This window comes from Streptomyces montanisoli, assembly GCF_017813245.1.
Classification (GTDB): Bacteria; Actinomycetota; Actinomycetes; order Streptomycetales; family Streptomycetaceae; genus Streptomyces; species Streptomyces montanisoli.
On record NZ_JAGIQL010000039.1, the window covers coordinates 1 to 49,710 of the forward strand.

The 49,710-nt window shown below is 71.4% G+C and carries 34 protein-coding genes and 1 pseudogene; 10 read left to right on the forward strand and 25 right to left on the reverse strand.

The features are described 5' to 3' along the window. Positions 1 to 233: 233 nt before the first annotated feature. Both JFN87_RS12475 and JFN87_RS12480 read right to left on the reverse strand, forming a co-directional pair. Positions 234 to 1,724 carry an amidase gene (locus JFN87_RS12475; protein ID WP_209340075.1) on the reverse strand — a complete coding sequence of 497 codons (1,491 nt, stop codon included), beginning with the start codon at positions 1,722 to 1,724 and terminating at the stop codon, positions 234 to 236. After that, a complete protein-coding gene (locus JFN87_RS12480) occupies positions 1,721 to 2,734 on the reverse strand; it encodes a D-2-hydroxyacid dehydrogenase (protein ID WP_209340076.1) in 1,014 nt (337 codons plus the stop codon). The genes JFN87_RS12475 and JFN87_RS12480 overlap by 4 nt, the downstream gene beginning before the upstream one ends. Positions 2,735 to 2,879: 145 nt before the next feature. Between JFN87_RS12480 and JFN87_RS12485 the strand changes: the two genes are divergently transcribed. Next, complete coding sequence (locus JFN87_RS12485) at positions 2,880 to 3,626, forward strand: maleate cis-trans isomerase family protein (protein ID WP_209340077.1); 747 nt, start codon at positions 2,880 to 2,882, stop codon at positions 3,624 to 3,626. A gap of 29 nt (positions 3,627 to 3,655) precedes the next feature. Next, positions 3,656 to 4,360, forward strand: a complete 705-nt coding sequence (locus tag JFN87_RS12490) for a GntR family transcriptional regulator (protein WP_245179319.1) — start codon at positions 3,656 to 3,658, stop codon at positions 4,358 to 4,360. A 98-nt stretch (positions 4,361 to 4,458) separates the two neighbouring features. Here the strand turns inward: JFN87_RS12490 and JFN87_RS12495 are convergent, their stop codons facing one another. From JFN87_RS12495 to JFN87_RS12510, 4 genes are all read right to left on the reverse strand, one after another. Beyond that, entirely contained in the window at positions 4,459 to 7,233 is a 2,775-nt protein-coding gene (locus JFN87_RS12495; protein WP_209340078.1) for a bifunctional YncE/alkaline phosphatase family protein, read from the reverse strand. Between the two features lie 4 nt (positions 7,234 to 7,237). Next, on the reverse strand, positions 7,238 to 8,656 hold the full coding sequence (locus JFN87_RS12500; RefSeq protein ID WP_245179321.1) for an ABC transporter permease: 1,419 nt from the start codon (positions 8,654 to 8,656) through the stop codon (positions 7,238 to 7,240). Further along, positions 8,653 to 9,603, reverse strand: coding sequence for an ABC transporter ATP-binding protein (locus JFN87_RS12505; RefSeq protein ID WP_209340079.1), 951 nt, complete (start codon positions 9,601 to 9,603; stop codon positions 8,653 to 8,655). Before JFN87_RS12505 ends, JFN87_RS12500 begins: the two co-directional genes overlap by 4 nt. 473 nt (positions 9,604 to 10,076) lie before the next feature. Beyond that, entirely contained in the window at positions 10,077 to 10,979 is a 903-nt protein-coding gene (locus JFN87_RS12510; RefSeq protein ID WP_209340080.1) for a hypothetical protein, read from the reverse strand. Between the two features lie 248 nt (positions 10,980 to 11,227). Between JFN87_RS12510 and pglW the strand changes: the two genes are divergently transcribed. Continuing rightward, entirely contained in the window at positions 11,228 to 15,640 is a 4,413-nt protein-coding gene (gene pglW / locus JFN87_RS12515; protein WP_307865420.1) for a BREX system serine/threonine kinase PglW, read from the forward strand. 41 nt (positions 15,641 to 15,681) lie between these two features. Here the strand turns inward: pglW and JFN87_RS12520 are convergent, their stop codons facing one another. Genes JFN87_RS12520 through JFN87_RS12530 form a run of 3 tightly spaced genes read right to left on the reverse strand, consistent with a single transcriptional unit; the run spans position 15,682 to position 19,011 of the window. Further along, complete coding sequence (locus JFN87_RS12520) at positions 15,682 to 17,151, reverse strand: hypothetical protein (RefSeq protein WP_209340081.1); 1,470 nt, start codon at positions 17,149 to 17,151, stop codon at positions 15,682 to 15,684. Continuing rightward, positions 17,148 to 18,518 (reverse strand): KGGVGR-motif variant AAA ATPase, encoded by a 1,371-nt coding sequence (locus tag JFN87_RS12525; protein WP_209340082.1) that lies wholly within the window; start codon positions 18,516 to 18,518, stop codon positions 17,148 to 17,150. Before JFN87_RS12525 ends, JFN87_RS12520 begins: the two co-directional genes overlap by 4 nt. Before the next feature lie 22 nt (positions 18,519 to 18,540). After that, positions 18,541 to 19,011: a hypothetical protein gene (locus JFN87_RS12530; protein ID WP_209340083.1), complete on the reverse strand. Its 471-nt coding sequence runs from the start codon at positions 19,009 to 19,011 to the stop codon at positions 18,541 to 18,543. A 157-nt stretch (positions 19,012 to 19,168) separates the two neighbouring features. Here JFN87_RS12530 and pglX point away from each other — a divergent pair, with 157 nt between their 5' ends. Then, positions 19,169 to 22,921 (forward strand): BREX-2 system adenine-specific DNA-methyltransferase PglX, encoded by a 3,753-nt coding sequence (gene pglX / locus JFN87_RS12535; RefSeq protein WP_209340084.1) that lies wholly within the window; start codon positions 19,169 to 19,171, stop codon positions 22,919 to 22,921. Positions 22,922 to 22,982: 61 nt separating this feature from the next. Here pglX and JFN87_RS12540 read toward each other — a convergent pair whose 3' ends face one another. The 4 genes from JFN87_RS12540 to JFN87_RS12555 form a co-directional block, all read right to left on the reverse strand. Next, positions 22,983 to 23,171, reverse strand: coding sequence for a DUF397 domain-containing protein (locus JFN87_RS12540; RefSeq protein WP_209340085.1), 189 nt, complete (start codon positions 23,169 to 23,171; stop codon positions 22,983 to 22,985). After that, complete coding sequence (locus JFN87_RS12545; RefSeq protein ID WP_209340086.1) at positions 23,168 to 24,016, reverse strand: helix-turn-helix domain-containing protein; 849 nt, start codon at positions 24,014 to 24,016, stop codon at positions 23,168 to 23,170. Before JFN87_RS12545 ends, JFN87_RS12540 begins: the two co-directional genes overlap by 4 nt. A gap of 164 nt (positions 24,017 to 24,180) precedes the next feature. Beyond that, complete coding sequence (locus JFN87_RS12550) at positions 24,181 to 25,527, reverse strand: 7-cyano-7-deazaguanine synthase (RefSeq protein WP_209340087.1); 1,347 nt, start codon at positions 25,525 to 25,527, stop codon at positions 24,181 to 24,183. Beyond that, positions 25,524 to 26,390: a hypothetical protein gene (locus tag JFN87_RS12555; RefSeq protein ID WP_209340088.1), complete on the reverse strand. Its 867-nt coding sequence runs from the start codon at positions 26,388 to 26,390 to the stop codon at positions 25,524 to 25,526. The genes JFN87_RS12550 and JFN87_RS12555 overlap by 4 nt, the downstream gene beginning before the upstream one ends. Before the next feature lie 355 nt (positions 26,391 to 26,745). Between JFN87_RS12555 and JFN87_RS12560 the strand changes: the two genes are divergently transcribed. From JFN87_RS12560 to JFN87_RS12580, 5 genes are all read left to right on the forward strand, one after another. Beyond that, positions 26,746 to 30,720 carry a DUF6079 family protein gene (locus tag JFN87_RS12560; protein ID WP_209340089.1) on the forward strand — a complete coding sequence of 1,325 codons (3,975 nt, stop codon included), beginning with the start codon at positions 26,746 to 26,748 and terminating at the stop codon, positions 30,718 to 30,720. Next, complete coding sequence (gene pglZ, locus JFN87_RS12565) at positions 30,720 to 33,524, forward strand: BREX-2 system phosphatase PglZ (protein WP_209340090.1); 2,805 nt, start codon at positions 30,720 to 30,722, stop codon at positions 33,522 to 33,524. The genes JFN87_RS12560 and pglZ overlap by 1 nt, the downstream gene beginning before the upstream one ends. Before the next feature lie 3 nt (positions 33,525 to 33,527). Continuing rightward, entirely contained in the window at positions 33,528 to 34,859 is a 1,332-nt protein-coding gene (gene brxD, locus JFN87_RS12570; RefSeq protein WP_209340091.1) for a BREX system ATP-binding protein BrxD, read from the forward strand. Beyond that, the gene (locus JFN87_RS12575) at positions 34,856 to 37,003 is read left to right on the forward strand and encodes a DEAD/DEAH box helicase (RefSeq protein ID WP_209340092.1); all 2,148 of its coding nucleotides are present in this window, start codon (positions 34,856 to 34,858) and stop codon (positions 37,001 to 37,003) included. Before brxD ends, JFN87_RS12575 begins: the two co-directional genes overlap by 4 nt. Before the next feature lie 200 nt (positions 37,004 to 37,203). Then, positions 37,204 to 37,641, forward strand: coding sequence for a hypothetical protein (locus JFN87_RS12580; protein ID WP_209340093.1), 438 nt, complete (start codon positions 37,204 to 37,206; stop codon positions 37,639 to 37,641). A gap of 47 nt (positions 37,642 to 37,688) precedes the next feature. On the opposite strand, the gene JFN87_RS12585 is transcribed toward JFN87_RS12580, so the two are convergent. From JFN87_RS12585 to JFN87_RS12605, 6 genes and pseudogenes are all read right to left on the reverse strand, one after another. Then, positions 37,689 to 38,351: a response regulator gene (locus JFN87_RS12585; RefSeq protein ID WP_209340094.1), complete on the reverse strand. Its 663-nt coding sequence runs from the start codon at positions 38,349 to 38,351 to the stop codon at positions 37,689 to 37,691. Beyond that, positions 38,348 to 39,601, reverse strand: a complete 1,254-nt coding sequence (locus JFN87_RS34105; protein WP_209340095.1) for a sensor histidine kinase — start codon at positions 39,599 to 39,601, stop codon at positions 38,348 to 38,350. Before JFN87_RS34105 ends, JFN87_RS12585 begins: the two co-directional genes overlap by 4 nt. Before the next feature lie 103 nt (positions 39,602 to 39,704). Beyond that, positions 39,705 to 40,583 carry a hypothetical protein gene (locus JFN87_RS12595; RefSeq protein WP_209340096.1) on the reverse strand — a complete coding sequence of 293 codons (879 nt, stop codon included), beginning with the start codon at positions 40,581 to 40,583 and terminating at the stop codon, positions 39,705 to 39,707. Between the two features lie 70 nt (positions 40,584 to 40,653). Further along, positions 40,654 to 41,280 carry an RNA polymerase sigma factor gene (locus JFN87_RS12600; protein WP_209340097.1) on the reverse strand — a complete coding sequence of 209 codons (627 nt, stop codon included), beginning with the start codon at positions 41,278 to 41,280 and terminating at the stop codon, positions 40,654 to 40,656. Positions 41,281 to 41,461: 181 nt separating this feature from the next. Further along, complete coding sequence (locus tag JFN87_RS33640) at positions 41,462 to 41,800, reverse strand: GNAT family N-acetyltransferase (RefSeq protein ID WP_245179338.1); 339 nt, start codon at positions 41,798 to 41,800, stop codon at positions 41,462 to 41,464. Positions 41,801 to 41,824: 24 nt separating this feature from the next. After that, a pseudogene (locus tag JFN87_RS12605) lies at positions 41,825 to 42,805 on the reverse strand (pirin family protein); the annotation flags it as partial. A gap of 147 nt (positions 42,806 to 42,952) precedes the next feature. Between JFN87_RS12605 and JFN87_RS12610 the strand changes: the two are divergent. Then, the gene (locus JFN87_RS12610; protein WP_209340099.1) at positions 42,953 to 43,540 is read left to right on the forward strand and encodes a hypothetical protein; all 588 of its coding nucleotides are present in this window, start codon (positions 42,953 to 42,955) and stop codon (positions 43,538 to 43,540) included. Between the two features lie 23 nt (positions 43,541 to 43,563). Here the strand turns inward: JFN87_RS12610 and JFN87_RS12615 are convergent, their stop codons facing one another. The 6 genes from JFN87_RS12615 to JFN87_RS12640 are packed head-to-tail and all read right to left on the reverse strand — an operon-like array spanning position 43,564 to position 49,633. Next, on the reverse strand, positions 43,564 to 44,571 hold the full coding sequence (locus JFN87_RS12615; RefSeq protein WP_209340100.1) for a sugar phosphate isomerase/epimerase family protein: 1,008 nt from the start codon (positions 44,569 to 44,571) through the stop codon (positions 43,564 to 43,566). A gap of 50 nt (positions 44,572 to 44,621) precedes the next feature. Continuing rightward, entirely contained in the window at positions 44,622 to 46,010 is a 1,389-nt protein-coding gene (locus tag JFN87_RS12620) for an alkaline phosphatase family protein (RefSeq protein WP_209340101.1), read from the reverse strand. Next, on the reverse strand, positions 46,007 to 47,173 hold the full coding sequence (gene eboE / locus JFN87_RS12625; RefSeq protein WP_209340102.1) for a metabolite traffic protein EboE: 1,167 nt from the start codon (positions 47,171 to 47,173) through the stop codon (positions 46,007 to 46,009). The genes JFN87_RS12620 and eboE overlap by 4 nt, the downstream gene beginning before the upstream one ends. 2 nt (positions 47,174 to 47,175) lie before the next feature. After that, positions 47,176 to 48,039: a TatD family hydrolase gene (locus JFN87_RS12630; protein ID WP_209340103.1), complete on the reverse strand. Its 864-nt coding sequence runs from the start codon at positions 48,037 to 48,039 to the stop codon at positions 47,176 to 47,178. After that, on the reverse strand, positions 48,039 to 48,725 hold the full coding sequence (locus JFN87_RS12635; protein ID WP_209340104.1) for an EboA domain-containing protein: 687 nt from the start codon (positions 48,723 to 48,725) through the stop codon (positions 48,039 to 48,041). The genes JFN87_RS12630 and JFN87_RS12635 overlap by 1 nt, the downstream gene beginning before the upstream one ends. Then, positions 48,722 to 49,633, reverse strand: a complete 912-nt coding sequence (locus JFN87_RS12640) for a sugar phosphate isomerase/epimerase family protein (RefSeq protein WP_209340105.1) — start codon at positions 49,631 to 49,633, stop codon at positions 48,722 to 48,724. Before JFN87_RS12640 ends, JFN87_RS12635 begins: the two co-directional genes overlap by 4 nt. Between the last annotated feature and the right edge of the window lie 77 nt (positions 49,634 to 49,710).

Consider the following 49,710-nt stretch of genomic DNA (forward strand, 5'->3'; position numbering starts at 1 on the left):
CGCCTCTGCCGCCTGAGGCCCGCCGCGGCCGCCGGCGAGCCGCGGACCCGCCCCAGCCGCCTGAGGCCCGTTCGGTGGACGATCACGCGACGCGCGCCGGTCACGGCACGACGCGGGCGGGCAGGGGCCCAGTCGCGCGGGTCCACCGCCGCGGGCCGCAAGCCGCGCTGGATCGCCTCTGCCGCCTGACGCCCGCCGCAGCCGGGGGCCAACTCTCCCCGCGCGAGCGGGCCTCAGCCGCGCGGGTCCACCGGCGCGGCCGAGACCGTGCCCTCCGCGGACAGCGCCTCGAACAGGGCGTGGGACGCCCGCAGCACCACGTCGTCCCTGTTGCGTGCCGCGACGAGCTGGACGCCGACGGGCAGCCCGTCCGCGCCGGGCCCGCACGGCACGGTGGCCGCGGGCTGCTGCGTGAGGTTGAACGGGTACGTGAAGGGCGTCCAGCCCGTCCACCGCTCGTGGCGGCTGCCCGGCGGCACCTCGTGGCCCGCCTCGAACGCCGTCCCCGGCAGCGTCGGGACGACGAGCAGGTCGTACGTGCGGTGGAAGCGGCCCATCTCCACGCCGAGCGCCATGCGCGCGTCCACGGCACCGAGGTAGTCGAGCGCGCTCATCGCCGCGCCCTGGCGGCAGATCTCCGCGAGACCCGGGTCGAGGCGCGCGAACTGCTCGGGCGCCAGGTGCTCCACGACCTTCGCCGCGCCCGAGAACCACAGCGTGTGGTAGGCCGCCACCGGGTCGGCGAAGCCGGGCGCCGCCTCCTCGACCTCGGCCCCGAGCCCCGCCAGCAGCTCCACCGCGTGCCGCACCCGCGCGGCCACGTCAGGACCGGCGTCCGTGCCCGCGAGTGACGTGCTCCAGGCGACCCGCAGGCCGCTGAGGCCACCGCCGCCGCTGGAACGTCCCTCGCCGAGCAGGGCGCGGAAGCTGCCTTCGTACGGCGGGAGCCCCGACCAGTCGCGGTCGTCCGGCCCGCACAGCACGTCCATCATGAGCGCCGCGTCCTCGACCGTACGGGCCAGCGGGCCCGCGTGCGCGAGCGTCCCGAAGGGGCTCGCCGGGTAGAGCGGGATGCGGCCGTAGGTCGGCTTGAAGCCGAACACACCGCAGAACGAGGCCGGGATGCGCACCGACCCGCCGCCGTCGGTGCCCACCGACAGCGGCCCGAGCCCGAGCGCCACGGCGGCCGCGCTGCCGCCGCTCGACCCGCCCGAAGTGCGCGACGGATCCCACGGGTTGCGTGTCACACCGGTCAGCGGCCCGTCCGTCACGCCCTTCCAGCCGAACTCGGGCGTCGTCGTCTTGCCCACGAACACGGCGCCGTGCTCCCGCATCCGCCCGACGGACGGCGCGTCCTGCTCGCACGGCGCGGCCGGGTCCGCACTGAGCGAGCCGCGGAGCGTGGGCCAGCCCCTGGTCAGCAGCAGGTCCTTGATCGAGACGGGCACACCGTCGAGCAGCCCGAGCGGCTCGCCGCGCCGCCAGCGTTCCTGCGAGGCGGCCGCGTCGCGTCGCGCGGCCTCCTCGTCGACGAGGCAGAACGCGTTGACGAGCGGGTCGAGTTCCGCGATGCGCGCGAGCACGGCCTCGGTGACCCGGACCGGCGACAGGGTCAGGTCCCGGTAGCCGGCGAGCAGTTCGGTCGCCGTACGGGAGCAGAGGTCGTCGTCCGCCGTCCGCGTGGGCCGGTCCGTACGCACGGCCTGGTCGCCGATTCCTGTCATGGCGTGCCCTCCTCGGTCCGCGGGGCGGCGCCGGGCCGGCCGGCCACGGGCACGTACCCCAGTTCCTTGTCCACGATGTTGAGCAGCGGCCGCCCGGCGACCCAGCGCTCGAAGTTGCCGAGAAACACGTCCGCGAGGTCGTCGAGCCAGCTGCGGGTGTCGCCCGACATGTGCGGGGACACCAGCAGCCCTGGCGCGTCCCACAGCGGGCTGTCCGCGGGCAGCGGCTCCTGCCGGAACACGTCGAGCGCCGCGCCGCCGAGCGTGCCGGTGCGCAACGCGTCCAGCAGGTCGTCCTCGACGACGAGCGGTCCGCGCCCGACGTTGACGAACCGGGCGCCGCGCTTCATGCGGGCGAAGGCCGCCGCGTCGAACATGTCCGCCGTCTGCTCGGTCAGCGGCGCCGCGCACACGACCCAGTCGGCGGCGGGCAGCAGCCCGGCCAGGTCGCCGAAGCCGTGCACGCGGCCGAACTCCGGATCGCCGTCCCGCGCCGTGCGGGACACCAGATCGGCCCGCAGGCCGAGGGCGCCGAGCAGGCGCGCCACGGCCCGCCCGACGGGGCCGCCGCCGACCACGACGGCGCGCGTCCCCGCGACGGACTCGGTGACCCGGTGGCGCCACTCGCGCGAGCGCTGCCGCTCAAGCGTGCCCGGCAGGTCCTTCGCCATGGCGAGCACGAGCCCCGCGACGTACTCGGCGATCGGCCGCTCGAACACCCCGCGCGAGTTCGTGACCAGGGTGTCCGACTCGCGCAGCGGTGAGAACAGCAGCCGGTCGACGCCCGCGCTCGCGGTGTGCACCCAGCGCGGGCCGCCGCGCTCGGGCCAGGCCTCCGGCAGCGCGCTCGTCAGGAAGTCCCACACGAGCAGGACGTCGGCCTCCGCGAGCGCGCCCGCGAGGTCGCGCTCGCCGACCCGAAGCACGCGCGCCGCGCCCGCCAGCCGCTCGACGACGGGCGGCTCCCGCTCCGCGAGCACCGCGACCACGGGGAGACCGGTCGTTGGCATGGGCAGTCCTTCGGTCGCCGCTTCCACCGGGCACCGGCAGCCGCCGGATTCCGATTGACACGTTAGGGTGGCGACCGTAGGATTGTCAACAATCTACATTTCGGAACGCATTGGCGATCCGTCCTGCTCGAAGGGGCGTGCACGCATGGCAGACCGCGCGGCGACAGTGGGATTCCTCTACCCGGGACACTCGGCGGAGGACGACTACCCGCTGCTCCAGGACAGGGCGGGCGGCGCCGTGCGCCTGCCCCTGGTGCACACGGACATGGGGGAGGACGCCCACCGCGTGGACGCGCTCCTGGAGATGGGCTCCATCGGCCGGCTCACCGAGGGCCTGGTGGAGCTGAAGAGGCAGGCCGTCGACGCGGTCGTGTGGGCCTGCACGAGCGCCAGCTTCATCTACGGGCGCCGGGGCGCCAGCCAGCAGGTGGAGGAGCTCGCCCAGGCCGCCGGCGTCCCCGCGTCCAGCACGTCCTTCGCCTTCGTGCACGCGATCCGCGCCCTCGGCCTGCGCAGGGTCGCCATCGGCGCCACGTACCCGGACGACGTCGCCGAGTACTTCGTCCGCTTCCTCGCGGACTCGGGCATCGAGGTGGCGCGGGTGTCGGGGCGCGGCATCATCACCGCGGCCGAGGTCGGTACTCTCGGTCGCGACCAGGTTCTGGAACTCGCGCGCGGCAACGACCACCCTGAGGCCGAGGCCGTGCTGCTGCCGGACACCGCGCTGCACACGGCGGCGTGGCTCGACGAGCTGGACGCCGCGGTGGGCAAGCCCGTCCTGACGGCCAACCAGGTCACCGTCTGGGAAGGCCTGCGCCTGGTGGGGGACACCACGCCGCGCGAAGGCCTGGGCCGGCTGTTCCGCCGCGCCCCCGTCACCGCCGCCGAGTAGCACGGCGGCACCGGAGAAGGAGAGCAGTCATGCCGGGAGGCAGACGGCTGGAGCGCGTCAAACGGGAGCCCGCAGCCATCTCGATCGCACGCCGGCTCACCGAGGCGATCATGGACGGCACGCTCGCGCCGGGCTCACAGCTCGGCGAGGCCGAGCTGGCCGGCGAGCTCGGTGTCAGCCGCGGCCCGCTGCGCGAGGCGATGCAGCGCCTCGTCCAGCAGGGCATCGCCTACAGCGAGCCGCACCGGGGGGTGTTCGTGACGACGCTGACGGAGGACGACGTACGGGACATATACCTCGCGCGCACATCCGTCGAGTCCGCGGCCTGCCGCCTCATCCTCCGCCGTGACCCGGGGGCCTCGGCCGACCGCCTCGTCCGGGTGCACGAGGCCATGGCGGACGCGGCCGGGCGCGGCGACCACGCCGCGCTCAGCGCCGCCGACACCGAACTGCACCACGTCCTGGTGGCCGAGTCGGGGAGCGTGCGGCTGCGGCGCATGGCGGAGACGCTGTTCGTCGAGACCCGCATGTGCATCGCGGCGCTCCAGGACAAGTACCCGGTGCCCGAGGTCATGGTCGAGGAGCACGCGGCGATCATCGAGGCCATCAGGGCCGGTGACGAGGCACGGGTGCTGTACCTGATGGACGAGCACATGCAGGACGCGGTGCGCAGGCTCACGGGCACGCCCGAAGAGGGCGCGGAGGAGCCGCCGCAGGTACTCGCCGGGCCGTAGCGGCCGGTCTCGCCCGACCGTAGCGGCCGGTGACGTACGAAGCCCCCGGGCCGGTGTCGACGCCGGCCCGGGGGCTCCGCCGTGCGGGCGGGCCGGGATCAGCCGTCGGAGTCCGACGACGGGATGTAGGCGCCCGGCACGTCACTCGGCGAGAAGATCTTCTTCTCGCCCGGGTACGGCTTCTTCCAGTTGTGCGTCTCGTACCACGTCAGGTGGTTCATCTGCTCGGGGTCGGCGTAGTCGGCAACCGCGTTGGGCCCGGTGAGCCGCTGGTGCGACTTCCAGGTGTCCCACTTCTTCGCGAGCGGCTTCATGTCCGCCGGGACCTTCGCCGACGGCACGGCCGCCGCCTTCGGGTCCTGGGGCGCCGGGGTGTCCACGCCGCAGGAAGGCGCGGTCGCCAGGCCGTCGGTCAGCGACGTCCTGTTGGCCAGGGCGCTGAACGGCTTGTAGTTCGGCTTCCTGGTGAACGCCCCGGTCATCGGGGTGGCCGCGCTGTCCTTCTGGTTCATCGGGTGGATCCCGAGGATCTGCTCGATGGTGCGGATCATCGTGATCTGCGAGTAGTAGTGGTCGTCCACGACGCCGTGCCTGGCGTAGGGGCTGATGATCTGGACGGGGGCGCGGTGGCCGTCGACGTGGTCGAGCCCCGCCTGCGAGTCGTCCTCGACGACGAAGATCGCCGAGTCCTTCCAGTACTTGCTGTGCGAGATCTCGTCGACCATCTTGCCGACCGCGAGGTCGTTGTCGGCGACCTGCGCGGCCGGGCTCGCCGGGCCGCCGGTGTGGTCGCTGGAGAGCCAGAACATGTTCAGGTTCGCGGGACCGTTCTTCTCGAAGTCCTGCTTCCAGATCTGCTCCCGGTACACGTCGGGAACGCTGGTGTCGAACTTCGGGAACCCGTGCACCGAAACGTCGTTGAGCGACGGGATCGGCGAGGACGACATCAGCGGGTAGGCGGTGGAGTCACCGGTCGCCTGCATGTTCTTGGCGTCGCAGTACAGGTTCTGCCAGCTCGCGCCCGCCGGCTTCGTCAGGAACTGCTGGAACTCGCCGAAGTCGCGCACGGACTTGCCGGCCGCCTGCGCGCCCGTCCACAGGAAGCCGGACTTCTGGTGGCCGAGTGCGTCGTCCTCGGTGTCGTAGCTGCGCAGGTACTCGCCGGCCGACGACTCGGTGTACTCGGGGTTGTCGGCCTGCATCAGCCAGTTGTGGCCCTCGGCCGAGTTCGTGCCGATGTCGTAGGTGTTGTCGTACAGGCCGAACTGGTTGGCCAGCGCGTGCTGGTTCGGTGTGACGTTCTCGCCGAACTGGGTCAGCGAGGCGTCGCCGTTGCCCTTGGGTATGTCGCCGAGCACCTGGTCGTAGGTGCGGTTCTCCTTGACGATCAGGAAGACGTGCTTGATCGTCGAGGGGTCGCCGATCCGCGCCGGGACGGGCACCGGCTTCGTCCTGTTCCTGCCCTTGGACTTGGAGTCGGACTTGGACGTGGCGAGCTTCACCGAGTCCTTGGTCCAGCCGTTCTGCTGGAACACCTTGCGCGTCTCGGCCTTGATGGTCTTGTCACTGGGCAGTGTGAACCGGGTCAGGCTCGCGGTGGTGTCGTGGGTGGCGTGGCCGCCCTTGGTGGTGGGACGGCGGGCGTCGATACCGCGGGTGTTGGACACCACCACCTGGCCGCCGACCGTGGCGATCTCGGCGGGGAAGTAGTCCGTCGGCAGCAGGCCCACGTAACTGACCGGCTCCTGCGGCGACTTGTACCGGTACACCGCCACCGCGTTCGCGCGGCCGAGCGTGACCAGCAGGTGGCCGTCGCCGGTCAGCGTCACCGCGTCAGGCTCGTAACCCACCGAGGCCTCGGGCCACGGCGTCGTCGAGATCGTCTGCACGACCTTGTCGTTGGCGGTCTTGATGACCGACACGTCGTTGGTCGCCGTGTCCGTGACGAACACCGCGCCCCTCTTCGCGTACAGCGCGGTCGGGTGCAGGCCGACGTCGATGCTCTTGACGGCGGCGGACGGCTTCCGCACGTCGATCACACTGACCGTGCCCGTGGTGGTGGCACCCGTCACCGGGTTCGCCGGCACCTGCGTGTGGTACGAGTTGATCGTCGACTCGCCGGGCCGCGCAGGGCGTCCGCCCTCGTCGCTGACGTACAGCTTGTGCCCGGCCAGGACCACACCGCGCGGCGCGTTGCCCACGGCCCAGCTGTGCTGGACGGCGCCGGTGGCCGCGTTGATGGCCACGACCCGGTTCTGGCCGTTGACCGCCGCGTACACGGTGGACCCGTCCGCCGAGAACACCGCGGCGGCGGCCAGCGCGTGCTTCGCCCCGTCCGCCGGGATCGGGATGTCCACCGGATCGGAGACGGAGCCGTCCGCGCCCACGGTGAACCTGGTGTAGCCGTCGGTCCTGCCCAGCCACAGGTGCTTGCCGTCGGGCGAGTACGTGGGGCCTTCCTGGCCCACGTCGTTGCCACTGATGCGCAGGTCGGCCGAGGCGGAGTCGCCGACGAGCTGCTGCGTCTTCCACGTCTTCAGGTCGACGATGGACAGCGCCATCCCGCCGTCGGTCACCGAGGCGGCGAGGTGGGTGCCGTCCGGGCTGACCGTGGACGACATGATCTTGCCGTTGTCCATGACCAGGCGCTTGCCGTACGGGGCGATGTACTGGTCGCTGGAGATGACCTGCCCCTTGTGGGTCACCTGGCCGACCTGCTGGGTGCCGAACTGGTGCGTCTGGGCGAAGGCGGTGCCCGTGGCGGCCAGGGCGGCGGCGGTGATGCCCGCCGTCACCAGGGGCACCCTGCGGCCCGCGCGTCTTGCGAGGAGTACGGGTTTCTTCTTGGCACGCCTGCGGCGTGTGACCTGCATGGGGTCATCCCTTCATGGGGTGGTCGAGCAGCTCGACGTTGCCGTCGAACTGCCACAGCGGGTTCGGCGCGTCCCCGTCCGGGGTCCGCACCAGGAAGTAGCCGTTGACTTCCTTCGGCCCGTCGCCGTCGGCGACGAACCGCCCGTCCGAGGTGACGTCGAGCTGGTAGACCGCCGTGCCGGTGGCCTCGACGCCGGGAAGGTGCCAGGTGACGACGCAGTGCCAGTCGTTGCCCGCTCCCTGGGCGCCGTCGCCGACGTCGCCCTTCGTGCACGCCGCCGTCGCCCTCAGCTGCGCCTCCGTGACGGCGGGCCGGTTCAACTGCCTGGTCTGCATCCGGTAGAGGTGCGCGAACGCCGTGGCCAGCGAGCGCTCCACCCCGGCCTGCCGGATCCCGGACCCCGTGACCGTCGCGGGAGTCGCCGCCGCGAGCACGGCCACCGTCACGGCGACGAGCCCCGCGAGCGGCAGCAGCCCCGCGGTGACCGCGCGGCGCCCTGACCCGTCGTCCGCCGGGTTGGTGAAGTCGCGCCGCAGGAAGAGCAGAAGGGCCAGCGCCGTAGCGGCCACCGCCCACACCAGGGACACCGCGACGCCGATCAGGAGCGGACCGAGCTGGGCGGGGCGTGTGAACAGGCCGTTCCAGGCGATGAACGCGTAGCCGGGCAGGGCGAGCCGGACGGCGACGGGCAGCGGCAGCATCTGCGCGAGCTGCATCGCGAGGGCGACGAGCGCCGGCAGCAGCAGCCCCATCGGGGACCGCCACAGGACCACGGACCCGAGCAGCCCGACCGCGGCGAGCGCCAGCGTCGGCGCGAGCACGCACACCCAGGCGAGCAGGACGTGCACGGCCGCTTCCCCCGGCGCGAGCAGGTGGCCGTCGAGGCCGACCAGCGACTGGTCGCCGACGGACACGAGCCCGCCGGCCGCGCTTGAGCAGGCCAGCCCCGCGACGAGCAGCAGGATGACGGTGAGTCCTGCCAGCGCCTTCGCCGCGAAGATGCGCCGCGGCGAGCGCACCGCCACGAGCAGGTGCCGCCAGGTGCCGAGCCGGTCCTCGCAGGCGAACACGTCCCCCGCGACCACCGAGGTCAGCAGCGGCAGCGCCCAGGTGCCCGCGAAGCCGAGCACCACCAGCGGTCCGGCCCACCCGGTGGCGTGCATCCACCGGCCGAAGAGCGTGTCGACGGGCAGTGTGGACTGCCGGCTCACCGCGGCCACGAACCCGGCGGGCGCGATCCAGCAGGCGAGGACGAGCAGCCGGATGCGCCACTGCGAGACGAGCTTGACGAGCTCGAAGCGGTAGGCGCGGGCCACCGGCACGGGCCGGGTGACGCGATCGCCGGGGGCGGCCGCGTGCTCCGGCGCGGACGGGGGAGTCGCGGTCGATGCTGGGCCGGACGCGGTTGTCGGTGCGGTCATCGCAAGTCCTCCTGCTGCTCGGTGAGGGCGAGGAACGCGGCTTCCAGCGGCGACACCACCGGCGCGAGCTCGCGCAGCGCGATGCCCGCGCGCACGAGACGCACCACCAGCTCGTCGAGGGCGGGCACCAGCGCGCGTACGACGAGCGCCTCCTCGCCGTGGCGCGTCCCGGCGCCGTTGGCGGCCCCGGCGACCCGGACCCCGTCCGTGTCGCCGGCGAGCCGGCGGGCGGCCAGGGGGTCCGACGTGAGGAGCCGGTAGTCGAGTTCACGGTTCTCGGCGGCGAGCTTCTCCAGCGGTCCTGAGAAGACGACCCGCCCGGTGGCGAGGATGGTGACCTCGGAACACAACGCGTCGAGATCGTCCATGCGGTGGCTGGAGAGCACGATGGCGGTGCCGTCCGCCGCGAGCCGGGTCAGCACACCGTGCACATGCCGGGTGCCCGCGGGGTCGAGCCCGTTGGCCGGTTCGTCGAGCACGAGCAGTCGGGGCTTCGTGAGCAGGGCCGCGGCGAGCCCGAGCCGTTGGCGCATGCCGAGGGAGAAGCCGCGGGCCCGGTCGTCGGCCACGTCGGCGAGCCCGACCTGGCCGAGCACGTCGTCGATCCCCGCCGTCCGCGCGTCGCCGCCGCGCAGGGCGGCCAGGGCGGCGAGGTTCTGCCGGGCGGTGAGTGAGGGGTAGAGCCCGGGCCCGTCCACGAACCCGGCGACACCGTCGGGCGCGGCGAGCGCCCGCCCGGCCGGCGCCCCGAGGACCTCGATACTGCCGCCGTCGGCCACGGCCAGGCCGAGCAGGATACCGAGCAGCGTCGTCTTGCCCGCACCGTTCGGCCCCGCGAGGCCGTGGATCCGCCCCGGCGCCACGTCCAGATCGATGCCGTCGAGCGCGACGACGTCACCGAAGCACTTGGTGACCCCGCGAGCCCGGACGGCGATGAGCGCGTCCATGAGTCCCTTCCCTGTGTCCCCTGCTCTCACGACGTTTCACAGGGACCCTAGGGACGGCACACAGCTCTTGCGCGGACGGCGAGTTGAACGTTCGGGGAACGAGTGGCGTCGCGCCCGCGCTGCGCGGTGAGCGGACGCACCGCGTCCGCCACTGGCCTCCATCCGGGACAAGGCCAACGCCTGGGCTCAGGGGCATTCGGAGCGGCACAGGCAGCTAGACCTGAACTCGTGCCAAGGGTGCTGTCGAAGGTCGAGCCGGTCGAGCCGGTCGAGGCGGTGGATGAGGTGGCGCTGATTGCCCTCACGCAGGCGGGTCGGGCGCTGCCGGAAGTCGGTCTGCCGGCCCCTATGGGCGTAGCGCCTCGTGCAGTTGCGTGAGGGCGGTGACGGCCTAGTCGTAGGCGCTGGTCTTCTTCGTGGCGGTGTGCGCCTGGAGATGCTGCCAGGCGGATTGTGCCTCGCTCGCGAGGCGGTCAGGCGTTGGACTCGGGCGATGGTGTGTGTTGGTGAGCAGCCCGGTGGCGGTGTTCGGAGCGCAGCCTGTGTGCGGCGTCCAGGAGATGGGCGGCGGTTCGGCGCCCGGGAACTGTGGCGGGGGTGGCGGCGCCGCGCAGGCGTCGCAGGAATTCGGTGTGCAGGCCGGGCTCCGGGCCGAGAGCCAGCCGCAGCAACAGGGCGTCCTTCTCCTTTGGGGGCACGGCGGCGATCAGCGGGGCGAGTTCCCTCTTCGTGGGCTTGGCCGGTTTCCTGGACAAGGCGGTGCTTGCCCGGGCCGCGACCGTCAGGAGGTCCTCGTCCACGCGCAGGAAATCCGCGAGCGCGCGCTGCGGGGCGGTCAGTTCGGCGAGCCCGGCCGGGACGGGCGGCTCCGGGCAGGTCTGGTACTCCTCTTCGTCGTCGTCTTCGAGTTCCCAGGCGGCGAGCGCGGACAGCCAGGCAATATATAGGGGGCGCAGGTCGCCTGTTGCGAGTTCATCACGTACGCCGATGAGGGCGGTCAGCGAGTCGTCGGCGCCCTCGATCCAGTCGCCGCCCTCGTCCTCGCTGGTCAGATCGAGTAGCAGGTGGGTGCCGTTGGTCCAGGCGTCGACGTGGGGATCCATGCAGTACGGCTGCGCGGTGGGCAGGCTCAGGGTTCGCTTGGGGAGGCGGAGCATCAGCCGGTGGGTGCCCCAGTTGGTGACGTGGAGATGTGCGTCGAAATAGCGCTCAAGCATGCGCCTCGGATCGCCGCCCAGATCACCCCAGTTGTAGGTGTTGGTGAAGCTGGTGGCGGTGATACGGGCCCGGGTGGAGATGGTCCGCAACCGATCTTGTTCTGTGCTGTTGAGCGGCCTGTCGAGGGCCTGGAACTCGTAGTACTGGTACTCGCTCACGCAGCGGACACTATCGCCGCCCCGGCCGGTGCCGGGCCGTGGGGACAGATCCATAGAGGGGGACATACTGGGCCGCACGGGAGTGATCGCCCTCATTCACGTCCGGGAGCGCAGCTCACTTCCCGTAACGGCCGCGATAAGGTCGACCGGGCATGATGCGGCCCTGTTGGGCGAGGGAGACGCGGGAGGGTGGGGCAGTGACCGCAGCGGGAGGAGCCCCGGCGTCCGGGACGCCGAAACCTGGCCCGGTGAGGCCGCCCCGGCAGTGGTCGCAGGAGCGCGTCTCTCCCTACCCCTGGGAACAGGACGCCCTCGATCACGTCCGGCAGCTCATGCCGCACGCCGAGCCCTACCGGGCCTGGGCCACCTTCTCCTTCACCGCGCAGTCCGGACGCGTCAACGAATGCGACCTGCTGATCGCGGTCCCCGCCGGACTCTTCCTCGTCGAGATCAAGAGCCATCCGGGCCAGCTCCACAACACCGGCTCCACCTGGAACTTCCGCGGCCAGGACCGAACCCGCACCCTGACCAATCCGCTGCATTTCAACGACATGAAGTCCAAGGAGCTGAAGAGCCAGCTCCAGTGGGCGGCACGCAAGCTGGGCATGAGTGAGCGTGTCGTGCCCCGCATCGAACCCGCCGTGTTCCTCTCCGCCCCGGACCTGGAGAGTCATCTGGACGAGGTCCAGCAGATCAAGGTCTACGGCCGCGACGACGGCGCCTGTGGCCTCAAGCGCATCTGGCAGGACTTCCTCGGGCTGCCGCCGGAGCGTCCCGAGCGGCGCATCACCCCGGAGTTCTCCCGCCACACCCTCCCGCAGCTCCTCAAAGCCATCGGCATCCGCCAGTCCGCCGCCCATCTGCGCTTCGGCGACGCCTGGAAGATGGCGCCCCACCCCCTGGACGCCGGGCCGTCCTGGGAGGACCGCCTCGCGTCCCGGGACGACGGCATGGTCCAGGAGGAGGGCCGGGTCCGTATCTACCTGGTCAGCCAGATGGCGACCGAGGCGGCACGGAAGGCCACCGAACGTGCCGCGCGCCGCGAGTACCAGGTGCTCCAGGGGATCCACCACCGCGGCATCGTCGACGCCGTCGAATTCCGTGAGCACCAGGGCGGGCCCGCGATCCTCTTCCGCCATCGCGGCACTGATCTGCGGCTCGACCAGTACCTGGACACCTACGGCGGGATGCTCACCCCCGAGACGCGCCTCGATCTGGTCCGGCAGCTCGCCGAGGCAGTCCGCTACGCACACAACCGTTCGCTGTACCACCGGGCACTCGCCGCCCGCTCGGTGTACGTCTCCTTCAAGGAGGCCGGGTCCCATCCCGAACTGCGGATCACCGACTGGCAGACCGCGGCCCGGGATTTCGACTCCAACGCGACGTTCTTCCGCTCGATCGGCGGCTCCGCCCTCGACGCGGCGCTCATCGAGGACACGGCACGGGTCTATCTGGCCCCGGAGACGGACCAGCCGTACGCAGACCCCGGCGACCTGGACGTCTTCGGCCTCGGCGCGGTGGCCCATCTGATCCTCACGGGCCAGCCGCCGGCCACGCAGCGCAGCGCGCTGAGCGATCGGCTGCGCACGGACTCGGGCCTGCGCCTCTTCGCGGTGGCGGACGGACTGCCCGAGGCTCTGGACGACCTCGTCTTCCAGGCGACCAGGACCGATGTCAACGACCGTCTCGGCTCGGTCGAGGAATTCCTCGATCTCCTCGACGAGGCCGAGCGCGCCAGCGTGCTGCCCGACTCCCCGGCCTCGACCGGTGTCGACCCGCTGGACGCGTTGCCCGGTCAGTCGCTCGACGCGGAGTGGTCGGTCCGACGGGTCCTCGGCACCGGGGCCACGGCCAGGGCTCTGCTCGTAGAGCGTGCGACCGAGGACGAGGACGGGCAGATCCAGATCGACGAGCACGTCTTCAAGGTGGCGCTCGACGAGGAGCGGGCCGGCAGGTTGCGCGCCGAGGAACGCGTACTCGGCACGGTCGGCGGCGGAGCCGTTGTCCAGTTGCGCGGGGAGGGGGTGCGGGAGATCGGCGGCCGTACGGTCCTGGAGCTCGAGTACGCGGGCGAGCAGTCCCTCGGCGAGCGGCTCAGGGGCAAGGGTCGACTCACCTACCACGAGCTCGAGCGGTTCTCGGACGACCTGTTCCAAGCCCTTGACCAGCTCGCCGGGCACGGGGTGCGCCACCGTGACATCAAACCGGACAACTTCGGTATCCAGCGGCGCAAGGACCGCACCTGGCAGTTGAAGCTCTTCGACTTCTCGCTGACGGATGCATCGGACCGGGACATCAAGGCCGGTACGCGCAGCTATCTCGATCCGTTCCTGGGGTCGACGCGCAGGGCCCACTACGACGATCACGCAGAGCGGTACGCGGCGGCCGTCACCCTTCACGAGATGGCCGGCGGCGAGCGCCCGGTGTGGGGCGACGGGCAGAACGACCCGCTCACCAACGAGTCCGCCGCCCTCCACATCGCGGCCGAACTGTTCGAACCGGCCCTGAGCGAGGGCCTCGTCCGGTTCTTCCGCCGGGCACTGCACCGCGACACCGAGCACCGCTTCGACACCCTGAGGCAGATGCGGGACGAGTGGCGGAAGGTGTTCCGCGCTGCGGACTCGACCGGTCCCACCACCACCCCTTCCACGGTCGGCACCGCCTCGGACGACCCGGAGAAGGACCGTGACACGGCCGCCGCCGCAGCCGACACCACGACGCTCCTGGAAGCCGCGGGTCTGTCCCCCAGGGCGGTGTCCGTCGCGAACGACCTGCACGCCTACCGGGTCGGCGAGCTGCTGGAGCTCCAGCCGCACGTCATCTCCCGGGCGCGGGGTGCGGGCGCGCTGGTCCGCAAGGAGCTGAACCGCCGCCGCAAGCAGTGGGCGGTGGCGCTGCTACCGGCCGTCGACGGCGGGCTCCCACGGGCGGCGACCACCGCTCCGGCCGTCCCGGAACCCGGCAGCGCCGGCGATGCGGCGGACGGCGCGGCCCCGGAGCGGATCCTGTCGGTGGACGAGATGGCCGCCCTGCTGGCGCCCGCGCCGAGCCGTAAGGGGTCCCACCGCACGGACGTCGTCCGGCTCACGCTGGGACTCCCGCCCGAGGAGGGCGGTCTTTCGCCGCTTGGGGCCTGGCCGGTCCAGGCGCGCATCGCCGACCACTTGGGTATCAAGCAGCCGCCGGTCTCCCGCCACCACCGCGTCGAGATCAAGCGGTGGGCCGCGTCCGCCTGGCTCGAACCGGTACGGGCCGAGCTGGTCGACGTCGTCACCGCCGCCGGACGGGTCATGACCGCCACGGAAGCCGCCGCGGAACTGCGTGCGCGCCACGGCGCGGGGAGCGACACCGCAGAACGGACCCTGGCCAGATCGCTCGCGGTGGTCAGAGCCGCTGCGGAGGCCGAGACATCGGACACGGTGGGGACGGGAGAAGGCGCCGGGAGCGGGGGCGCGGGAGCGCACGAGCCCCGGCTCGCGGTGCACCGGCGCGGCGACGCGATCCTCGTCGCGGCCGAGTCGCTGCCCGGCACCGAGGATCCCAGTCCCGGGGAACTGGCCGATTACGCCGCCTCGTTGGGGGCATGTGCCCATCAGCTGGCCCGGCGCGACCCACTGCCGGGCCGCACCGAGGTCCTCCGCGAACTGCGCGCCGTACCGGCCCCCGACGGCTTCGCCCCGCTCGCGGACACCCGCCTGGTGGCGCTGGCCGCCACGGTCGCCTCCCGGACGGCCGCCACCCCGCGCCTGGAGTTGTACCCGCAGGATCTCAGTCTGGAGCGGGCACTGCGCATCTCCCAGGCGGGGGCCGGGGTCCGCCACGACCGGGGCATCACGGTGCCCGGCCTGGTGGCCCGGTTGCGGGCACGGTTCCCCGATCTCGACCTCCTCGCGGGCGGCAGCGAGCCGACACATGTCGCGTTCGAGGACGCGCTCGAAGGAGCCCGCTTCGGCCTGCGCTACGACGCCGATTCCAGGACGTTCTTCCCGCGCAGGACGCAGCCGTCCGGCACCCGCACCTCCACCGGCGCCCAGACCAGCCACCTCCCCCCTCGTCCTGTCTCCCGGTCGGACCGGGAGGACCCGCACGCGGTGCTGCGAGCCCGGCTCACGGAGCGGGCCGGGCGCGGCGGGTTCCTGGCCCTCACGGTGAAGCGCACCGTGGTCGCGGGAACGGCGGAGCGCGTGGCGGCGGCCTTCGAGCCCGAGGGCGTCGTCACGGTCGACGTGGCGGAGATGTTCCTGCGGACCCTGCGGGAGCTGGCGGACGAGAAGGGGCAGGACTGGCAGAAGTTCCTGCGCGCAGACGGCAATTCGGCACCCGGCCGCGTCAAGCCCGGTCTCGCCTCCTTCGCCCGCGTCGTCTGGCAGCGGATGGAGGACGCCCTCCTGGAGCTGGCCGCCCCGCCCCGCACGGTCCTCTTCCTCCACGACGCCGGCCTGGTCGCCCGCTACTGGGACGAGGGCGGTCACGGCTTCCTGACCCGCCTCCAGGCCGCGGCCCGCCGCCCGGAGACCGTCCCGTACGGCCTGTGGCTGCTGTGCCCGGTCGAGACGCGGTCACAGCAGCCGCGTATCGACGGCAGGACGGTCGAGGTGATCGGTGGGGACGGGGAGCGGGAGCACCTGGAGGCGGAGTTCGTGGCGGCGCTCGACGGGTGAGAGCCCCGGCGCGCCCGCCCGGGGCTGCCCTGACGCGGCTCTCAGGAAGGGCTGGTGCTGCGCTTGACGCCGCCCTTGCGGCCGATGTCGAAGGCGAGCCGGTAGATGTCGGGAAGGTCGACGGCCCCGTTGGTGCGGTAGGTGATCACGCCGAGCTTCTCCAGCTCCCCCAGCAGCGCGACGGGGTCGCCGGCGTCTCGGGGACCGCCCCCCGCCGTCTCACGCTCCAGCACCTCGCGGAGCCTGGCCGAGAACCCGCGTGTGTTCCACGCGTACTGAACGGCGGACGGCTCCATGGGTACTTGGCTGCCCGCGAGGAGTTCGACGGCCAGCGCCGCCCAGGCGAGGTCGTCCTTAAGCTCCTGGACCCGGACCGAGGCCGCGTGGCTGAGGCTCTCGCGGATGGCTTCGTAGTACAGCGGGAGGGGGTGGGTGGCATCCGCGCTGTCAGTGCGCTCGGCGGCCTTGCGCAGCGTGGAGAGCAGGGTGCGCGGGCTGATCCGGCCGAGACCGTCCTGGAGGTGGTTCGGCAGCCAGGTGTAGGTGTGTCCCTTGCGGCGGTCCGTGCCCATGAAGGGGCCGGCCAGGGTGACGAAGAGGCGTTCCTGTGCCTTCTGGTCGGCGAGTACCTCGACCGGGGCGATGTAGCGGCCCCCCTCCTCGGCGCGCCAGTCCCCCTCGGTGGAATCCCTGAACGCCCGTGCCGCTTCCGAGGCGTGGTTGCCGAGCTGGTGGAAGAACAGCCCGTAGAGGTTCTCCCGGCTCCAGGAGAGGTCGGCGGCGTTCGCGTCCAGTTTGGAGGCGTCCGCGAAGTTCCGGGGCGCGCTTTCGTACAGGTCCGGCCGCACGAAGATCTTGGCGCGCAGTGCGGTGGTGGTGAGGCGGAGCTCCAGGGCCACCTCCAACAGCCCGGACAGCAGCAGGTCGATCTGCGCGCGCTTCGAGTGGAGGCGATCGAGCTGGTCGAAGAGCAGGATCAGGGTCTTGCCCTGCTCGCGCGTCTCGCGGTCGGCCCTGCGCACCGCGCTCTCGTACGCCTCACCGTTGCGAGCGGTCCACCGGATGCGCTCGATCCAGCTGTCCAGCGCGATGACCTGGGGCACCTTCAGTGCCATGAGGACGACCGCGGACCACAGGTCCCTCGCCCCGAGTTTGTCCTCTTTGCCGAACTCCTGGACGAGGCCTTCGATGGCCCGCTTGCCGGGGAAGACCGGCTCGTCACCGCCTGCCGAGCCGAAGGCGGTGACGACCTCGGTCCGGCTGAGCCTGGGCATCAGGTAGGACCGCGCGGCCACCTCACGCAGGGCGGGATCGGCCAGGGCCTTGGCCCAGTACGTCTTGCCGGTCCCGCGTGCCCCTTTCACCACCGTCGCGTCGGGGGCCAGCGCCTCCCGGTGGGAGGAGGGAGTGAACATGGTGTGGAAGTCCGGGTCGCTGGTGTCGGCGTCCGGGGCGGCCTGGAGCGCCTCGATGATGAGGTTCCGGGTGGCCAGGGTCATCGGGTCCGTCATGCGAGGTCCTCGTACGGGTCGTGCACCAGTTCTTCCACGGCGCTCAGGAACTCCCGGTAGGCGGCGCGGACGAAGGGGAGTTTCGTCCAGTCGGGGCTGCGTCGCGGATCGAGCCCCACCAGGTCGTTCCCGAACAGGATGGGGACGGGCGCGTACGGCTTGTCGTCGACGTCGCCCTCGGCGGGGAGGTACGGCTCGGGTGTGTCGTCGTCGGGAAGGTCGTACAGGGTGGCCACGAACGTGTCGTAGGCGTGCCGCCGCAGCGTGTTCAGACGCTTTATGTCTCCGGCGGAGTGGAACATCGCCGCCACGATGCTCAGCCGGTCCCTTATGGCGCGGGCCTGGTCGGGCCGCTGCTTCCACTGCTGGAAGAGCATGCTGTATCCCTGCCAGGTGGACGGGTTGTCGACCGCGAAGAGCAGCGCCCGGTCACTGAGCCGGGTCAGCGCGACGGCCGCGATGTCGTGGATGCCGGCCCTGCTGTCGAGGAGTACGACGTCGGGCCGGCGGCCGTTGCGGGTCTCCGTCTGCGCCTCGCACGCGGCGATCGCGTCCTCCAGCCGCTGGGCGAAGGGCCGGGGCGTCTCGCCCGGCCGCTCGGGAGGGAGATCGCTGTAGATGCGGTTGAGCTTGGCGAGGTAGTCGTACTCCTCACCCTCGCGCGGGGTGCCCGACGCCGGAGCCAGCCAGATCTCGCCGTTGCCCTCCTTGGGGGAGAGGGAGGACTTGGCCAGGAGTTCGAGTCCGTCCGCGTTGCCGACGGCCGACTCCACCAGGTGGTCCACGATGCCGTGCCGGGACGCCGCACCCGGGTCGGCGAGGAGCTGAGAGACGCCGGGGGATTCGAGGTCGAGGTCGACCACGAGCACGCACTTGCCCAGGTCGGCCAGGTGCCGGGCCAGAACGGCGGTCGCGGTGGAGCGGCCCACGCCGCCCTTGAAGCCGTACAGGGCGATGCGCGGCCACGAGCGGGGGGAGGCAGAGGCCCGGCCGGTGCCGGGGGCGGACCAGTCGGCACCGACGACGGTGCGTTCCAGCACGCTGACCCGGCCGTGGCCGTTCTCTTCGCGCTGCTTGCGGAGGACGAGTTCGGGGGCGGCGAAGAACATGTCCGCGGAGAACATCGACGCGCCCGTCTGCACGGGGTCGTGCCCGGCGTAGGGGCCGAGGCGGTCGGCGAAGTCCCGCCGGAGCCTGGTGAGACGGCCGGAGTCCGGTGGGAGCTCGTCGTCCCGGTCGTCGATCAGCAGGGTGGAGCGGCCGGACAGGTCCCGGACGAGAACGACGTCGCGACCGTCCTCGGCAGCGGTATCGGCGAGCGCGCACGCCTGCCGCCACGCCTCGTCGAATCGGGCTGATTGCGTCATGGGGTCCGGTCGCTTCCTCGGTTCATCTCGCCGACTCGTAGGCGTTGATCAGGGCGAGGGCGGTCGCCAGATGGCGGGCGAGCCGCCCGGAGGGAAAGGTGTCACCGTCACGGTAGCGGTGGAAAACGTCCCATTCATCGGACGGGGTGCTGAACGGATTCACGTTCGGTATCTGCTGGAGGATCAGATTTCCCCGGTGTCCTGAGGCGATGAGCCGGAGCTGGTCCCAGACTTTGGGCATGTGCTCATACCGCACCCGTTTGTCGTTCGGGGACTGCTGGCTGTACGGCTTGCCGTCCGGAGTGTCCTGCTTCGCGCCGAAGAAGTCCATCAGCATCGCCTTGACGACGCACTCCGCCGCCAGGCCGGCCAGGTGGTCGGAAGGGCCGGGGAGTGCGTCGTCCTGGGACAGCCGTAACGCGGCCTTGTAGTGGTCGTGCCCCGCCTTGAGAAACGTGTGCGGGGGAGGCGTCGGGGTGGTCGGGGCCGTCACGACGATCACTTTAGTGGGGGCATGGGAGAGCGCGGGGGCTTTTGCGTAGGTGGGAGGCCCGTCCGGCTGTCCGGACTGGCAGGATTGGGGGCCTGGCCGCCGGATTCGCGGGGCGGGCGAGGGACGCGGTGCGCAGCGGTGAGAAGGAAGCGGGAAAGTGACTGTGGAGACGGCGGATACGCCAGGTCTGGACAAGGAAGCCCTGGTCAAGGACCTGAAGCGGCAGGTACTCGACCTGGAGGACGACCTGCGCGACCGCAGCGAGACGGTCGACGAGTTCCGTGAACGGCTGGAGGAGGAGTACCGGCAGGCCAAGGAGGCCAAGCGGATCGCGGCCCCGTTTGCCGCCTGGCGCGACGAGCGGGTCACCCAGGCTGCCGCCGCGTGGGTGCTCGCCTGCGTCTTCGTCCGGTTCTGCGAGGACAACGGGCTCATCGGCGAACCCTTCATCGCCGGACCCGGTGAGCGGCTGTCCGAGGCGGAGGCCCGGCACGACCTGTTCTTCCGCGAGCACCCGCACCTCAACGACCGCGACTGGCTGATCGCCTCCTTCGAGCACCTCGCCGGCACGAACCCCACCGCCGCCGGCCTCTTCGACGAGAACCACAACCCGCTGTGGAGCCTCACCCCGAGCTACGACGCGGCGACGAAGCTGCTCACCTTCTGGCGGCGGTGGGGAGCGGCGGGCGTGATCCGCTACGACTTCACCGACGCGGAGTGGAACACGCGGTTCCTCGGCGACCTCTACCAGGAGCTGAGCGAGCACGCCCGCAAGACGTACGCGCTGCTCCAGACCCCGACGTTCGTCGAGGAGTTCATCCTCGACCTGACGCTGGAGCCGGCCGTCGAGGAGTTCGGCCTCAACGCGCCGCGGGAGGACCCGCTGGACCCGACGGGGGAGCCGCTGCGCGGGCTGCGGACCATCGACCCGGCGTGCGGCTCGGGGCACTTCCTCCTCGGCATCTTCCACCGCCTCTTCGACAAGTGGCGCGTCGCCGAACCGGGCACGGACGACTGGACCCTGATCCGGCGCTCGCTGGAATCCGTCCACGGCTGCGACAAGAACCCCTTCGCGGCGAGCATCGCGCGCTTCCGGCTGCTGGTGGCGGCGATGAAGGTCGCGGGCGCGAGCCGTTTGGACCGGGCGCCGTCGTTTCCGATCAACGTGGCGGTGGGCGACTCGCTGCTGCACGGACGGGGCGCGGCCGGCATCCAGACCGACCTTGACACGCTGTTCGCGGAGTTCGTCGTGGGACGCGAGGACGGGGAGGCGTACGCGTACGCGACGGAGGACGTCTGGGAGTACGCGAAGCGTGCGGACCTGCTGGGACGCGGTTCGTACCACGTGGTGGTGGGGAACCCGCCGTACATCACGGTGAAGGACAAGCAGGAGAACGAGAACTACCGGGCGGCGTACAAGGACGTGTGCGCGGGGACGTACGCCTTGTCGGTGCCGTTCGCGCGGCGGCTGTTCGACCTGGCGGTCAGGGGGCCGGGCGGGCGGCTCGGCGGGGGCGGCTTCGTCGGGCAGATCACGGCGAACTCCTTCATGAAGCGCGAGTTCGGCAAGAAGCTCATCGAGGTCTTCTTCCGGAACAGCGCCGAACTGTCGCATGTGATCGACACGTCGGGCGCGTACATCCCGGGGCACGGGACGCCGACGGTGATCCTGGTGGGACGCAACCGCGTTCCGAATCCTCGGCGGACGCTTCGAGCGGTGCTGGGGGTACGGGGGGAGCCGACGCAGCCGGTCAACGCGGCCGAGGGTGCCGTGTGGCGGGCGATCGTGGACCAGGTGGGCCGACCAGGGAGCGAGTCGGACTGGGTGTCGGTGGAGAACGCGGTGGCCGCGAGTTTTGTGACGCACCCTTGGTCGGTGAGTGGGGGCGGGGCTGCAGAACTCCTCGCCATGTTGGACGCGTCTCCGGGAAGGCTCTCGGCGAGAATTTTGGAGACTGGGCGCACGACGCACACCGGGTTGGACGATGCCTATTATCTGCCGAAGGCGTCAGCCCGGACGAGAGGGATTTCCAGCGGTTGCGTACCCGTGGTTCTGGGTGACGGACTGCGGGACTTTAGACTGTCGGCGCCGATGCAAACGTACTTTCCGTATTCGAAATCAGGTGAACCGCGTGGTCTGACACGAGCAGAGGAAGTCTTCCTTTGGCCTGATCGGACGGCCCTCAGAAGGCGCGTCGATTTCGGTCAGACGCCCGAAGAACGTGGTCTTCGGTGGTTTGACCACAGTATGTTCTTTCCGCGTCGATTCAGGTCGCCGCTATCGATCGCGTTTGCGTTTGTGTCGACGCATAACCACTTCGTGCTGGACCGGGGTGGGAAGGTGTTCAACAGGTCTGCGCCAGTCATCAAGCTCCCAGAGGGGGCGGATGAGGACGCGCACCTGGAGTTGTTGGGGGTGCTCAACTCGTCGACGGCTTGCTTCTGGTTGAAGCAGGTCAGCCAGGACAAGGGTAACCGAGGCGGGGAACGTTCCACCGGCCGGTATGCGTGGGAGAGCTTTTACGAATTCACCGGAACGAAGCTGCTGGAATTTCCGCTTCCCCGTGAACTGCCGCTTGGGTTGGGTCGTCAGCTGGACGTTTTGGCTCGCGCGCTGGCGGAGCAGGAACCATCTGCGGTTTGCTCGAACACCATCCCCGACCGGCCGCTTCTCTCGGAAGTCAAGATCGAGCATGATCGTATCTGGCGGCAGATGATTGCACTTCAAGAGGAACTGGACTGGCAGGTATACGGTTTGTATGGGCTGCTCGGCGGAGCCGAGTTGGCGCGTACAACCGCGAGTGCAGCGCTTTCCGAGGTCCCTGAAGTCAGTCTTGGCGAGAGGGCGTTCGAGCTGGCGATCGCTCCACGAGTAGCCACCGACGAGGCTGTGAAACAGTGGTTCCTCCGTCACGGGTCCACCCCCGTCACTGAGCTTCCCGCCCACTGGCCTGAGTGGTACCGAAAGATCGTCCAGGCGCGGATCGACATCATCACCTCCCGGCCCAAGGACATCGGACTGATCGAGCGGCCCGAGTGCAAGCGGCGTTGGTCCGCCGAGCCCTGGGAGAAGAAGGAGCGCGCCGCGCTGCGGACCTGGTTGCTCGACCGGTGTGAGAGCGACGAGTTGTGGTACGAGCTGCGGGACGGGATGAAGCAGCCGCGCTCCATGACCGTCAACTACCTTGCGGACCGCTTGAGTTCGGATCAGCATTTCGTGTCCGTCGCAGCGCTCTACGCCTCCGACCATCTCGGTAAGCCGGATCTTCCGCTGGCCCAGGTGCTGACCGAGGTGGTCGCCGATGAGCACGTGCCCTATCTCGCGGCTCTGCGGTACAAGGACTCCGGGCTGCGCACCCGCGCGCAGTGGGAGGAGGTCTGGGCGGAGCAGCGGAAAGAGGACAAGGACGGTGTGCGCCGCGAAATCGATCCCCCCAGCAAGTACAAGACGTCGGACTTCCTGCGGACCTCGTACTGGACGAACCGTGGCAAGCTCGATGTGCCCAAGGAGCGGTTCATCTCGTATCCCGGTGCGAGCCCGGACGGCGACTCGACGCTGATGCTCGGCTGGGCCGGATGGGACCACAAGGACCGGGCACAGGTCCTGTCCCAGTTGGTCGACGCGCGGACCAAGGGGGACGGCTGGGGCACCGAGCGGATCGTTCCGCTGCTCGCGGGGTTTCGGGAGGTCATGCCCTGGGTGCGGCAGTGGCATGGCGAGCCGGACGAGGAGTGGGACGGCGACGTGCCGGCCAAAGCGCTGGAGGCCGACTTCGAGGCGCTGATGCGCAGGCACGCCGTCGGTGACGCGCAGCTGACTGCGTGGCGGCCGGTGAAGAAGACACGCGGCCGGAAGGCAGCCGAGCCGAAGAAGATGGCCGTGGAGCCGGTCGAGCCGGACGAGGAGTAGGGGAGCCGGTGTCTGTGAGACGGCGGGTCGCCGCCTCACAGATCGGGCGGCTTCTAGCGGTTCAGGAACCGGACGCGTACGCGGTGAAGGTCGACCAGGCGTCGGGCGTCACGGCGAACGGCCGGAGGCCGGTGTCCTTAGAGTCGCGGACGTGGACCGCGTCCGGGCGGACAGCGACCTCGATGCAGTTGTCGCCCTCACCCCCGCTGTAGCTGCTCTTGAACCAGCTCAGGTCATCAGTCGTGCTCATAGCGCTCCTCTCATCTGTTCCAGCAGGCTCACCGTAGCCCGGCAGTCCAGTGCCTGGGAACGCAGCTTGCCATAGCGCTGAAGGAGCACACTCACGTCGCTCGATGTTGTGATCAGGGCACTCGATCGGTGGCCCTCGGTGTATCCGAACCACTTGTTGTCCGGGCTCTCGGCGAGGTACATCTCTCCCTCGAACCCGGCGTGGTCTTCTTGCCGAAGCGGCATGATCTGGATCTCGACGTTGGTGCGACGACCAATGGCGAGCAAGTGGTCGATCAGCTCACGCGTCACCGGGGGGCCTCCCAGCTGGCGTTCCAGAAGCGACTGTTCGATGACGAAGCTGAACGCAGTGTTCGGGTGCTCGACCAACAGTGTCTGCCGTTCCAGCCGTGCGGACGTCTGCCGTTCGACTTGCGTGTCCGTGAGTGGTGGGAGGTTCCGCTCGAACACGGCCCGGATGTACCCCTCCGGCTGCAACAGCCCCGGAATCCCCCGGCACTCGTACGCGTACAGCGTGATCGCTTCCTCCTCGATCCCCGCCCACTGCAGGAACCACGAGGCCAGCCCCGCCTTCCTCCGCAAGCTCTTCGCCGCCGCCGCGAGCACCTTGCCCGCGACGGGCCCCAGCACGTCCCCTGCCCTCCCCGGAAGGGTCTCCGGCGGGAAGCGCTTGCCCTGCTCGATCTTCGCGACGTACGCCGCCGAGTACCGCACGCGGGGCGCGAACTCCTCCTGGGTGAGCCCTGCCGCCTCCCGCAGCGCCTTCAGGACCGCTCCGAACGTCTTGAGGCTGTCGGACGGTTCAGGCTCGCAGCCCGCTGTCGTGCCGCTGGTGTGGTCTGCCATCGCCGCCCCGCCTCCCGCGCTTCGATCAACCTGCCCATGGTTACGGAGGGCGACCAAATCTGTCCACAGCGTGAACCCATACAGTTGGATCTGTATGGGCGCTGTATCCGTCGGCTGGACGCAAGAGCCCGATGCGGACGCGGACGCTTCCCGCCCGGCGTGGCTCAGGCGGACCGCCGCAACGCGGGTGCTCGTGCCACCAGCGCCCGCAGCTCCTCCCGCCCCCTCTCCACGACCGCCAGCAGTTCCGCGGGGCGGGCGTCCGGCGGCAACGGGGTGTCGGCCACCAGGTCGAGCACCGTGCACGGGGTGGCCAGCCAGTGCTGCAGGGCCCGCCAGTGCTTGGTGCGTTCCTTGTTCAGGGACGGGTCCCATGGGTCGGCGGCGTACGGCGTGCCGTCCTCGCCGTAGGCGTGCAGCAGGCCGGAGCGGCGTACCAGACAGGGGAAGCAGAGACCGCAGTGCGGGATGTTCACCGGGCCGGGCTGATTGGTCGGAGGAGCACCGCAGCTCAGCGTGGCTTCCAGAACTGCTCGGGGCAGGCCGGCGTCCTTGGATGCCTCGCACACCTCGCCCTTGGTGAGCGTGGCGAAGGGGTTCTCGACCCGGACCACCCGCTCCGGCGGGCCCGCGATCTCCTCGATGATCCGGTTGAGATGGTGCAGCGTCCACGGGTGTACCGAGCGGGTGGAGCAGGCGCCGGAACGGGCGGCGGACAGCGGCGGATTGAGCGCGAGCTGGCCGTTCTCGGGGACATGGACGACGGGGACGCGCTCGGCCGCGGCGGCGTGCACGGCCGTGGTGGCGTACAGCAAGCCGCGCGAACGTGTGGTGCGTTCGAGAGCGGAGGTGCTGCCCTCCGGGCTGTGCACCATCTGGCTGTGATTGAGGTGCCGCAGGGGACGAGGGGTGTGCGGAGGAGGCTCCAGCCTCCTCCGTCGGTCCACGGCCTGGAACACGGCCTCCTGAGGCGCCAAGAGCTTTTGTTGTTCGTCGAAGGTGATCAGGAGCAGGGCACGTGGGCTGTGCACGGTGGCGCGCTGGGCCGCCCAGCCCAGGGAGTCGAGGCCGCCGGAGAAGAGAGCGACCTCACTGGCGAGCTCCTCGGGCATCAGGGGCAGCGGGTCCTCGACCGGCCGCTCGTAGGCGTCGAAGGGGCGGAACTCGACCTCCCAGTGGTCTCCCGTCACCGTCGCGAGCAGTCTGCTGAGGTGCGGGAGCGCACGTCTCCACGTGTCCGGAGCGGTGACCGGGACGGAGAGGCGGATGTGGCGGGTCCACTGGTCGAACTCCGCCTCCCTGGACGTGCAGCGGTCGGCCGCGAAGACGGCGCGGGCGACCCGTTGGAGGTCGCGCGCCCACTCCGGTGCGGCCCCGAGGAGGGGACCGCGGTCGGGCGCGCGATCCGCGGACTCCCAGTACAGGGACTCGCTCAGCGGCTGCCACGGGGGCCCGGGCGCCGGGGCGTCCGGGTGGGGGAGCCAGAAGTGGAAGACCGGCGTCGCTGTCATGTGTCGGGTGCCTCCTCGGGCGGCGGGGCGCTCGGCCCCGTATCGGCGGCGCGGCCGGCATTGGCGGCGGGCTCGGCCTCGGCGAGCAGGCCTAGCGCCGCGCCGACCGCGCGCGGGACGAGGCCCCGCGCGACCTGGACGAGGGTGCCGAGCGTCGGGTCCTCAAGTGCCGCGACGGTTTCCTCTGCCTGCTCCGCCTCCTCCACGAGCTTCGCGGCCTCCTCGCACGGGTCGGGCACCAGGCGGAGCACACGGTCCGCGATCCAGTCCGCTATGCGGTCCTCCGGGTCGAGCGGCGGCAGTACCGGAACCATGAGTTTGATCTTCTCGGCGACGAAGGCGTGCAGGAACTCGGCCACCGTGTCCGCGAAGAACCACCGGTAGAGGAGGCAGAGCAGATCGCCGGACCAGCCCTTTCCGCCCGAGGCGAGAGCCTCGGGGTGGCGTTTGGCCATCTCGCGCATGGTCGCCGCGGCGGCCCGTCGTACGGCCGCGTCGGCGATCGTGCCGCCCTCACCGCCCACGGCCGAGACGAAGGCCGCCGCGAAGTCCGTACGGTCGTCGCCCCCGCCCGCGCCTTCTACCGCACGGTCGTCGCCCCCGCCCGGCACCGTCATGGTGTCCATGACGGCCGTCAGCCGCTCACCGCCCGCGCAGGCGGCGTCGTACAGGCCGAACGCGGACGGGTCCTCGCGCAGGGTCCGCCGCAGCACCCCGAGCCCGTCCTCGGCGATCGAGTCCAGGCTTTCCAGCGAGTCCGGCTGGTCGTCGCGCCACACGTCGAGGCGCCCCTTCAGGCGCCTCCACTCGCCCGGGGTACCGGCCTTGCCGCTCGGCCCCGGCCACGGAGATGACGTGCCCACCCGTCCACCACCCACCCTTCACGGGCCGGCTCGACCGCGCCCCAGCGCGCCGCCGACGGCCCCCTTCCCCAACGGAACAGGAAGGGCGCGGCCGGAGGTAGGGCGCGACTCGGCCATGTCCGGCGGGGCGGTCCGTGGCCGGCGGGGCGGTCCGTTGCCCCGCGTTCGCGACGGTGGGTGAGGCGGGGCGGCCGTTGTGACGGGAGAGGCCACTCACCGTGATCGGCCGTACCGCGAAGAGTGCGACGGGCCGCTCCCGTACGGGCGCGGCCTGGCAAGATTGGGCCGGGGGGCGCGCGGCAGCGGCGCGTCACCGGCCAGCCGGGGTCCAGCCGAGTGAGGGAATGATCGCCTGATGTCGACCAGAGAGCTCGTCCTGCGTGACGTCATCGCCGTCAAGGACGATGTCCACGCGGGCAACTTCAAGATCGATCTCTCTCAGGGCTTCAGCGAGACCGAGGCGCGCGTCGCCGAGTACGTCGTCACCGAGCAGCTCCAGAGGCAGTTCCGCAAGGCGCTCGGCATCGTCGCCGCCGCCGTACGCGACGGCGCCTCGCACGGCGCCTACCTGCACGGCTCGTTCGGCGCCGGTAAGAGCCACTTCCTGACCGTGCTGCACGCGGCGCTCAACAACCACCCGGCGGCCCGGGACAAGCCGCGGCTGGCCGAGGTCATGGCCGAGCACCAGGACTGGCTGCCCGAGAGCCGGTTCCTGATGGTGCCCTACCACCTGGTCGGCTCCACCGACCTGGACTCCGCGCTGCTGGGCGGCTACGTGCACACGGTGCGCGAGCTGCACCCCGAGGCGCCGACACCCGCGGTCTACCGGGCCGACGCGCTGCTCGCCGACGCGCGCAGACAGCGCGAGTTCCTCGCCGACGACGCCACCTTTCGGCAGTGGCTCGGAGCCGCAGCGTCGACGGCGGGCGCCGCCGCGGTGGACGGGGGCGATGGCGGGGGCGATGACGAGGATGTGCCCGTCATCGACGCGGGCACGGGCGATGTCGCCGTCCCCGTCGACTGGAGCAGCGCCGATCTCGACCGCGCCTTCGCGGCGCGGGCCGGCGACCCGGACCGGGATCGGCTGGTGTCGGCTCTCGTCAGCGGCCCCATGGCCTCGTACGTCCAGGCGGCACGCGGCGACAAGGACTCCTTCATCCCGCTGGAGAACGGCCTGAAGGTCATCTCCCGGCACGCCCGTTCCCTCGGCTACGACGGCGTCGTGCTCTTCCTCGACGAGCTGGTCCTCTGGCTCCAGGCCCACATGGGAGAACAGGACTTCGTCCGCGACCAGGTGCAGCGCCTGGTCAAGCTGATCGAGTCCGCCGACGGCAACCGGCCGGTGCCGATCGTGTCGTTCATCTCCCGCCAGCGTGACCTGTCGCAGCTGATCGGCGCGGACGTCGCGGGTGCCGACGTACAGAATCTCGAACAGCAGATCGAGTATCTGGCGGGGCGGCTGGACGTCGTCGAGCTGGAGGACAGCAATCTCGTCGAGATCATCAAGCACCGGGTGCTGGCCCCGCGGCCCGGCATGGAGCAGGCGCGCGACGACGCGTTCAGACTCGTGGAGTCCTCCCGGGACGAGGTGCGGCAGGTTCTGCTCGACTCCCAGGGCCGCACCGAGGCGAACTGGGACGACTTCCGCACCCTCTACCCCTTGTCACCCGCCCTGCTCAACGTCCTGGTGGACCTCTCCGGAGCCCTGCAGCGTGAGCGGACCGGCCTCAAGCTCGTGCAGGAACTGCTCGGGCGGCGCCTCGACGACCTCAAGCTGGGTGAACTGATCCCGCTGGGCGATCTGTGGGACGTCATCGCGTCCCGCACGGGCGAGGCGTTCACCGCCAAGCTGCGCGCGGAGGCGGACATCGCCCGCCGCTTCCACGAGCGGGTACGCGACCACCTGCTGACGAAGTACGGCTCGGCCGACGACAAGCGGTTCAGGACCGACGACCGGCTCGTCAAGACGCTGCTGCTCGCCTCCATCGCCCCGCATGTGCCCGCCCTGTCCCGGCTCACCGGGGGCAAGCTCGCGGCCCTCAACCACGGCACGATCAGGACACGGGTCGGAGACGCCGGCTCGGTCGCGGTCAAGAGGCTCCTGGAGCTGCAGTCCGAGGGCTTCGACGGTGAGCTGCGCAGCGAGGGCGACAGCGGGGACCCGGTGTTCCACCTGCACCTTTCCGACCTCGACGTCGAACCGCTCCTCGAAGAGGTGCAGGGTGTCGCGGACCAGCTCGGCTACCGACGGCAGTGGATCAAGGACCAGTTGTGGGCCGCGCTCGGCGTCCCCGACACCCAGGCGTTCGTCTGCCTGCGGGAGGTCGTCTGGCGCGGAACGAAGCGCACGGCCGAGTTCGTCTTCGGCAATGTCCGCGACCCCCATCTGCCCGACGAGGAGTTCGGGCCGCAACTGGGTAGCGACCTCCGGATCGTCTTCGACTACCCCTTCGACGACGGTGATCATTCGCCGATGGACGACGTGCAGCGGGTCGACCGGATGAAGCGCGCCGGAAGGGCCGCACCCACCGTGGTGTGGCTGTCCGACTTCCTCTCCGGGCAGAAGAGCCGCAATCTCGGACGTCTCCTCAAGATCAACTACCTGCTCGAACGGGACCGGCTGGACGAGCACACCGCGACCCGTCCCGCCGAGGAACGCGCTCAGATCCGCAACCAGCTCAAAGCGTCCAGGGACAGCCTCACCGGCCAGCTCACCGATGCGCTCCAGCAGGTGTACGGCATCGCCCGGGCCGAACCCGGGACCACGGGAGCCGAGGTCCCCGAGGGCAAGCACCTGCTCGCCCTCCAGCCCGGCTTCGCCCGCACCAACCCCGAAGCGGCTGTCGGCTTCGAGGAGAACCTGTTCCTCATCGCCGACGGGATTCTGGCGGCACGTCACCCCAAGCACCCCGACTTCGACCCGCGGCTCACCCGTAAGGCCATCACCAAGGGCGACCTGAAGACGACGTTGACCTGGATCAACCGGGCCATGGCGGACGGTTCCCGCCGCGTCGTGGTCGACGGACACCAGCTGGTCACCGTGCGGAAGATCGTCCACGCCCTGGGGCTCGGAGAGGTGCACGACGGTCCGCTCAACGTCACCAACGACTGGCGGCTGAGGATCAACAAGAAGGCGGCGGAGAACCCCGACACCGGCACCGACCTGTCGGTGGAGGACATCCGTGGCTGGATCGAGGAGCTCGGCTACACCGGCCTCGACCGCAACGTCGGCAATCTGATCATCGCCACGTACGCCCTGCTCGACGACCGCACCTGGGTCTACCAGACCTCGCCGCTGCCCCAAGCCCCCGAACTCGACCGGATCGGCCAGGGCTACGGGCTCAGGGCGGTGGAACTCCCCGGCGAAGAGGAGTTCGCAGCCGCCCTGGGGCGTGCGGGGAAGATCTTTGGCGAGACGGTTTCGCGAGTGCTGTTCGCCCGTAATGTCGCCAACCTCGCGGAGAAGGTCCGCGAGGTCGCGGACAGCCACCGGAGGGCCGTCGCAGACGTACGCGCCCTGCTGCAGGACAACGCCGCCCGCCTCGGCCTGGAAGGACCGGGCGGCGCGGACGCTCCGCGCGTCAAGTCCTTGAAGGCGGCGGCCGACCTCATCGCGCGCCTTCTGCGTACCGGTGATCCCGCCTCGCTGGTGCGGGAGCTGGCCGCCGCGGCGTACGACGTCACGGACGGAGAGATCGGGGCGGCGGTCAAGCATGCGCCCGAAGTGCTCGCCGCGCTGCGCTCCGACGACTGGGCGGACGACCTCGACACCGTCCGCGAGCTCGCGAACCGGGACGACAGCGTCGGCGACCGCGCCGGCCGACTTCTCGCGGAGGTGTCCAGGACCGCCGGCGATCACGAGGAGGCGTCCTCGCTCGTTCCCGTGCTGGACGGAATGCGGGACAGCGCCAAGGCGCTGATGCGCGAGGCGGCCCGGCTCGCGCAGGCGGCCCGGCCCACCGCGCCGGCGCAGCCCACGGCGCACGCGCAGCCCGCCGCCGAGGACACCGGCTTCATCCAGCACGGGAACCCGAGTGTCCCCGCTCCTCCCGTCAGGAACACGGATGTCGAGCCCGAGCCCGAGCGCGCACACCAGGGCCGAACCGACAGCCCCGGCCCCGTGCACGTCGTGGAACCCACTCGCCTCGAAGCGAGCCTGGCCGCCATGGTCGCCGACATCAGTGAAGAGATCCGCACCTACCTCACCGCCCACCCGAACACCAGGGTCCGGATCGCCTGGCACCCGGTCGACAGCGAGACCGCCGACACCTTCGGGAACGGTCCTCAGGGCCACCACGGCGGCACCGACACCGAAGGGGCCGGACGCTGATGGCCGCTGCCGCGCCCAGGGTGGGACGCCGCACCATCGAGGCGCTGCTGGCCACGCACGCGGCCAGCCTGCGCGAACGCAGCCTGGTCCTGGTCCATGGCCACTACGTGACGGGAGCGCCGACCCGATTCACCGCGACCGTTGACGACGAGCCCCGGCGTGTCCAGGTGCGCGACGAGTCCTCCGTCCTCGGCGTGACGGCAGCCTGGCAGGACCATCGGCACGCGGCCGGCCCCGGCGACGTCCTCGTGGTCACCACCGGCGTTGACGACGAGCAGCTCGGCTGGGACTTGCGCGGAAGGGCCGTACGCCGACGCACTCTCACCGTCGAGAACGCGGAGGTCGTCACGCAGCGGTTCGGTGCCACCGGTCTCGACGTACGGATGTACGGCAAGGAATGGCTCCTCGAAGCGCTCCTCGAAGCCGAGCCGTCCGACGTCGGCTGGCCGCGCGTGGGCGGTTTGCTGACCCTCGACACGGCTCTGCGCGCCCTGACCGTGCAGCGGCTCGGCCTCGGCGAGACTGCCTCAGGACCCGGCGCGCAGACCCATCCGCCCACGCTGGACATGGACACTCTGCTCGCCTGGTCACGCACGCCGGCGGGTCCGCTCCGCTTCGCCGAACTCCCGTCAGTAGAACGTGCCGAGCTGAAGAACTGGCTCGGTGACACCGCGGGTCCCGCGGCCCCCGTGCTCCTCTCCCTCGCCGAAGCGGGACTCGGCGACGACGCCATGGCCCTCGGCATCCTCGCCGCGGCGCTCCGGGACCCTGCCGCGGCCCCGGACACGGCCCTCGCGATCGGCGGCCTCTTCGGGCAGGTCATGCCCCGCCGGGCCGCCCTCAGCGCCTTCACCGACGCGGTGGAAGGCACCTTGACGCGCTGGATCGTCCAGGCCAGGAGCAGCCTGGCCGCCCGGCAACGGGTCTTCGCCGTACTGCACAGGTCGGAGAAGCTGGCTGAAACGGCAGGCCTGGCCGACACCCTCACCGGCAGCCGCTTCCTGCCGACGGGATTCGCCGCGCAACTCGGCCGGACGGTCGCTGAGGCACGCCACTCCTCCGCTGCGGGTGAGACGGCGCTCGCCGACCTGGCCGGGCACGGCCTGGTCGCGCTCTACCCGGACCGGGTGCGGGTGGCGGAGATGGCGGTACGCGTCGCACGCTGGCTGGAGCAGACCGAACCGGCCGTGCCCACGGTGGCCGAAGGCATCCGCTCCCACGTCACCGACTGGGGATGGGCGGATCGGGCGCTCACGCTCCTGTGGGCCGGGGACCCCGGAGGCGATCTGGCCACGGCAGGCGAACTGCGAGGGCTGTACGAGCGGGGGCGGGCCCGCAGGGAACGTCTCGACGAGCAGTTCGCCCGCCGCCTCGCGGCCTGGTCGGCGCACGCCACCGCACACCGGCCGGAGGGCATGCCGGTCATCGAGAACGTCCTGGAGTCGGCCGTGCGCCCGCTGACCGGCGCGGGTGCGCCGCTCGTCGTGGTACTCGACGGGATGAGCTGCGCGGTCGCCATACAGCTCGGTGAGGAAATGGAGCGCGAGGGCTGGTGGGAGGTCGTGCCGCGGCCGGCGGACGGACAGCCTGCGGGCCGGATGTCCGTCGTGTCCATGCTGCCCTCCATCACCCGGACGAGCCGTGCCTCACTGCTCACCGGCGAACCCGTCCAGGGTGGGCAGTCCGTGGAGAGCGCGGGCTTCGTCGCCTTCTGGAAGCGCCGTCGCAGGGAAGCCGCTCTCTTCCACAAGGCGGACGTCGGCGGCGGAACGGGCCACGCCCTCGCCCACGAACTCATGGGCGCGCTCGCTTCCGAAGCGGTCGTCGCTGTCGTCCTGAACACCATCGACGACGCCCTCGACAAGGGGCAGCAGGGACGGGGCGCGAACTGGGCCCTCGACGACATCACGCACCTGCGGGACCTTCTTTCGGCGGCCAGAGGGTACGGACGTCCGGTCGTCCTGGTCGCCGACCACGGGCACGTCCTGGAGCGCGGCGGCCGTACCGGGAGCGCGGCCGTGCCCGCGCCCGTGTCCGGTACCGGGACGGTGTCCGCGCGGTGGCGTACCGGCGGCGGTCGGGCAGGGGACGGGGAAATCGAGATCAGGGGCCCCAGAGTGCTGGAAGGAGGGGGGGCCGTCGTCGCGCCGTGGCGTGAGGACATCCGGTACACCGGGCGCAAGGCCGGATACCACGGCGGTGTGTCGCTCGCAGAGGTGACCGTTCCTGTTCTCGCCTTCGTCGCGGCGGCCGAACAGACGCCCAAGGGCTGGGAAGGGCTGCCGCGGGAGCGGTCGACCCCCGCGTGGTGGCGTGAGCCCGCGCCAGGAGATGGGCCCGCCCCGGCCTCAGGACCCGAGGCTGGAATCGGCGGCCCCGCGGATTCCGCGGCGCCACGCCGGAACGTCCCCGACGCCGCCGGCGCGGGCCCGGCCCGAGCGGTCTCTCCGGCCGTCCCGCGGGTCGCGGCGTGCCTCGGCGGCGAGGTGGTGGCGAGCGAGGTCTACGAAGCCCAGAAGGAGTACGTCCGCAAGGCCCCGGAGGCGAAGGTCGTCGCCGCGGTCATCGACGCCCTCGCGGCCGCGGGCGGCACCATGTCCCCCGCCGCGCTCGCCGCCGCGATCTCCGCGACCGGACGCGTCCGGCGCAACATCGAGGGATTCGTCGCCACCGTCCAGCGGCTGCTGAACGTCGAGGGCTATCCCGTCCTCGGATTCGTCGACGCCGGCCACGCGGTCAAGCTCGACATCCCGCTGCTGCGCGACCAGTTCCTGCCGAAGCCGAAACCGAAGCCGAAGGAGTAGGAGATGACGCACCCCGCCCCGGTGAGCGCGGCCAGGCGCCGCGACGTCATCGACGCGCTGCGGCGCGGCACCGTACCGCAGGCCGGCCTCGACCTGTTCGCGGTGGGACTCGGCCGGTTCGAAGGCGCCCTCGACGAGGACCTCGCCACCGTCACCCGTGGTGGCGCGGCCTTCCACGCGATCCGTGGCGACTACGGCTCCGGCAAGACGTTCTTCGCCCGATGGCTGACCGAGCGAGCCAAGCGGGCCGGCCTCGCCACGGCCGAAGTGCAGATCTCCGAGACGGAGACACCGCTGCACCGCCTGGAAACGGTCTACCGAAGGCTCACCGAACGTCTGTCCACCGCCGCGCACCAGCCCAGCGCGCTGCGGGCGATCGTCGACTCCTGGTTCTACACGCTGGAGGAGGAGGTGCTCGACGGCGGGGACACGGACGAGGAGGACGAGGTGGCGCTGGCCGAGGCCGTGGACGCCCTGATGGAGCTGCGACTCGGCGATGTCGCACGCAGTACCCCGGCGTTCGCCGCAGCGTTGCGCGGCTATCGCAGAGCGGTCGCGGCCGGGGACGGGGCCACGGGGGAAGCGCTGATCGCCTGGCTCGGCGGACAGAAGTCCGTGGCGGCGTCCGCCCGTCGCTCGGCAGGGGTGCGCGGAGACCTCGACCACTTCGCGGCGCTCGGCTTCCTCCAAGGGCTGCTCACCGTGTTGCGGGACTGCGGCCACCCCGGACTCCTCCTCGTGCTCGACGAGATCGAGACGCTCCAGCGGGTTCGCGGCGACGTCAGGGAGAGGGGCCTCAACGCGCTGCGCCAGCTCCTCGACGAGATCGACGCGGGCCGGTTCCCCGGACTCTTCCTCGTCATCACCGGCACGCCGGCGTTCTACGACGGCCAGCAGGGTGCACAGCGCCTGCCGCCGCTGTCCCAGCGCCTGGCCACCGACTTCACCACCGACCCGCGCTTCGACTCCCCCCGCGCGGTGCAGTTGCGTCTGCCGGGTTTCGACCTGCCCCGGCTCGGTGAACTCGGCAGGACCGTCCGCGACCTCTACCAAGGCGGGGCAGTCCACCCCGACCGGGTGGCGGCACGCGTCGACGACACGTACATCGGTGAACTGGCCACCGCCGTCACAGGTGGACTCGGCGGCAAGGTCGGCGTCGCACCACGTGTCTTCCTGCGTAAGCTCGTCGCCGACGTCCTCGACCGGGTCGACGCGTTCGAGGACTTCGACCCACGCGAGCACTACGCGCTCACGCTCGCGGACTCCGAGCTCAACCGTGTGGAGCGCAACGCGGCAGCCGGCGATGCCGACGGCATCGCGCTGGAGCTTCCATGAGCGCTGGTGACGAGCTGGAGCCTGCACTGGTCCACCACATCGTCAACACTCTGGGCTGGAAAGGACTGCGTCCGCTTCAGGAGGCAGCGGTAGCGCCCCTTGTCCGGGGCGAGGACGCCATCCTCCTGGCACCCACCGCCGGCGGGAAGACCGAGGCGGCGTGCTTGCCGCTGCTGTCCCGGATGCACGGCTCCCGGTGGACCGGCACGTCGGTGCTGTATCTGTGCCCCCTCAAGGCGTTGCTGAACAACCTGTTGCCAAGAGTCGAGACATACAGTTCCTGGCTCGGGCGCAGCGCCGCACTCTGGCACGGCGACACCACCTCGGGGGCACGCAAACGTGTCTTGGCAAACCGCCCGGACGTGCTCCTCACCACGCCCGAGTCGCTGGAAGCGATGCTGGTGAGCGTCAACGTCGATCACGCCTCGTTCTTCTCCGGTCTTCGTGCGGTGGTAGTCGATGAAGTGCACGCCTTCGCCGGTGACGACCGGGGCTGGCACGTGCTGGCCGTGTTGGAGAGGCTGCAGCGCGTCGCGGGCAGGCCGCTGCAGCGCGTCGGTCTCTCGGCGACCGTCGGCAACCCGGACGAGCTGCTCACCTGGCTCCAGGGGTCCGGCGCGGGCGAACGCCCCGGGCGGGTCGTCGCTCCGCACCTGGACACACGAAGTGGCGCGACCTCCGCTTCCGCACCATCCGGTTCCGCACCTTCCGGGGACATCCAACTCGACTACGTGGGATCGCTCGAGAACGCGGCGACTGTCATCAGCACCCTGCACCGCGGTGAGAAGCGCCTGGTCTTTTGCGAGTCACGGCGCCTTGTCGAAGAACTGGGATCGGCTCTCCGTGCCCGTGGAGTGAACACGTTCCTCTCGCACGCGTCGCTCTCGCTCGACGAACGCAGGCGCGCGGAAGCGGCCTTCGCCGAGGCCAGGGACTGCGTGATCGTTTCGACCAGCACCCTCGAACTGGGCATCGACGTCGGCGACCTGGACCGGGTCATCCAGATCGATGCCCCCACGTCGGTCGCGTCCTTCCTGCAACGGATCGGCCGCACCGGGCGTCGGGAAGGGACCTCACGCAACTGCCTCTTCCTCACCCTCGACGAAGCGGGCCTGCTGAGTGCGGCCGGGCTCCTCCTGCAATGGTCGCGGGGCTGGGTCGAACCGGTGGTGGCCCCACCCGAACCCCGCCACATCGTCGCCCAGCAACTGCTCGCCCTCTGCCTGCAGGAAGGCAGCGTCGGAGGAAACCTGTGGCAGGAGTGGTGGAACGGCCTCGGACCGTTCGGGCGGCCCGCGGAACCGATCGTCAGGCACCTGGTGGCGCAGGGGTACCTCGACCAGGACGGCGGGCTCCTGTTCATCGGCCCCGAGGCCGAACGACGCTTCGGACAGCGGCACTTCATGGGCCTGACCGCGGTGTTCACCGCCGCACCACAGTTCACTGTCCTTCAGGGCCGCAAGGAGATCGGTCGTACTGATCCCAGCCTCCTCACCGAGCGGGTCGCCGGTCCTCGCCGTCTCCTGCTCGCCGGGCGGAACTGGCAGGTCACCTACATCGACTGGCGACGCAAACGATGCTTCGTCGAACCGGTCGACGGCGGTGGCAAAGCCAAGTGGAGTGGCACAGGCTTCGGGCAAGGGGCTTCGTACCGGCTCGTGCGTGCGGTGCGTGAGGTGCTGCTCGGTGCCGCCCCGCCGGTGAGTCTGACCAGGAGAGCCCAGGGCCGCCTCGAAGAAGCACGGGAGCACTTCATGGAGTGTGTGCACCCCGGGGGCACCGTGATTGTGCGAGAACGTGGGAAAGCAGACCAGCTGCGCTGGTGGACGTGGGCGGGGCACCGGGCGAACGCCACTCTGGCGGCCACACTCGGGAGCGCCGCGGTGCCAGGACAGCGGATCAACGATCACTGGGTACGCCTCCGGGACGACCTCACCGCGGGGGACTGGAAACTCGCCCGTCAGGGAGCGGCAGAGCGCTTGGCCTTGCCCGACATCGACGAGAGGGCTGTACAGGGCCTGAAGTTCTCGGACGCTCTGCCACCGCGACTGGCGGAGGCCACCTTGTCGATCAGACTCGCAGACCTCGGATCCGCGACCGCCGTGCTGTCCGAGCAGGCCCGTTTCACGGGAGGGAGCGCATGAGCGGCGACGCTGCCGCTCCGCCGGCGGGCCTTGGCCCGGCACGCCGTGACCGGCCCCGTCAACCACAGGCGTACGACGGGGACCCCAGCGCGGCCCGGCACATCTCAGGTCTGGGTCGGACGACTGCCGGGTGTGGCGCTCGTAGTGTCATGCCCGGGTCGAGCGACGGCCCGTCAGGAAACGAACCAGGGGGATCCATCATGAACATCCGAGCCATGGCCACCCGGGCGGTCGTCACCACGTCCGCGGTCGCCGCCGCGGTGATGCTGGCCGGTACGCAGTCGGCCTCCGCCTCCGTCGACGACAGCTTCGCGGTGGCCACGACGGGCGGCAAGTGCGGCCAGGTCAACTTCGTCGACTACGGGCCTGGCGCCCCGGGTGGCGGCAACAACGACGACTACGCCGTCATCCACGACTACTGCTCGGACGGGAAGGGCGTCAGGGCCTACGCCTGGGTCGACGGCAAGTACCTCGGAGCCAAGAACAACACCAGCGGCCTCAAGGGCAACCCGGTCGTCTGGGACCCCTTCGGCAACGTCAAGTCCGGGTCGTCCGTGGGCCTCAAGGTCTGTCTCTTCAACACGAGCAACACGCTCAGCAACTGCGCCAGTTACACGAAGACGCGCGTGGACGGCTGAGACCCGGCCGTGCGGCGCCCCGGCCCGGGGGGCGGGGCGCCGCACGTTCACCGCGTCTGACCGGGCACGACCAGCCCGCTCTCGTACGCCATGACGACCGCCTGGGCGCGGCTGTTGAGGGACAGCTTGCCCATGATCCGGTGCAGGTGCGTCTTGACCGTGCCCTCGGTGACGTGGAGCCGCCGGGCCACCGCCTCGTTGTCGATGCCCAGGCCGACCTGGCGCAGGACCTCCGTCTCCCGCGCCGTGAGACCCGGCAGGGCGTCGAGCTCGACCGCCGCGGCCGGCCGGCGCGTGTACGCCTCCACCAGGCGGCGCGTCACCGCGGGCGCGAAGAGCATCTCGCCGCGCGCCACCACGTGGACCGCGTCGACGAGCCGACCAGGCGACGTGTCCTTGAGCAGGAAGCCGCTGGCGCCCGCGCGCAGCGCCGCGTACACGTACTCGTCGATGTCGAACGTCGTCAGCGCGATGATGCGCGGCGGGTCCCGCACCTCCTTGAGGATCCGCTCGGTCGCCGCGACACCGTTCATGCCGGGAAGCCTGATGTCCATCAGCACGACGTCCCACCGCTCGCGGTGCGCGGCCTCGACGGCGGCCTCACCGTCGGGGACCTCGCCCACCGCCGTGATGTCCGGCGCCGTCCGCAGCAGGGCGGCCAGGCCTGCCCTGACGAGCTCCTGGTCGTCCACCACAAGTACCCGCGTCACGCTTCCCGCCCCCCGGCGTCCTCCGGCTCCTCCGGGCGCGTGCGACGTAGCGCCTGCGCCGGGAGTACCACCTCGACCTCGAAACCGCCTCCGTCACGCGGTGCCGCCACCAGCCGTCCTCCGCAGATCCTGACCCGTTCGCGCATGCCGATCAAGCCGAGCCCGGAGCCGGGGGCGGTTTCACGTCGAGCCCCGTGGTGCTTGGCGGGTAGGCCGGGTTGGCCGGGGCCGCTGTCGTTGCGGACCGCGAGGACGACCTCGTCAGGCGTGTGGTCGAGGGTGAGAGCGACGTGTGCGCCGGGCGCGTGCTTGATCACGTTGGTCAGCGCCTCCTGGGCGACCCGGTAGACGCACACCTCGACCACGGACGGCAGGGGGACCGGGTCGCCCGTGGCCGCGAACCGTATGTCGAGTCCGGCCGAGGCGGCGCCTGCGACCAGTTCAGGCAGCCGGTCGAGGCGGGGCGCTGCCTCGTACGGGGCCTCCTCGCGGCCGTCCTCGCGGCCGTCGTCGTCGGACTGGACGCGCAACACCGTGAGCAGGCGCCGCAGTTCGTCAAGCGCGCCGCGCCCGGTCTCCGCGATGGTCGCGAGGGCGCCGCGCGCCGCGGGGACGTCCGAGGTGAGCACCGTCTCCGCAAGACCGGCCTGGACGGTGACCACCGACATGTGGTGCGCCACCACATCGTGCAACTCCCGCGCGATGGCGATGCGTTCGAGCGCGACGGCGTCGCGGGCGTGCGCCTCCCGCTCGGCCACCAGGTCGGCGGTGACCTGGCGGAGGTCGGCGTTGGCGCGCAGCAGCAGGTACCGGGTATGGCCGAAGGCGATCGCCACCACGGGGACGAGGAGGGCCTGCGCGGCCACCAGCGCGAGGTGCAGGTGGCCGGCGAACCCGCTGAGCGCCGTGACCGAGGCCACCGGGACGGCCGCTGCCCAGGAGACCGCTACCGGACGGCACCCGGCCAGGCTGAGCAGGCCGACGACCGGTGACCACCAGTTGACGGACGGCTGGTACCCGCAGCCGAGATAGACGGCGTAGACGGCCGCGGACGCCAGCACCACCATCACGGGCAGCCGTCGCCGCGCCGCGAGCGGCAGCGCGCTCAGGCACGCCAGCGTGTAGCCGACGCCGTCGAACGCGCGCCATCCTGGCGGGTGGTAGTAGGCGCCCGCGATGCACGTGACCACTGCGATGCCGAGCGCGAGTGCGGCGTCGAATGCCGCCGGGCGCAGGCGAGTTGAGTTCACCGCAGGATGCTAAGGCCGAGCCCTGCGGACATGGATGCAGCCCACGCCAGGTCGTCCGGCCGTCCGGTCGTCCCAACGGCCGGTTGCCGACGCGCGCAGCCGGTCACCGGGCGCCAGGACCCCCGCCGTGCGACACCCCGGCTCCCGACCCCTGCGGAGCATGGCTCGGCGCCGCGCTCGCCGCCGCGTTGCGGTGCTTCTCCTGCTTCGCCTGTCCGGGCTTCTTGCTCGCCGACGTGTTCTTCGGCTCCGGGCTCGCCTTCCTGCCCTGCTGCTTCCCGGAGCCGGAGCCGGAGCCGGAGCCGGAGTCCGGCAGCACGTGTGCACAGTAGGCGGACACGTGGTCCTCGCCACCGGCGGCCGCGATGAACCGCTGCCAGCCCGGCGAGTCCAGCGCCTTGCCGTGTCCCTTGACGGAGGCGTACGCGCGGCAGTGGGCTTGGATGTCCTTGGCCGTCGGCGGGCGGCCCGTGGACCGCGAGCCGGCGGACGAGCCGGCCGAGCCGGAGGGTGGCGCATTGCTCGGCCCTGCTGTGGCCGGGGTGTTCGCGTGGGCGGGGGATGAGGCGTCCGAGGTCGCCGCGGGCCCGGAACCGGTCGGCCGCGGAGCGTCGTGGTGCGTGCCACCGCCGGAAGACTTGGGCAGCTCGATCGCGGCGAACGCCGCACCACCCAGGGCCAGGCTCGCGAGCAACGCGGCCACGGCGATCCTCACCGAGCGCCGCACTGGTGTGCGCGGCGACCGCCAGTCGTCGCCCCTGCGGGCGCGTGCCTGCTCGTGCAGGCCCGCGTCGCGGGCCGCGCGGTAGGCGGCGACGGCCTGCTGCTGCGCGTGTGCGTCCAGCGTCGCGTCGCACATGGCATTGCCGAGCGCCGCTTCCAGCTCCGCGGAGGTGATCGGTTCGGCTGCTTCGGGAACTGGGCCGGTCGGGCCAGCGGACTGACGGGCGTACGTTCCGCCCTCGCTGTCGTGGGTGCCCATGCCTGCTGCCGTCCGTCCTCGTGTGATTCCCGCACTCGCCTGTTGTCCTACGCGTTGGGCGTCGCGCTGCTCATATCGACCGCCTCAGCGTAAGGGCTTCCGCTCTCGTCTCCTCGGCGGCGCCGAGTTGGCGTGCCAGGCGCTTCAGCCCCCGTGAGGTGGCACTGCATACCGCGCCGGGGCGCTTGCCGAGAACGCGGGCGGCGGAGGGGCCGTCGAGGCCGACGACGACGCGTAGCAGCACGGCCTCCGCCTGGTCACGGGGCAGAGTGCTGACCAGCCTGAGCGCGCGCTCGGTGGACAGCACCTCGAAGGTTTGGTCGTACACGTCGTCCGGGCCCGGAACGTCCAGGAGGTCCGGATCGAGGGCGCTGGTGACGGGGCGGCTGCGACGCCGTCGCAGGTGGTCGAGGGCCCGGTGGCGTGCGATGGTCGCGCTCCAGCCGCGGAAGCCCGCGCCGTCGCCCTTGAAGCGGCCCAGGTCGCGGGCGATCTCCAGCCAGGCCTCCGACGCCACGTCCTCCGCCTCGTTGCCGACGAGCCCACGCAGATAGCCGAGCAGCCTGGGGTGCACCATCCGGTACACGGCCTCGAAGGCGGCATCGTCGCCGCCCTGCGCCCGCTCGACGGCGGCCCCCAGCTCCCCGTCCCGCCGTCCCGGCTCGCCGCGTGGCCCGCCTGCCTCGCCCACACTCATCCTTGTCCGTACCGTTCGTCGCCCACGCGCCGCCGGCAGCGCATGCACCGGCGCGAGCCCCTGCCGCCCCCGCCGGCTCGCGCCCCGCGACACAGCACATGCACAGTACTTCCCGTCACCGCAGGCGAACAGGGGTGTCCGGGGCCGTCGGGAGGGCCCGCGTGTCGAGACACGACCGCCGTCAGTTGCCGAGGACGGAGCCGATCCACGTCCGAACGTCGTCGGTGACCGGATCGGTGCCGTCGGCGAAGTCGTCGTGCTTCTGGAGGAACTTCGCCACATACGTGCAGACGGGCACGATGCGCTTGCCCGCGTTCCGCGTGTCGGTCAGGGCCTGCTGCACGAGATGTGAGGCGAGGCCCTGCCCGGCGTAGGCGTCGTCGATCTCGGTGTGGTGGAAGACCCGCTGCGCGCCGCGGTCGCGGAACGCGGCGAAACCGGCGAGTTCTCCGTCGACGAGGATTTCGTAGCGGCACTTGTCGTCGACACGCTCGACCACAGGACTGCTGGACTGCGTCATCGGGGACCTTCCATGGGGTCGGGAGCGGGGGTTCCTGCGTGGGGTGATGGTGGCGTTCGGCAGGGCCGGGGCGAGGAGGCGGTCTCCGTCGTAGCCGTCGACGCGGCCGAAACGATCGGAGGCGTTCTGCCACGCCTCCCGGGCCTGGACGATCTCGTCGTGGCTCCGTGCGACGAAGTTCCACCACATCACGATCTGTTCCTCGAACGGCGCCCCTCCGAGCAGGATCATGCGAGCCGCACGGTCGGTGGGGTTTTTGAGGGTCAGCGTCGCGCCGCCCGGCGCGAGGTAGCCGAGTTCCGACGGGCGTAGCGGTGTCCCCGCCATGACGACGTCCCCCTGGTCGACGAGCAGGCCGTGCTCGAACCCGGGATCGATGGCCAAGGTCGTCTCGGCCCGTGGTTCGAGGGTGAGTTCGGCGCCGAGGAGCGGGCTGAAGGTGGGGACGGGCGAGGTGTCGCCAGCGAGGGAGCCGAGGAACACCCTCGCTTCGCCCCCGTCGAGTGGGATCGCGCTCGGCACGTGGTGCTCGAACCTGCCGGCGGTGGCCCGATGCCCGTCGGGAAGCGCCAGCCAGAGTTGCACGCCGTGCAGGACGGTGGTGCCGGTGGTGGAGACCTCCGAGTGGCTGATGCCGTGGCCGCCCGTCATGAGGTTCAGCTCTCCGGGTGCCACGAAGGCATGGGTCCCGAGACTGTCCCGGTGCTCGATCTCGCCACTGAACAGCCAGCTCACCGTCTGCAGACCCGTGTGCGGGTGAGGGGCGACGTCCATGCCACCGGTCCGGGCGACGTCGTCGGGGCCGTAGTGGTCGGCGAAGCACCAGGCCCCGATCAAGGTACGGGCCCGCTGGGGCAACGTACGCCGTACGGTCATCGCCCGAGGGCCGCCCAGCGGGACGTCCCTCGCCGAGAGGACCTCCACCTGGGGTCCGCCCCTCGCGGGCTCCTCATCGGACGCCGTCCCGCAACGCAGCTCGGTGGGATCGACCTCGGTATTGCTCACCGTGCGCCGCCTCCGCTCGCCATGTCGTTTCCGATTCAACAAGGGTAGGCGTTGACGCCGCGAAGTGCATGACGGTCACCTCATCGAGGTCGGTCAGGACGTCGCGCGGTAGCCTCCGTGGAGCGATCACATCTGGGGGGGGGATCCATGAACACCGCGCGAACCGTGCGCCGTCTGGCGCCGATACTGCTGGCAGCGTCGCTGCTCACGGCCTGCTCGGCCGGGCACGACGGGACGTCGGACGGGGCGTCGTCGCCGGCCGCGGACGTCAGCACCTCGCCCGCGGCGGTCCATGCGCCCGCCTCGGCCGCGCCGATCGTCGCCGGCGACAGTGACAGCGGCAGCGGCGCCACGGGTTCCGGCTCCCCGAGCTCCTCGGGGACGGCGGCGGGCTATCCCACCACGGAGCGCGCCCCCGGTGCGCTGGTGCCGGCGGTCCGTGACTCCTTCGCCGTGCTCCAGGCCACCTACAACGACGGCTGCACGACCCCGGGGAACTGCGAGTACTTCCTCAACCGCCTGGTGAGCAACCTCGACGACCTCTACGACTCGATGAAGGCGAGCCCGGAGGGCGACGGGCATTTCGCCGCGCCGATCGCCCGGATCCGGGCGATGCAGCAGGCGTTCAAGGGGGACTTCTCCTTCCCGAACCTCAAGCAGCACAAGCAGCTGCTGACCACCACACGGGACAAGGTCAACACCTGGATGCAGGGGCACCCGGAGGACTACCGATAGCTCCGATCGCCGCGTGACGTACGTCAGTTGTCGGAAGAGAACGCCGAGTCGAACGAACGCTCCGGCGGCTCGATCGCGGTGAGCGTGCGGATGAACCTCAGCGCGTCCGGCGCGCCCACCAAACGGTCCATGCCCGCGTCCTCCCACTCCACCGAGACCGGGCCGCCGTAGCCGATGGAGTTGAGCATCCGGAAGCAGGCCTCCCACGGCACGTCCCCGTGCCCGGTGGACACGAAGTCCCAGCCACGGCGCGGGTCCGCCCACGGCAGGTGGGAGCCGAGGCGGCCGTTGCGTCCGTTGAAGCGCTTGACCGACTCCTTGCAGTCCACGTGGTAGATGCGGTCCTTGAAGTCCCACAGGAAGCCGACCGGGTCCAGGTCCTGCCACACGAAGTGTGACGGGTCGAAGTTGAGGCCGAACGCCTCCCGGTGGCCGATCGCCTCCAGGGTGCGCACCGTCGTCCAGTAGTCGTAGGCGATCTCCGACGGGTGCACCTCGTGCGCGAAGCGCACGCCGACCTCGTCGAAGACGTCCAGGATGGGGTTCCAGCGGTCGGCGAAGTCCTGGTAGCCGCGCTCGATCATCTCCGGCGGTACGGGCGGGAACATCGCCACCGTGTGCCAGATCGACGAGCCCGTGAAGCCGATGACCGTCTTCACACCGAACGCGGCCGCGGCCCGCGCGGTGTCCTTGATCTCCTGCGCGGCGCGCTGCCGTACGCCCTCCGGCTCGCCGTCGCCCCAGATGCGGGCGGGGAGGATGCCCTTGTGGCGCTCGTCGATGGGGTGGTCGCAGACGGCCTGTCCCGTCAGGTGGCAGGAGAGCGCCCAGCACCGCAGGTTGTACTTCTCCAGCAGGGCGCGGCGGCGCGGGATGTACTCCTCGTCGGCCAGGGCCTTGCCGACCTCGAAGTGGTCGCCCCAGCAGGCGATCTCCAGCCCGTCGTACCCCCACTTCGACGCGAGCCGGCACACCTCCTCGAACGGCATGTCGGCCCACTGGCCGGTGAACAGGGTGATCGGGCGTGGCATCTGGGTTCCTCCCGGGTGGTTCGTCTGATCGGTCGCGCTGCTCGGTCTCGTCACACTGCCGCGTCCCTCACCTTCGCCAGGCGCAGCAGCAGGTCCTTGACCTCGGTCGCGTCGTAGTGGTCGCGGGCCTCGGCGGGACGGGAGCACAGCAGTACGGGGCCGTCGTCGGGGCGGCCGGGCAGCCGGCCGTGGCTGCCGCGCACCGGGGACGGGTCGAGCGGGACGACGCTCATGCGGTAGCGCATGCCCAGCTTCTTGCGGGCGAGCGCGGCGGCGGCGCGCAGCTTGACCTTGGGGTCCTTCGGGTCCATGAACAGCTCGGCCGGGTCGTAGCCCGGCTTGCGGTGGATCTCGACGAGGCGGGCGAAGTCGGGCGCGCGGTCGTCGTCGAGCCAGTAGTAGTACGTGAACCAGGCGTCGGGCTCGGCGACGGCGATGAGGTCGCCGGCGCGCGGGTGGTCGATGCCGTGCGCCTTCTTGCCGGCCTCGGTGAGCACGTCCGCCACGCCCTCCGTACCGGCCAGGAGTTCGCGTACGCGCTCGGTGTCGGCGGGGTCGGCGACGTACACGTGGGCGACCTGGTGGTCGGCCACGGCGAAGGCGGACGACGTCCACGGGTCGAGGTACTCCATGCCGTCCTGGGTGTGGACGTTCAGGAGCCCGGCCCTGCGCAGCACGCGGTTGATGTCCACGGCCCTGGACACGTTGGTGATGCCGTACTCGGAGAGGGCGACGACGGTGACCGAGCGCGCGGCGGCCGCGTCGAGCAGCGGGGCCAGCACGCGGTCGACATCGGCCGCCGCCGCGGCGGCGCGCGGGTCGTCGGGGCCGTAGCGCTGGAGGTCGTAGTCGAGATGGGGGATGTAGGCGAGGGTAAGGTCGGGCGCCTCGGTGGTGAGGACGTGCCGGGCCGCGTCGGCGATCCAGCGCGAGGACGTCAGGGAGGCCGTCGGGCCCCAGTAAGTGAACAGGGGGAACGTCCCGAGCTTTGCCGTGAGCTCGTCGTGCAGCTGCGGGGGATACGTGTAGCAGTCCGGCTCCTTGCGGCCGTCCGAGTAGTAGACGGGCCGCGGTGTGACGGTCAGGTCGACGTCGGCGCCCATGGCGTACCACCAGCAGATGTTGGCGACGCGGTAGCCGGGGTGCGAGCGCCGCGCCGCCTCCCACACCTTCTCCCCGCCGACGAGCGCGTTGTGCTGCCGCCACAGCAGCACTTCGCCGAGTTCGCGGAAGTACCAGCCGTTGCCGACGATGCCGTGGCCCGTCGCGGGCTCCCCGGTGAGCAGGGTGGACTGCACGGTGCAGGTGACGGCGGGGAACGCGGTGTCCAGGCGCGCGGTGAAGCCCGCCTCGCCCAGGGCGCGCAGCCGCGGCATGTGGGCGAGCAACCGGGGGGTGAGGCCGACGACGTCGATGACGAGCAGCGGTGTGGGGCTCATGCGGCGGCCTCCTTCAGACCGAGGGAAATCAAGAGGTCGCGGGTGAAGGCCAGTTCGGCGGCGATGCCGTCGGCGAGCGCGCCGGGCCCCCGCGGCCGCCGGTCCTCGGGGAGCACGCCCCAGGTGTACGTCTCGGCCTCCACGTGTGCGGTGCGTGCGGTGTCACCGCCGAGGAGGGCGCCGAGGGTCGCCTCCAGTTCGGGTCGTGTCGTGGTCAGCGGCGGCTCCGGATCGGCGTGCAGCGGCACGTGGAAGTGGACGCGCCAGGGGTCCTGGCCGGGCAACTCACCGGCCAGGGCGGCGTCGAGGTCGTCCACGGCCAGGGGCGGGGCGCCGCGCTCGCGCACCTGGTGCAGGAAGCGCGGCTCGGCGAAGGCGGCCAGCGCGTCCCGTGCCGCCCGGTCGGAGGGGTCGGCGGCCTGCAGGGCGCACGACGCCTGCGCCTTGACCACCCGCAGCCCCGCGGCGTCCAGGCGGGCGAGGGCGGCGGTGGGTTCCTCGAAGGCGACGGCGAGGTGGCAGGCGTCCAGGCAGACGCCGATGCGTTCGGTGTCCATGCCGGCCAGGTGGCGGGCGGCCTGGGCCGTGGTCTCGACGACGCACCCGGGCTCGGGCTCCAGGCCGACCCTGACCGTGCGGCCGGTCTCGCTTTCGAGGGCCGCGAGCCCGGCGGCCAGCTCGTCGAGGGTCCTGGCCGCCTCGTCCGCCTGCCCGGCCGTCCACGGGGTGCGCCAGCCCAGCGGCACGGTGGAGACGCTGCCGTGGGCGGCGTCGCCCGGAAGCAGGGCGGCGAGCACACGGGCGAGGTCGAGTGTGTAGTGCAGCCGGTCCCGCGTGGTCCAGTCGGGCCGGTAGACGGCGTGCTTGACGACGGGGTCGTGGAAGCCGCGGTAGGGGAAGCCGTTCAGTGTGACGACTTCGAGGCCGCGCGCGTCGAGCTCCCGGCGCAGCCTGCCGACCGCTCCGCCGTCCGCGGCGAGTGCCGCGGCGGCGTCACGGGCCAGCCAGAGACCCAGGCCGAGTACGGGCACGCCGAGCCGCTCGCGTACGGGCTCTGCGTGAGCGGCCAGTTGGGCGAGGACGCCGTCGAGGTCCTCCGCGGGGTGGACGTTGGTGCAGTACGCGAGGTGGACGAGTGTGCCGTCGGGATGCAGCAGGCGCACGGTCACACCTCCGCTCGGACGCCGCGCAGCACGGAGTTGCCCTCGAAGGTCGCGCCGCCGCCCTCCCCGGGATCGTCGAGCTCCAGCTTGCCGCTCTGACCGTAGAACGCGACGGGGTTGCGCCACAGGACCGCGTCCACCTCGTCGTCGGTGAAGCCGGCGGCGAGCATGGCGTCCCCGGTCTTCCGCGTCTTCAACGGGTCGCTGCGCCCCCAGTCCGCGGCCGAGTTGACGAGGATCCGCTCGGTGCCGAACTCGCGCAGGACGGCGACCATGCGGCGCTCGTCCATCTTGGTGTCGGGGTAGATGGAGAAGCCCATCCAGCAGCCCGTTCCCGCGACTTGGCGTACGGTCACCTCGTTGAGGTGATCGACGACGACGCGTTCGGGGGCGAGCCCCGATTCCTTCACCACGGCGAGTGTGCGGTCGACGCCCGCGGCCTTGTCCCGGTGCGGGGTGTGGACCAGCACCGGCAGGTCGTGGGTGACGGCGAGCTGGAGCTGCGCGGCGAACGCCTCGTCCTCCTCGGGCGTCATGGAGTCGTAGCCGACCTCACCGACGGCGACCACCCCGTCCTTTGGCAGGTAGCGCGGCAGCTCGGCCAGCACCTCGGCGCAGCGCGAGTCGTTGGCCTCCTTGGGGTTGAGGGCGATGGTGCAGTGGTGCCGGACGCCGAACTGGGCGGCGCGGAACGGCTCCCAGCCGATCAGGGAGTCGAAGTAGTCGAGGAAGCTGCCGACGGACGTGCGCGGCTGGCCGAGCCAGAACGCGGGCTCCACCAGGGCGCGCACGCCTGCGGTGTGCATTGCCTCGTAGTCGTCGGTGGTGCGCGAGGACATGTGGATGTGCGGGTCGAAGATGCGCATCACGCCTCCCGGCGGGGTTCGGTTGCCGACGTGGGGACGGTCGCGGGGCCCTGGTCGCCCGCGGCCTCGGGGAAGCGGGCCAGGATCGGTGCGATGTCGTCGGGTGTCCCGCGCCCGGCGGCCGCACGTTCGCGGGCGAACGCGCCCATCATGCGGGCCAGTTCGGCGTCTTCCCGTGCGGGCAGGCCGGGCACCGCGGCCAGCGGGATGCCGGTGAAGACACACTTGAGCACGGCCTGCCGGTAGGCCTCCGCGTCCAGGTGGGCCGTCGCGTAGTCCCCGAGGGCCGCGGAGATCAGCCGGGTGTCGTTGGTGCGCAGCGCGTCGCGCACCAGGGGCAGCGCGCCGTCGCCGACGGGCAGTAGCGGCAACGCGCGTAGCACGGCGCGCCGTTCAGCGGCGTCGCCCGTGCGGTACAGCCCGCCGATCTCGTCGAGCAGCCGGCCGCCGGTCAACGGCAGGGCGGTGAGCAGCAGGGCGCGGGCCGCGTCGTCCACCGTCCAGCCGTGCGGGTCGGCGGGGTCGAGCGGGCCGCGCCCGCAGCGGCGTCCAGCAGGGGGGAACAGGGAGCGTACGGTGTCGGGGTCGGCGGCCGTGGAGGCGCACGCGCCGGCGAGCCATGCGGAGCCCTGCGCGGTCATCCGTCCTGCCAGGGCGGCTCTGAGGCGGTCGGGGGTCATGCTCATGCCGTCTCCTCCTCTCGGCGGGCCGTACGGTGGGCTGCGGGGTCGCACGACCGCAGGAAGTCCAGGGAGCGGCGGGCCGTCCCCGGCGCGTCGTGGCTGTGCCTGGGCAGCTCGACGGCGACAAGCCCGCGGTAGCCGACCTCGTCCAGGGCGTCGAGCACCGGTGGGAAGTCGATCTCGCCCGTGCCGAACTCCAGGTGCTCGTGGGTGCCCCGGCGCATGTCGTCGATCTGCACGTTCACCAGCCGGCCCCCGACCCGGCGCACGCACTCGGGCACCGGGTACGGCTCCAGGCAGCGGCAGTGGCCGATGTCGAGTGTCAGGCCGAACGGGGCCGGGTCGCCGAGCGCCGCCGCCAGCCTGCCGTACTCGTCGATGCTCTCCACGAGCATCCCGGGCTCGGGTTCGAAGCCCAGCGTGACGCCCGCCCGCGCCGCGGTGTCGACGACCTCGGCGCACCCGGCGACCAGCCGGTCCCAGGCCGTGCGCGGGTCGAGCTCCGGGGGCCTGATCCCGGCCCAGAAGGAGACGGCCTGCGCGCCGAGATCCGCGCCGACCGCCACCGCGCGGCGCAGGAACTCGACGCGCAGCTGCCGCCCTTCGGACGCGAGCAGGGTCGGCTCGTGCTTGTGCCAGGGGTCCAGCAGGTAGCGTGCCCCGGTCTCGATGATGACGCCGAGGCCGAGCCGGTCGAGCCACCGCGCGAGCGCGGCCGTACGGGCGGCGAGGCCGGGCGCGAACGGGTCGAGGTGGTGGTGGTCGAGGGTGAGCGCCACGCCGTCGTAGCCGAGTTCGGCGATGACGGTGAGCGCGTCCTCGAGGCGGTGGTTGGCGAAGCCGTTGGTGCCGAACCCGTAGCGCAGGGCGGGCTCGGCCGGTGCGCGGCCGCCGTCGCGTGGCGCGCTCATGTCGGCGACACCCGCCTTGCCAGGGCGCGGGCCGGCGGGAAGGCGGCGGCCAGCGCGAGCGCCGGTCGCAGCGCGCC

Coding starts and splice junctions, on each gene's coding strand:
- JFN87_RS12630 (WP_209340103.1), bottom strand. CDS start 48,039: ATGCGCATCTTCGACCCGCACATCCACATGTCCTCGCGCACCACCGAC.
- JFN87_RS12640 (WP_209340105.1), bottom strand. CDS start 49,633: ATGAGCGCGCCACGCGACGGCGGCCGCGCACCGGCCGAGCCCGCCCTG.
- JFN87_RS33640 (WP_245179338.1), bottom strand. CDS start 41,800: ATGACGCAGTCCAGCAGTCCTGTGGTCGAGCGTGTCGACGACAAGTGC.
- JFN87_RS12595 (WP_209340096.1), bottom strand. CDS start 40,583: ATGGGCACCCACGACAGCGAGGGCGGAACGTACGCCCGTCAGTCCGCT.
- JFN87_RS12560 (WP_209340089.1), top strand. CDS start 26,746: ATGTCGACCAGAGAGCTCGTCCTGCGTGACGTCATCGCCGTCAAGGAC.
- brxD (WP_209340091.1), top strand. CDS start 33,528: ATGACGCACCCCGCCCCGGTGAGCGCGGCCAGGCGCCGCGACGTCATC.
- JFN87_RS12615 (WP_209340100.1), bottom strand. CDS start 44,571: ATGCCACGCCCGATCACCCTGTTCACCGGCCAGTGGGCCGACATGCCG.
- pglZ (WP_209340090.1), top strand. CDS start 30,720: ATGGCCGCTGCCGCGCCCAGGGTGGGACGCCGCACCATCGAGGCGCTG.
- JFN87_RS12600 (WP_209340097.1), bottom strand. CDS start 41,280: ATGAGTGTGGGCGAGGCAGGCGGGCCACGCGGCGAGCCGGGACGGCGG.
- JFN87_RS12505 (WP_209340079.1), bottom strand. CDS start 9,603: ATGGACGCGCTCATCGCCGTCCGGGCTCGCGGGGTCACCAAGTGCTTC.
- JFN87_RS12495 (WP_209340078.1), bottom strand. CDS start 7,233: ATGCAGGTCACACGCCGCAGGCGTGCCAAGAAGAAACCCGTACTCCTC.
- JFN87_RS12580 (WP_209340093.1), top strand. CDS start 37,204: ATGAACATCCGAGCCATGGCCACCCGGGCGGTCGTCACCACGTCCGCG.
- JFN87_RS12500 (WP_245179321.1), bottom strand. CDS start 8,656: ATGACCGCACCGACAACCGCGTCCGGCCCAGCATCGACCGCGACTCCC.
- JFN87_RS12540 (WP_209340085.1), bottom strand. CDS start 23,171: ATGAGCACGACTGATGACCTGAGCTGGTTCAAGAGCAGCTACAGCGGG.
- JFN87_RS12610 (WP_209340099.1), top strand. CDS start 42,953: ATGAACACCGCGCGAACCGTGCGCCGTCTGGCGCCGATACTGCTGGCA.
- JFN87_RS12620 (WP_209340101.1), bottom strand. CDS start 46,010: ATGAGCCCCACACCGCTGCTCGTCATCGACGTCGTCGGCCTCACCCCC.
- JFN87_RS12575 (WP_209340092.1), top strand. CDS start 34,856: ATGAGCGCTGGTGACGAGCTGGAGCCTGCACTGGTCCACCACATCGTC.
- JFN87_RS12550 (WP_209340087.1), bottom strand. CDS start 25,527: ATGACAGCGACGCCGGTCTTCCACTTCTGGCTCCCCCACCCGGACGCC.
- JFN87_RS12520 (WP_209340081.1), bottom strand. CDS start 17,151: ATGACGGACCCGATGACCCTGGCCACCCGGAACCTCATCATCGAGGCG.
- JFN87_RS12475 (WP_209340075.1), bottom strand. CDS start 1,724: ATGACAGGAATCGGCGACCAGGCCGTGCGTACGGACCGGCCCACGCGG.
- JFN87_RS12480 (WP_209340076.1), bottom strand. CDS start 2,734: ATGCCAACGACCGGTCTCCCCGTGGTCGCGGTGCTCGCGGAGCGGGAG.
- JFN87_RS12545 (WP_209340086.1), bottom strand. CDS start 24,016: ATGGCAGACCACACCAGCGGCACGACAGCGGGCTGCGAGCCTGAACCG.
- JFN87_RS12525 (WP_209340082.1), bottom strand. CDS start 18,518: ATGACGCAATCAGCCCGATTCGACGAGGCGTGGCGGCAGGCGTGCGCG.
- JFN87_RS12635 (WP_209340104.1), bottom strand. CDS start 48,725: ATGAGCATGACCCCCGACCGCCTCAGAGCCGCCCTGGCAGGACGGATG.
- JFN87_RS12485 (WP_209340077.1), top strand. CDS start 2,880: ATGGCAGACCGCGCGGCGACAGTGGGATTCCTCTACCCGGGACACTCG.
- JFN87_RS12490 (WP_245179319.1), top strand. CDS start 3,656: ATGCCGGGAGGCAGACGGCTGGAGCGCGTCAAACGGGAGCCCGCAGCC.